48 protein-coding genes and 7 pseudogenes are annotated in these 57,671 nt (G+C 34.6%); 16 read left to right on the top strand and 39 right to left on the bottom strand.

Annotated elements, in window-relative coordinates; all coding sequences use genetic code 11:
* Positions 1–145 precede the first annotated feature (145 nt).
* The 6 genes and pseudogenes from MKY70_RS30575 to MKY70_RS30550 all read left to right on the top strand — a co-directional run bounded on the left by MKY70_RS30575 (position 146) and on the right by MKY70_RS30550 (position 6,321).
* Positions 146–717: pseudogene (locus tag MKY70_RS30575) on the top strand (DUF3238 domain-containing protein).
* A 376-nt stretch (positions 718–1,093) separates the two neighbouring features.
* Complete coding sequence (locus MKY70_RS30570; RefSeq protein ID WP_340804890.1) at positions 1,094–1,738, top strand: DsbA family oxidoreductase; 645 nt, start codon at positions 1,094–1,096, stop codon at positions 1,736–1,738.
* 199 nt (positions 1,739–1,937) lie between these two features.
* Positions 1,938–2,564 (top strand): FMN-dependent NADH-azoreductase, encoded by a 627-nt coding sequence (locus tag MKY70_RS30565; RefSeq protein WP_090835613.1) that lies wholly within the window; start codon positions 1,938–1,940, stop codon positions 2,562–2,564.
* Positions 2,565–2,728: 164 nt separating this feature from the next.
* Complete coding sequence (locus tag MKY70_RS30560) at positions 2,729–3,859, top strand: MFS transporter (RefSeq protein WP_090835614.1); 1,131 nt, start codon at positions 2,729–2,731, stop codon at positions 3,857–3,859.
* Between the two features lie 65 nt (positions 3,860–3,924).
* On the top strand, positions 3,925–5,355 hold the full coding sequence (locus MKY70_RS30555) for an IS4 family transposase (protein ID WP_341026904.1): 1,431 nt from the start codon (positions 3,925–3,927) through the stop codon (positions 5,353–5,355).
* Between the two features lie 609 nt (positions 5,356–5,964).
* Positions 5,965–6,321: an FtsB family cell division protein gene (locus MKY70_RS30550; protein ID WP_340804876.1), complete on the top strand. Its 357-nt coding sequence runs from the start codon at positions 5,965–5,967 to the stop codon at positions 6,319–6,321.
* 1,100 nt (positions 6,322–7,421) lie between these two features.
* Here the strand turns inward: MKY70_RS30550 and MKY70_RS30545 are convergent.
* The 5 genes and pseudogenes from MKY70_RS30545 to MKY70_RS30525 all read right to left on the bottom strand — a co-directional run bounded on the left by MKY70_RS30545 (position 7,422) and on the right by MKY70_RS30525 (position 9,125).
* Positions 7,422–7,676 carry a hypothetical protein gene (locus MKY70_RS30545; protein WP_341026902.1) on the bottom strand — a complete coding sequence of 85 codons (255 nt, stop codon included), beginning with the start codon at positions 7,674–7,676 and terminating at the stop codon, positions 7,422–7,424.
* Between the two features lie 10 nt (positions 7,677–7,686).
* Entirely contained in the window at positions 7,687–7,953 is a 267-nt protein-coding gene (locus tag MKY70_RS30540) for a hypothetical protein (RefSeq protein WP_340804870.1), read from the bottom strand.
* Positions 7,950–8,237, bottom strand: a complete 288-nt coding sequence (locus MKY70_RS30535) for a helix-turn-helix domain-containing protein (protein WP_341026901.1) — start codon at positions 8,235–8,237, stop codon at positions 7,950–7,952. Before MKY70_RS30535 ends, MKY70_RS30540 begins: the two co-directional genes overlap by 4 nt.
* Positions 8,152–8,343, bottom strand: coding sequence for a hypothetical protein (locus MKY70_RS30530; RefSeq protein WP_341026927.1), 192 nt, complete (start codon positions 8,341–8,343; stop codon positions 8,152–8,154). The genes MKY70_RS30535 and MKY70_RS30530 overlap by 86 nt, the downstream gene beginning before the upstream one ends.
* Before the next feature lie 87 nt (positions 8,344–8,430).
* Positions 8,431–9,125, bottom strand: a pseudogene (locus tag MKY70_RS30525) (ATP-binding protein).
* A 1,080-nt stretch (positions 9,126–10,205) separates the two neighbouring features.
* Here MKY70_RS30525 and MKY70_RS30520 point away from each other — a divergent pair.
* Positions 10,206–10,349, top strand: a complete 144-nt coding sequence (locus MKY70_RS30520; protein ID WP_341026899.1) for a hypothetical protein — start codon at positions 10,206–10,208, stop codon at positions 10,347–10,349.
* 570 nt (positions 10,350–10,919) lie between these two features.
* The gene (locus MKY70_RS30515; RefSeq protein ID WP_341026896.1) at positions 10,920–11,816 is read left to right on the top strand and encodes an Rpn family recombination-promoting nuclease/putative transposase; all 897 of its coding nucleotides are present in this window, start codon (positions 10,920–10,922) and stop codon (positions 11,814–11,816) included.
* A gap of 130 nt (positions 11,817–11,946) precedes the next feature.
* Here MKY70_RS30515 and MKY70_RS30510 read toward each other — a convergent pair whose 3' ends face one another.
* The 4 genes from MKY70_RS30510 to nheA form a co-directional block, all read right to left on the bottom strand.
* On the bottom strand, positions 11,947–14,229 hold the full coding sequence (locus MKY70_RS30510; RefSeq protein WP_341026893.1) for a M60 family metallopeptidase: 2,283 nt from the start codon (positions 14,227–14,229) through the stop codon (positions 11,947–11,949).
* Positions 14,230–14,616: 387 nt separating this feature from the next.
* On the bottom strand, positions 14,617–15,759 hold the full coding sequence (gene nheC / locus MKY70_RS30505; RefSeq protein WP_340804855.1) for a non-hemolytic enterotoxin subunit C: 1,143 nt from the start codon (positions 15,757–15,759) through the stop codon (positions 14,617–14,619).
* A gap of 273 nt (positions 15,760–16,032) precedes the next feature.
* The gene (nheB, locus tag MKY70_RS30500) at positions 16,033–17,199 is read right to left on the bottom strand and encodes a non-hemolytic enterotoxin subunit B (RefSeq protein ID WP_341026891.1); all 1,167 of its coding nucleotides are present in this window, start codon (positions 17,197–17,199) and stop codon (positions 16,033–16,035) included.
* Positions 17,200–17,250: 51 nt separating this feature from the next.
* On the bottom strand, positions 17,251–18,420 hold the full coding sequence (gene nheA, locus MKY70_RS30495) for a non-hemolytic enterotoxin subunit A (RefSeq protein ID WP_341026888.1): 1,170 nt from the start codon (positions 18,418–18,420) through the stop codon (positions 17,251–17,253).
* Positions 18,421–19,314: 894 nt separating this feature from the next.
* On the opposite strand from nheA, the gene MKY70_RS30490 reads away from it, so the two are divergent.
* Positions 19,315–19,521 (top strand): recombinase family protein, encoded by a 207-nt coding sequence (locus MKY70_RS30490; protein WP_445661884.1) that lies wholly within the window; start codon positions 19,315–19,317, stop codon positions 19,519–19,521.
* Positions 19,522–19,632: 111 nt separating this feature from the next.
* Here MKY70_RS30490 and MKY70_RS30925 read toward each other — a convergent pair whose 3' ends face one another.
* The 3 genes and pseudogenes from MKY70_RS30925 to MKY70_RS30480 form a co-directional block, all read right to left on the bottom strand.
* Positions 19,633–19,776: a hypothetical protein gene (locus tag MKY70_RS30925; RefSeq protein WP_445661883.1), complete on the bottom strand. Its 144-nt coding sequence runs from the start codon at positions 19,774–19,776 to the stop codon at positions 19,633–19,635.
* A 53-nt stretch (positions 19,777–19,829) separates the two neighbouring features.
* A pseudogene (locus MKY70_RS30485) lies at positions 19,830–20,111 on the bottom strand (DUF4158 domain-containing protein); the annotation flags it as partial.
* Positions 20,112–20,253: 142 nt separating this feature from the next.
* Positions 20,254–20,814 (bottom strand): recombinase family protein, encoded by a 561-nt coding sequence (locus tag MKY70_RS30480; protein ID WP_340780568.1) that lies wholly within the window; start codon positions 20,812–20,814, stop codon positions 20,254–20,256.
* Between the two features lie 465 nt (positions 20,815–21,279).
* Between MKY70_RS30480 and MKY70_RS30475 the strand changes: the two genes are divergently transcribed.
* The 6 genes from MKY70_RS30475 to MKY70_RS30450 are packed head-to-tail and all read left to right on the top strand — an operon-like array spanning position 21,280 to position 24,826.
* Positions 21,280–21,795 carry a DUF2975 domain-containing protein gene (locus MKY70_RS30475; protein ID WP_340780569.1) on the top strand — a complete coding sequence of 172 codons (516 nt, stop codon included), beginning with the start codon at positions 21,280–21,282 and terminating at the stop codon, positions 21,793–21,795.
* Between the two features lie 11 nt (positions 21,796–21,806).
* Positions 21,807–22,043, top strand: coding sequence for a helix-turn-helix domain-containing protein (locus tag MKY70_RS30470; protein ID WP_340780570.1), 237 nt, complete (start codon positions 21,807–21,809; stop codon positions 22,041–22,043).
* Complete coding sequence (locus MKY70_RS30465; RefSeq protein ID WP_340780571.1) at positions 22,040–22,255, top strand: DUF3955 domain-containing protein; 216 nt, start codon at positions 22,040–22,042, stop codon at positions 22,253–22,255. Before MKY70_RS30470 ends, MKY70_RS30465 begins: the two co-directional genes overlap by 4 nt.
* Positions 22,256–22,307: 52 nt before the next feature.
* Positions 22,308–23,213 carry an ABC transporter ATP-binding protein gene (locus tag MKY70_RS30460; RefSeq protein WP_340780572.1) on the top strand — a complete coding sequence of 302 codons (906 nt, stop codon included), beginning with the start codon at positions 22,308–22,310 and terminating at the stop codon, positions 23,211–23,213.
* Positions 23,213–23,989, top strand: coding sequence for an ABC transporter permease (locus tag MKY70_RS30455; RefSeq protein WP_340804850.1), 777 nt, complete (start codon positions 23,213–23,215; stop codon positions 23,987–23,989). Before MKY70_RS30460 ends, MKY70_RS30455 begins: the two co-directional genes overlap by 1 nt.
* Before the next feature lie 42 nt (positions 23,990–24,031).
* On the top strand, positions 24,032–24,826 hold the full coding sequence (locus tag MKY70_RS30450) for a DUF817 domain-containing protein (RefSeq protein WP_341026883.1): 795 nt from the start codon (positions 24,032–24,034) through the stop codon (positions 24,824–24,826).
* Between the two features lie 294 nt (positions 24,827–25,120).
* Here the strand turns inward: MKY70_RS30450 and MKY70_RS30445 are convergent, their stop codons facing one another.
* The 4 genes and pseudogenes from MKY70_RS30445 to MKY70_RS30430 all read right to left on the bottom strand — a co-directional run.
* On the bottom strand, positions 25,121–25,333 hold the full coding sequence (locus MKY70_RS30445; protein WP_340804845.1) for a hypothetical protein: 213 nt from the start codon (positions 25,331–25,333) through the stop codon (positions 25,121–25,123).
* Between the two features lie 327 nt (positions 25,334–25,660).
* Positions 25,661–26,008 (bottom strand): hypothetical protein, encoded by a 348-nt coding sequence (locus MKY70_RS30440; protein WP_341074741.1) that lies wholly within the window; start codon positions 26,006–26,008, stop codon positions 25,661–25,663.
* Between the two features lie 205 nt (positions 26,009–26,213).
* Positions 26,214–28,499: a cell wall-binding protein gene (locus MKY70_RS30435; RefSeq protein ID WP_341026879.1), complete on the bottom strand. Its 2,286-nt coding sequence runs from the start codon at positions 28,497–28,499 to the stop codon at positions 26,214–26,216.
* Between the two features lie 983 nt (positions 28,500–29,482).
* A pseudogene (locus MKY70_RS30430) lies at positions 29,483–29,572 on the bottom strand (IS6 family transposase); the annotation flags it as partial.
* Between the two features lie 118 nt (positions 29,573–29,690).
* Between MKY70_RS30430 and MKY70_RS30425 the strand changes: the two are divergent.
* Positions 29,691–31,373 (top strand): M60 family metallopeptidase, encoded by a 1,683-nt coding sequence (locus MKY70_RS30425; RefSeq protein WP_341026925.1) that lies wholly within the window; start codon positions 29,691–29,693, stop codon positions 31,371–31,373.
* A 550-nt stretch (positions 31,374–31,923) separates the two neighbouring features.
* On the opposite strand, the gene MKY70_RS30420 is transcribed toward MKY70_RS30425, so the two are convergent.
* The 23 genes and pseudogenes from MKY70_RS30420 to MKY70_RS30310 form a co-directional block, all read right to left on the bottom strand.
* Entirely contained in the window at positions 31,924–32,166 is a 243-nt protein-coding gene (locus tag MKY70_RS30420) for a DNA-binding protein (protein ID WP_340804835.1), read from the bottom strand.
* 297 nt (positions 32,167–32,463) lie between these two features.
* Entirely contained in the window at positions 32,464–32,652 is a 189-nt protein-coding gene (locus tag MKY70_RS30415; RefSeq protein ID WP_341026876.1) for a hypothetical protein, read from the bottom strand.
* Between the two features lie 302 nt (positions 32,653–32,954).
* Positions 32,955–33,617, bottom strand: coding sequence for a restriction endonuclease (locus MKY70_RS30410; protein ID WP_341026873.1), 663 nt, complete (start codon positions 33,615–33,617; stop codon positions 32,955–32,957).
* The gene (locus MKY70_RS30405; protein WP_341026871.1) at positions 33,610–34,590 is read right to left on the bottom strand and encodes a DUF3991 and TOPRIM domain-containing protein; all 981 of its coding nucleotides are present in this window, start codon (positions 34,588–34,590) and stop codon (positions 33,610–33,612) included. The genes MKY70_RS30410 and MKY70_RS30405 overlap by 8 nt, the downstream gene beginning before the upstream one ends.
* Positions 34,591–34,675: 85 nt before the next feature.
* Positions 34,676–37,333: a type IA DNA topoisomerase gene (locus MKY70_RS30400; RefSeq protein WP_341026868.1), complete on the bottom strand. Its 2,658-nt coding sequence runs from the start codon at positions 37,331–37,333 to the stop codon at positions 34,676–34,678.
* A 15-nt stretch (positions 37,334–37,348) separates the two neighbouring features.
* A complete protein-coding gene (locus tag MKY70_RS30395; protein ID WP_265323984.1) occupies positions 37,349–37,483 on the bottom strand; it encodes a hypothetical protein in 135 nt (44 codons plus the stop codon).
* Positions 37,484–37,628: 145 nt separating this feature from the next.
* Positions 37,629–40,868 carry an LPD25 domain-containing protein gene (locus MKY70_RS30390; protein WP_341026865.1) on the bottom strand — a complete coding sequence of 1,080 codons (3,240 nt, stop codon included), beginning with the start codon at positions 40,866–40,868 and terminating at the stop codon, positions 37,629–37,631.
* Entirely contained in the window at positions 40,861–41,136 is a 276-nt protein-coding gene (locus MKY70_RS30385; protein WP_341026863.1) for a hypothetical protein, read from the bottom strand. Before MKY70_RS30385 ends, MKY70_RS30390 begins: the two co-directional genes overlap by 8 nt.
* A 42-nt stretch (positions 41,137–41,178) precedes the next feature.
* A complete protein-coding gene (locus MKY70_RS30380) occupies positions 41,179–41,622 on the bottom strand; it encodes a hypothetical protein (RefSeq protein WP_341074738.1) in 444 nt (147 codons plus the stop codon).
* 3 nt (positions 41,623–41,625) lie between these two features.
* A complete protein-coding gene (mobP2, locus tag MKY70_RS30375; RefSeq protein WP_341026861.1) occupies positions 41,626–42,816 on the bottom strand; it encodes a MobP2 family relaxase in 1,191 nt (396 codons plus the stop codon).
* Complete coding sequence (locus MKY70_RS30370; RefSeq protein WP_341026859.1) at positions 42,809–43,069, bottom strand: hypothetical protein; 261 nt, start codon at positions 43,067–43,069, stop codon at positions 42,809–42,811. Before MKY70_RS30370 ends, mobP2 begins: the two co-directional genes overlap by 8 nt.
* Before the next feature lie 259 nt (positions 43,070–43,328).
* Positions 43,329–44,225, bottom strand: coding sequence for a hypothetical protein (locus MKY70_RS30365; protein WP_341026857.1), 897 nt, complete (start codon positions 44,223–44,225; stop codon positions 43,329–43,331).
* 22 nt (positions 44,226–44,247) lie between these two features.
* The gene (locus tag MKY70_RS30360) at positions 44,248–44,826 is read right to left on the bottom strand and encodes a MerR family transcriptional regulator (RefSeq protein WP_341026855.1); all 579 of its coding nucleotides are present in this window, start codon (positions 44,824–44,826) and stop codon (positions 44,248–44,250) included.
* A gap of 27 nt (positions 44,827–44,853) precedes the next feature.
* A pseudogene (locus MKY70_RS30355) lies at positions 44,854–45,330 on the bottom strand (C40 family peptidase); the annotation flags it as partial.
* 110 nt (positions 45,331–45,440) lie between these two features.
* Positions 45,441–47,264: a reverse transcriptase/maturase family protein gene (locus tag MKY70_RS30350; RefSeq protein ID WP_159146896.1), complete on the bottom strand. Its 1,824-nt coding sequence runs from the start codon at positions 47,262–47,264 to the stop codon at positions 45,441–45,443.
* A 579-nt stretch (positions 47,265–47,843) separates the two neighbouring features.
* Positions 47,844–48,497 (bottom strand): annotated as a pseudogene (locus MKY70_RS30345) (lysozyme family protein); the annotation flags it as partial.
* A gap of 4 nt (positions 48,498–48,501) precedes the next feature.
* Positions 48,502–50,439 (bottom strand): VirB4 family type IV secretion system protein, encoded by a 1,938-nt coding sequence (locus MKY70_RS30340; RefSeq protein ID WP_098769583.1) that lies wholly within the window; start codon positions 50,437–50,439, stop codon positions 48,502–48,504.
* 15 nt (positions 50,440–50,454) lie between these two features.
* A complete protein-coding gene (locus tag MKY70_RS30335; protein ID WP_098769585.1) occupies positions 50,455–51,264 on the bottom strand; it encodes a hypothetical protein in 810 nt (269 codons plus the stop codon).
* Positions 51,265–51,278: 14 nt separating this feature from the next.
* A complete protein-coding gene (locus MKY70_RS30330; RefSeq protein WP_002130425.1) occupies positions 51,279–51,566 on the bottom strand; it encodes a DUF5592 family protein in 288 nt (95 codons plus the stop codon).
* Between the two features lie 47 nt (positions 51,567–51,613).
* Positions 51,614–54,280, bottom strand: a complete 2,667-nt coding sequence (locus tag MKY70_RS30325) for a pLS20_p028 family conjugation system transmembrane protein (RefSeq protein ID WP_341074736.1) — start codon at positions 54,278–54,280, stop codon at positions 51,614–51,616.
* A 23-nt stretch (positions 54,281–54,303) separates the two neighbouring features.
* The gene (locus MKY70_RS30320) at positions 54,304–54,513 is read right to left on the bottom strand and encodes a hypothetical protein (protein ID WP_341026849.1); all 210 of its coding nucleotides are present in this window, start codon (positions 54,511–54,513) and stop codon (positions 54,304–54,306) included.
* Between the two features lie 58 nt (positions 54,514–54,571).
* A pseudogene (locus MKY70_RS30315) lies at positions 54,572–55,579 on the bottom strand (TraG/TraD/VirD4 family protein); the annotation flags it as partial.
* A gap of 104 nt (positions 55,580–55,683) precedes the next feature.
* Complete coding sequence (locus MKY70_RS30310) at positions 55,684–57,498, bottom strand: reverse transcriptase/maturase family protein (RefSeq protein ID WP_179955928.1); 1,815 nt, start codon at positions 57,496–57,498, stop codon at positions 55,684–55,686.
* Between the last annotated feature and the right edge of the window lie 173 nt (positions 57,499–57,671).

Genomic DNA, 57,671 nt, shown 5'->3' with positions numbered 1-57,671 from the left:
AACCTCCTTGAATAAAGTCAATTGAGTTGACTTTATTTAAAACTCATTGTACTATAAGCAATATAGTCAATCAAATTGACTATATTGCTTTTGTTATGAAAGAAATATGATTTAATAAAAAATCAATATACTATGGAGGTTCTATATGACTCACATTGTTAAAATTAAAGCAAGTGTATTTATTCCAATGTCTTGGACTGAACCTATGAAGGATACTCAAACGGGTAATATAATTCAATTCGAAGGTGATTCACGTGAATTTATCCCTTATACTGTAAACACTATGAACAGGAAGTAGTTGTAGATTTTTATAAAAAAGAAATTTTTTCATATGCAAATACTGGTATAACAACAGAAAAAGTCACAACATTAGATGGTTCTGTTAATAAAAGAACAGGAAAAGCTAGTACGGAAGGTATTTTGTGCACTGATATTGTATGGAGTTCTGATGACGTCAAGTTTCAAATGAGTGCAAGTGCTAGCCAACCATTAAATGTATATGCACCTCCTGTTGACTATCTATTAACTGTACGTGTCCAAAAAGATGGTACTGTCGATATTCAAGGTACACATGATGGATTCCCTTGTTTTGAGTTTTATAAGCAAATAGATTTTGGACCATTTGAAGAAATTTATACACATGATTTCAGAGAAACAGGTGATACACCTGAAGCGCTAGCTGGAGAAATGGATTATAGTTTTAAAAAAATATTGTAAAGTCAATGTATTGCTACATTTTCATCGAACTAAGATAAATTTGTATTCATAATCGGTATATTGTACGCAAACTGGGAAGACCTCACATTAAGAAAAATTAGAGTTGTCTCATTTCCCTGGCGGTATACCATCGTTATCAAGATAGGATTAAAAAATATCAGTTTCAAAAGAAACGATTTTCTTTTTCTAAAAAACCAGTGTAGATACCTTATTAGACATGTATCGAGTGGAGGATGATGTAGAAGAGGAAAAGTTGATTCATTTCCATAAAAAACCGAATTTCACTTGTCCTATGGGAGCTAATATACAAATTATTTTAAGGTTATTTTAGCCCACACACAAGAAGCGATAAAAAGAAAAGTGAGGGAACGTATATATGACTGTGAAAATTAAAGTTTATTCTGATTTTATATGTCCATTTTGTTTTTTAGGAACAGGTCCTTTAGATGAGGTTGTAAAGGAAAAAGATGTAGAAGTAGAATGGATGCCATTTGAATTGCGTCCTAGTCCATCTCCGAAAATTGATCCACGGACTCAACCTCGTGTAATGGAAGCTTGGAATTCATTTATTTATCCTACTGCTAAAAAATTAGGATTAGAAATAAAGTTACCACATTTGCGTTCGTATACGCACCTTGCGTTTGAAGGTTACCAATTTGCAAAGGAACATGGAAAAGGAAATGAGTTTCACCATAGAGTGTTTATTGCACATTTTCAAGAGCAACAAAGTATTGAAAACATTGAAGTGTTAACAAAATTAGCGGACGAAGTGGGACTTTCTCAGGAAGCATTTAAAGAAGCATTAGTATCACGAAAGTACCAAAAAATGCATCGAGAAGCTATAAAGCATGCCCTTGTAGAAGCACAAATTATGGCTGTTCCAACGTTCATTATTGGTGACGAAGTTATTCAAGGTTTTACTAGCAAAGAAAAATTAGCAAAGGCAATTGATCAAGAAATAGAAAAAAATAAAGAGAATGAGTTGGATGGACTGCAATGTAGTATAGATGGGGATTGTTAATGCTAGATTAAATTAGTGGTGAAATATAAATTTCAAAAAATGAAGTCAACCAGATTGACTGTATTGGGATTCTATTGTAAAATGCATAATAAAGTCAATTAAGTTGACTTTATTATTTTTGTTATAAAAGTAATAGGCTACCCATTTTCAATGAGTAAATATAGAAAAACGTAAGAGTGAGTAATAGGAGGAAAAAAGCATGACAACAGTTTTATTTGTAAAAGCAAACAATCGTCCAGCAGAACAAGCAGTTAGTGTGAAATTATATGAGGCTTTTTTAGCAAGTTATAAAGAATCACATCCAAATGATACAGTGGTAGAGCTTGATTTATACAATGAGGAATTACCATATGTAGGTGTAGATATGATTAACGGCACATTTAAAGCAAGTAGAGGATTTGATTTAACAGCAGAAGAAGCAAAAGCAGTAGCTGTTGCTGATAAATATTTAGATCAATTCCTTGCAGCTGATAAAGTTGTATTTGGTTTCCCGTTATGGAATTTAACAATCCCAGCTGTACTACACACATATATTGATTACCTAAACCGCGCGGGCAAAACATTTAAATATACGCCAGAAGGTCCAGTAGGTCTTATTGGAAATAAGAAAATTGTATTATTAAATGCAAGTGGCGGTGTATATTCTGAAGGACCAAAAGCTGAAATGGAAATGGCTGTTAAATATGTAGCAAGTATGATGGGCTTCTTCGGTGCAAAAGATATAGAGAAAGTAGTGATTGAAGGACACAATCAATTCCCTGATAAAGCAGAAGAAATTATTGCTGCAGGGCTTGAAAAGGCTGTTAAAGTAGCAAGTACGTTCTAATTAACAAAACATTTGTCACTCTATATAGCAGTACCAACACTTTTATAGCGGGTGGTACTGCTTTTTTATTCGCTTAGCTCGAATCAATTGGGCAGTAAGGACCCAATTGATTCGAGCTTTCCATTCTCAACTTATTAAACGATAGAAAGCAGGATTACATTACAATGGAACGTTTATGGACAAAAAACTATATAATGCTGACCATTACAGCATTATTACTATTTAGTGGTTTTTATTTACTCATGCCAACACTACCTATTTTTATTAAACAATTAGGTGGAAGTGAATCTCAAGTTGGATTTATTATAGGAGTGTTTACAATATCGGCAGTCATTTTACGTCCTATTGTTGGAGGATTAATGGATCGATATGGTCGACGAGTATTTATAATAAGCGGACTACTATTTTTTGCAATTACAATGTATTTTTATGGTTGGGTAACAGGAGTTATATTTTTAGTGGTAGTACGTATCCTTCATGGAATCAGCTGGGCAATTGCTACAACTTCGATCGGAACAGCTGTGACTGATGTGATTCCACAATCTCGTCGCGGAGAAGGAATGGGATGGTATGGACTTGCAATGACATTAGGTATGGCTATAGGACCAATATTAGGTCTTTGGGTAGCAAAATCATTTTCATTTCATTATCTATTTCTTCTATGCACAGCATTAGCACTTATTGCATTCATACTTTCGCTGGGTACAAAAATTCCAGCAGTTCAACATACATCAAAAAAACCAATATCATTTTTTGAAAAAACTGTTGTACCAATCGCTATTGTTACATTTTTCCTATCCCTTACTTTTGGTGGCATTACAACATTTTTACCACTGTTTGCGTCAAATATTCAAGTTAATGCTGGTACTTTTTTCTTAGTTTATGCTGTCACGCTCACAGTAATTAGACCACTTGCAGGGAAGATATCTGATAAACATGGAGAAGGAGTCATTATTGTTCCTGCGCTTTTTACACTGATAGTCGCACTATTCGTCCTAACAATGACCAAAGGGCTTGTTGGACTAGTTATTACAGCTATTTTGTACGGAGTTGGATTCGGATCAGCACAACCTGCTCTTCAAGTAGCAATGATACGATTAGCTCCACCTGAGAAAAGGGGAGTAGCGAACGCTACATTTTTTACTGCTTTTGATTTAGGGATTGGTTTAGGTTCTATTATTCTAGGGTTTGTTTCACAACTCATGGGATATCAAATGTTATTTTTTGTTTGTGCTGTATCTGGGTTTATTAGTCTGTTAATTTTTATTTTGTTTGTGAAAAAGACATTAAAATAACTTTTTAGTTTACGAAAAAAGCGCTATTCTTTCTGTAGAATCATAGGAAAGGATGGCTTTTTTATATGTCTATTTCTGTATCTGATGAATTACAACTATTTGCTCAAGAGATTCAAAGCTTTTTATCTCCAAATACCTTACGAGATCTTGCTAGAGATGTTGGTTTCGTGCAACGAACCAGTAAATACCAAGCAAAAGATTTAGTCGCTTTATGTGTATGGATGAGTCAAAATATCGCTACGACCTCTTTAACTCAATTATCTAGCTGTTTGGAAGCATCAACAAAAGTGCTCATCAGCCCTGAGGGATTGAATCAACGATTTAATCAAGCGGCTGTCCAATTTTTACAACACCTATTAGCTGAACGACTAAACCAAAAATTGACCTCATCTATGCCGATTTCTTCTCCCTATACTTCTGTTTTCAAGCGTATTCGTATTTTAGATTCAACTGCATTTCAACTTCCATATCCCTTTTCATTCGTTTATCCAGGTGCAGGAGGGTGCAGCCATACAGCGGGAGTAAAGATTCAGCTTGAGTATGATCTATTAAGTGGACAGTTCCTTCATATACATACAGGTCCAGGTAAACAACATGATCGAACCTACGGTTCCCTGTGTGCCCCAACTGTAACAGCGAATGATTTATGTATCCGAGATTTAGGTTATTTTCATTTGAAAGATCTTCAACATATACAAGATAAAAAGGCTTATTATATCTCACGTATCAAATCGAATACACGTATGTATCAAAAAAATCCTAACCCTGATTATTTTCAAGATAGCAGAATCAAGAAAGGTACAGAGTATATCCAGATAGATATGGAGGTTTTAATGAACTCTCTTCAACCAGGACAAACATGTGAAATATCCAACGCTTATGTAGGAATGACTGATAAAGTCCCAACTCGTGTGATTGTTCATCGACTAACAAAAGAACAACAACAAAAACGATTACAAGATCAAACTGTAAGAGAAAAAAAGAAAGGAATGAAGTATTCTGCTCGTAGTAAACGACTTAGCGGTATCAATGTATATATGACAAATACCCCTACAGATATTGTCCCGATGGGACAAGTACATGATTGGTATTCTTTACGTTGGCAAATTGAGATTTTATTTAAAACGTGGAAGTCATTCTTTCAAATCCATAATTGTAAAAAGATAAAACCAGAACGATTGGAGTGCCATTTATATGGTCAATTGATTGCCATTCTACTCTGTTCTTCTATCATGTTTCAAATTCGCCAATTGCTCCTCATGAAGAAAAAACGAGAGCTTAGTGAGTATAAAGCCATATATATGATTAAAGACTATTTTTTTCTTCTATTCCAAACTATAAAAAAAAACACCCAAGAGCTATCAAAGGTGTTACTTCGCCTGTTCAATCTCCTACAGCAAAACGGGCGGAAATCTCATCGATATGAGAAAAAAACGGTCTTTGATATATTAGGTGTTGTTTACAATTGTACCATGTCTGATAATCAAGCCGCTTAATTCAAAAAAAATGAAACCCGTTAGGGTTTATTTCGTATGCAAATCTTTCAATCACCTACACTTGCTCTTTAGAAAAAAGAAACAATCTCGCCTAAAATTGACTTTGCATAAGCTTAGCTTGATAGCGATGTGGCGGTACCCCTATTTATAGGGTTATTGACGGTATATCATGGACAGGTTATTAACGGTATATCATGGCCCGTAAGATAATTTAGATTTGATAAGTAGTAAAATTAGTTAGACTTCCTTACTTATTAAAAGTGTTTAGGTTTTATGAGATATCACTCATAAAATCTCTCCTTTCAAGAGTACACATTTGCTGTGTGCTCTTTTCACATTGCTATAAAATAAGGATTTTGTTACCTTTTCGTAACTACTATAGGTATATATACATGTTACAATTTAAAAGATTTTGCAGATTACCCCTTGCAAATTCATCTCTTTTCGGCCCTTATTGCCCCTTCAATAAGGGCCGTTTTTAATAAAGAATAGGGATTTTATTTAAAGTTTACAATCCCACATTCACAAAAATGATTTCAGAATTCCCATTTTGTTTATATGATTTCTTTAAAAATTTTAAATTCTATAATTAGTAATGGAGGCATTAAAATGAGCAATACCCCAGAATTATCACAACAATTAGTCCCCAAAAAACAATTTAATCCTTACAATCAACAACAAACGAATAAAAAACTAAGATGGCGTTTTTTGTTAACTTTAGCTTTTATATTGTCTCTAACTTTGTCTGCTCAACATTCCATTTACCAACAACAAAAATTGATAAAAGCAAAACAAGTCCTATTAGATCAAGAAAAACAAAGATTATCTACTCTAGAAAAGGTTGGAGAATCTCTCGAAAAAGATATTAAGACTTTAACAGCAAGTGAAGAAGGCATTTTAAAATTCGCAAGAAAATTGTATAGATTTTCCAAACCTGGTGAAACTATATTTCAAATACCTAATTAACTTATTAATATCTAAACGATTATCATCAAAAATCTATCAAATAACGATTTTGTATAAAAACTGCACAGCCATAAAAAACATACATACAATATGATGTGCACCTTTTTTCTATATGACTCTTGGTCAAAGAGCGCCTTAAAAAGCGCTCTTTTTATTTAAATAACTATTTTGTTCACATTATTCCGAGACATGTATATACTGTGGTATACGATATGCGATAGCATTTACAAGGCTCTCTTAAAGGGCTTTTTTTATTTTTATTTGGTATCAAATAACGCTTTTTTTAAGAACTAATGATTTTTATATTTTTTAAGTTTGTCATCACAAGTAATTTTTATAATTAGTTAATTTCTCAATATAGTTTGTGTATATAATTCCATTCAAAGATACATAATACCCACGTAACTATTTAAAAATACATCGTTTTTATATCTAAGTTCAAAAAGGAGCTATATAACATGGATAAAAAAATCTATTAAGTCAACAACTTGATCATGTGTCATTGGATGCGCTGAATACTCCTAGTAAGGCCCAAGAGCAAATGCAAGAAACATCTCAGGAGGCACATGATTCAAACAAGAAGAACGGTACTCAAGCTTTACATGGCGAAAATTTACCAATTTCAGACGTATATAGAACAACGAACAAACAGTAAATTTCAAAGGGGAAAATCTTAAGAACGAGTGAACTTCATTCTTTTCCCCTTTCCTATTCAAATAATGCTTTTATATGAAACTCGTACACATTTTTGACACATCAACCATCACAATTACTTGAAAACTCGTGATAATATTAATTCGTCGAATACGCCAAATTACGACACCTTACGACAATAATATCTCTCCTATAAAATCCCTGTCCCCGCAGGGATTTTCTCTTTTATTCATTACTTTTTGTTGCACTGAATTCCCATCCTGAATAAAATTCAAATTGTATTTTTTATCAAATTCTTTAATATATGAATGTTACGTAAAAAACTTGTAAAGATTGCTATCATTCTCACTATTTGTCCCGAAGTTGCTATATAATCAAAGTGCAAAAGCATCAACATTCCTTACGACTTTTTAGTATTGCTTTGCTAGGAGAAATCCTAGCTTTTTTTATTTCATGCCTATTAATCCGAAACCACCAACGCCCCGCTCACTAACCGATAACTCATTTACTTCAACAAAATGAGCTGTTTCTAATTCTTTCTTATATTTCTTTGTAAATGATTCTTTCACTGGCCACGTAATGGCTCTTAGTATGTTCCACCCTCGGATGATTCGTTGATCTACATTGTTTTTGTTAATGCCGTTACTCTTAGCTTTTTCGTACTGTTCCCAAGTTGGAACAGGCAGGTAATTGTTCTCCATTCTCTCCCTCCTAATCTAGCTCCATAATTTCTTTTCTCGTACGTTCAGAACGATTTACCTTAATCTTCCGAATACCTTTACCATGCTCTTTCACTTCCGCGCTCCATGCTCCACTCTCTGTCTTTACATCGAACCAATCAATACGTTGCTTTTCTTCCTTGTCATAGAATTCCACAGCGTATGTCGTTATGACGCTATGCTGTAAGAACTTTTCAGCGGTACTCGTTGCGGAGTAATTAAAACTTCCCACAACATCATCAAGTGTTAGTTGTTTCATGCCCCTAACCCCATTGGTCGAGATTTAATCTCGTTTTTATCCGCTTGATCCATTATCAAAGCCGCAATTTCGAGTTGGTGTCTTCCTAGTTCTTTTGCAATTTCAATGATGTTTTTATCCTCTTCCCACATTTCTTGTAATCGAATCACTTCACTCTCATCGAATACCAAGTCCAAATCTTCTAACGCCACATACATGTTACGACGCGATTTCTTCATGTATTTCCTTTGTTGTGCTGCGATTGTGTAATTCTCCTTTTCTAAATCTGTCCCAAGTCTCGGCATCCCATTTCCCCTGCAGTTGTAATTTATGAATTTCTCTGAACCTCGCCATAACGGCATGACGTCTTCTATCTACTTCTTCAGGTGTTTGATTCGCTACTTCGCAAATACATGGTGCAAATTAATACATCCCCGTTCCCATATCGTTTTTGATTACTCCAGTTCCTTCACATGCATACATTCCGATTTCCTCCTTTTAAAATGGCAATGCTTTTCTTCTGTAATCCTTTGTATCTTTGAAAACAATCGCTCTAAAGTTATTGAAGATACGCGATACAATCCGTTCATCGTATGCACCCTCCAAACGCTCTCCTGTGAGGTTTGTAGTAAAGATAGTAGAATTTACCTTACCTACCATCGAAAACATCGAATAACACTCTATTAATGAAGTTTGTTGCTTTTGTATTTGCATCTAACGCGCCTAACTCTGCTCCTAAATCATCAACTATTAATACATCCGCTCTTACCAATGTCCGTATGATTGAATCCTCAGTTAAGGAGGAATCTTTATTGAACGTACTTTTAATCTTCCGTAGCAATTCACCAACTGTAACGAAGACAACCGATATCCCTGCACCTGCAAGCTGATCTGCGATTGCATAGGCAAGATGTGTTTTACCCGCTCCACAATTCCAGGCCATAATCGCATTGAACACCTTCTCATTGAGATAATCCGTTGCGATGACCTTTGCAATTTCAAGGTTCTTCGCTAGTAGGTTGATAGTTTTCAAAGTTAGCTTTCTTAATGTTGCTATCGGCAATCATGCTTTGTTGATGGAACAAGAACTTCTTACTTTCGTTTTCAAGGAAGCATCGAGGGCATACAGCTTGTCCACCGAACTTCATCTTATTCATGCCATGCGTATCACAAACATCAGAATCCATAGTCATACGTTGAAAAAAGCTTTGTGAAATTCACAAAGCTTTTTTCTCGCTACTCATAAACTATCTACTAATGTCGTCTTTTTCTTTGGCTAGGTATTCTAGAAGATGAGGAGATATATGTCGTTGTAATTCTTCAGCAATCGGTTGAAGTTCATCAAGAATCAAAAGATTCATAAAGAAACGCCATCCTTTCTTATAATTCTACAGAAAGGATAACGTCTTTTGGACTTTATGGGTAGTCTAAAACCTTAACTTGATAGTACCCCCAGAACAAAATTTTGTGCTAACTTGTAACAAAAAAGCTCATTTTTTCGTTTTGGGGTAATTCTGAATTCTTAAGTTGATGGGCATGTATGGTGACCCCTATTAGTAAAAAGTGCGAAAGAGATTTTGTGTGATCGATGTAATCAGCAGAATACGTCCGAATAATTAATTGTAGCGCACCTTGAAATATTGGATAGCTAAATTATAATGCCTGCTTATTCAATGATGTATTGAAGTAGTTTTATAACGCTTTTATATGATGGTGTCATGAGTTCTAATCAAACTCTATTTCAAAGCAACAATTTTTTGACAGTTTCCCTAACGAATGGGGCTTATTAGTTGATACAGAAGAAGAGAAAACAGAATATATAGAGGGTTATTACAGATTTCGCGATACGGGAAAGCCCATATCGGACTTTAGTCCGCCTTTAGGCATGGGATGAAAGGATCGCTTTTTCATAGAAAAACAGTTCTGTTTTGGTTATACTTGAACTATAGACAAGTACAAGTCTTTAAAACGCCAATGTGTTCCTTGAAAACAAGATATCATATGGAGTTCGATAGCCGAATTCACGCTATCGGTAAAATGATATGTGTCGTCAAGAACAAGACGCTAAAACATATGAACACGAATCTGTACGGTATGGTGATAGTACCGTAGCTCACGAACCTATACGGTCTGTCGTGAGAGTGGTGATGGCACACCGCAATCTTGTACGTCAGCGATACCAGAAATGGACTTCGCCTTTGGTAGCAAGAATCCCACTGACGTTAGTCAGCTTGCCCCTTTAGGGGTGGGAGTGTCAAGAAGGTATTGTGATTATGGAGAACGGACAAAAGGCGAAAATGGAAATATTCTTGGCCAATGATGTTGAGGATGCCGATGATCCGTGGGTATGCAAGCGTACGAAGTTTTATCATAAGAGTTCTATTTGCTTTATAGAGAAAAGAAATGAGATAGAATGATAGGTTTAATGAAAAGAGCCCTAAGGAGATAGGGGCTCTTTAGGGCTCGCCTAATCGGATAAACTGATTAGGAGGAATATAAATATTTTAACATATAGATGACTCATCTGAAGGTAACAAAAAGATAACAAATGAGAATGTATATGGCAATGAAGATTTTCACTGTAAAAGGGGTACGGAAACGATTCAAGGTATGAGGGGACACTCTGAGGAAATATTCAAATTGATACTATAAATATAAACAAGAAACCTATCTGCGGGTAGGTTTTTATTTTACAATGAAGATGGTTGAATATTGAAACATATACAGATTCCAGGGGATTAGTTATGCCTAGTATTCAAGATACGATATATCCAAGAATCAAACATAATTTAAGTACGGAATGTTTATAAATTCCTTAGCGTACAATTTTCTCAAAATGATATGGTGGCCCCAAATAATCTTCGATAATCTATTGTGTATATTTGTATGCATCCCCTATATAAATCCTAGGGGATTGTTTGCATGTTGACTTTGTTTTTATGTACAATAAAGGTAAAGATATAGTCTGAAACAGGAAGAGGAAAACCATGTCCAATTCATTAGTAAATTTACGTATCGATTTTGCATTTAAGCAGTTATTTGGCACAAATGGGAATGAAGATATTTTAGTTGCTTTTTTAAATGCCATATTAAAAGATTCTTTAGAATCACCTATTGTTTCCCTGCAATTAGAAGATCCACATTTGCATCGAGAATATGAAGAAGATAAATTATCGATTTTAGATATTTCGGCTACATTAAATACAGGAACAAAGATAAATGTAGAAATACAATTGAATAACAATCATGATATGATCAAACGAAGCTTGTATTATTGGGGAAGGTTATACACCTCTCAATTGCAAAAAGGAATGCCTTATAGTTCACTTCATAAAACGATTACCATTAACTTGTTAAACTTTGTGATGTTTCCAGAATATGAAGCGTTTCATACAACAGGAATCCTTTGGAATCAGCAACAACAAAAGTTATTAAGTGACGATATAGAAGTTCATATTGTAGAGATTCCAAAGTTACTACAGCAATGGCGCGAAGAGAAAGTCAATCCGTGGGAAGATTCGTTTGTTCGTTGGTTATTATTATTACCAGCGAATGAAGATGAACATCTCACACAAACATTGGAGGACATTGCCATGAACCAAGATCCGATTTTACAAAAAGCAATGAATAAGTGGGAACGTATGAGTCAAGATTCTTCTTTCCGTCAAGCATATGAAGCAAGAGAAAAGGCCTTAATGGATGAGGCTGCAAAGTTTGCTCATGCTCGTAATGAGGGGAAAAAAGAAGGAATTCAAGAAGGGGTTCAGCAAGGGAAAATACAGATGATTAAAGGTATGCATGAACTTGGTGTACCACTTGAAACGATTGCTAAAGCCAGTAAATTAGGCATAGATGAGATTGAACGTATTTTAGAACAAAAATAATCAACATCAAAAAAAGAACCTATTAATTGGGTTCTTTTTTTGAGCTATTTGTCAACTAAGGGTAGCACCAAATAAATTTTTATAGGTAGTAATATAAACTTATATTATGACACTTAACTTTATTTTCTTATTATTGATGAGATCGCTCATTTAAAATTGCATTATATAAAAACTGTGCATACTGTTCCCGTGTAACTTTCATATCCGGAGCAAATTTCCCTTCACCAATACCTGCTGCAATATGGTTCGATTGTACGGCACTAATCGCATCTGTTGCCCATAAACTCGCTGGAACGTCGTTGAAATTATGTGGAGCCTTCACATCTAGTCTAAAAGCTTTCGTAATAACTTGAGCCATTTCTGCACGTGTTAATGCAGCTTTCGGTCTAAAGTTTCCTTGATCATCACCTTGGAAAATCCCTAGCTTAGTTAAAGCTAGTATTTCCTCAGAAAACATTGTTGAATTTTTATCGATATCTCCGTATGGATTTTCATATTTATCTTGTTTTTCTATATGCAAAGTACGGTAAATTAATGCAGCCACTTGTTCCCGTGTTACATTATCACCCATACCAAATATTCCATTCCCATAACCTGCAATAATTCCTTCATTCGCTAAATGATGAATCGCATTAAATGCCCAGTGTCCTTGTGGGACATCCTTAAATATATTTCTATTTACTCCCGCATCAATTGTTAAATCATCATGTACAAGAGTAATCGCATCTGTTACCCCAGCCTCACTTACATTAGAGTCAACTGTTACATCTTGCCCACTTTGTTTTGGCATGAATATATACCCGGTAAGCTTCTCTACTTGTACACGATATGTGTTTTCTATTAATCCATCAAACAAATAGTGGCCTTCTTTATCTGTTTTTACTTCTTTTAATCCATTCCCATCTTTATTTAACAGTTGAACACGAACGCCTTCCATTCCTTTTTCACTTTGATTTTGAATACCATTTTGGTTACTATCTTCCCATACTCGGCCACCTAATTTGAGCACATTCGCTTTAACAGGCTTAGAATCAGTTGCTTCCCAAATAGGAGCGATTAATATTGGATAATTCAAAGCTTCTATTTTTTGCTGCGTTTCTTGTGATGCTTTCAGACCCCATTTATCAAAAAATGGTAGTAAATTTTGTTTCGCTACTTTCGATGTATTATAAATAAATGCTTGCCTTTTCTCTTCATCCGCTTTTGGAAGTTGATTTTCTGGTAACTCTCGATAAAGTTTGTGAAGGTTCGGATAAAAATCTTCACCGTATGCTAGATTAAGTTGCCAAAGCATAACAAGTTTCACAAACAAGTTATCAATATTTTTGTAGTCTTTATCTGTTTGTTTTAAGTATGCAAAAGCTTTATCGTAATATCTCTCTTTTTCTAAACGCGTTGGTTGATTCGGGAATAATTGCTTTTGTGCAGCTAAAGAGTATATATTAGTCGTTACGTCAACCATACCGTGAAGGTCCGTCCACGTCAAAGGATGTATTTCTCTTGTGTGTCCCGCTTCGTGCATTTGTCCCCATCCAAATTTATTTACATTTAAAGCACTTTCGATTGCGTTACCAGCAGTAGTAAATACGGCTCCATCCCAACCTGCATACATGCCCCAGTCTGGTTTGTTAGGATTTTCTACAAAAGCCCAAATGCGACGAGTCGGACGATGTAAAGGATTAGGGTCTTTTTCAGATAACCCTGATATCTTATCTTGTGCTCGAATCATTTCATCATATTTTTTTAATAGAGGAACAGGATCTTGATCCACAATATATTTCTTGGCACTATCCTGCGTAACAGTAAGTACTGCTTTTTCTGATTTCAATTGTACCGCATGTGCATCTGGATACTTGTTCATCATCGCAATCCAGTCTTCTTTCGTATGCTTCCCTAGTTCAAAGAATGGAACAGGGCTTCCGCCTTGTGTTACTTTCACCTTAACTGTTCCTGTATCTTGAGGATTATCAAATCCTATTAAACCACCGTTTGGAGAGGAGATGGTATTAGAACCAGAAGAAAGATCAATTTCTTTTCCCCATTCTTTATCATATTGATGCGTCCCAATAATCGCTCTAATCTTTTGTGTTCCCGATACTTCAATTGTAACTTGTTCATTCGGTTTTACATAGATTCCAGTTGGTATATAGTTTTTTTGCTCACTTCTTCTTTCTCTTTTTGCTTCACTTCTAAAACTTCCTACACCCGGAAGTTCAAAATCCCTCTGTTCATATTGGTTTGTAGTCTGTGCAGCAATCGTTTCAGCATGAATAATCAAGCTATTTGTCATGATAGGTGAAAATAATGTAGTTGTCAAAATAGCAGATGTCGCAAGTACTTTCATCGGTTTTTGAAACATATAATAATTCCCTTTCTGCATATAAATAATCCTTTCCGTTTCAATTAGTTCCATTAAAGTCCTTTCGCTGAATGAATGTAATTAATTTCGATTTCCTGCTGGTTTATTTTTTTGAAAATTAAGAAATAAGTGCTCGTAAATCTTCCTATAGTTTGATAAATATAAAACATAACCGAAGAAAGAAATCTCCATCCTTATTCATACTAAATTATTACGAAAGGTAGGATATGGGAATGGAACGAACCCCTTTCCTTTTTTCTTCCTACTACGAATTTAACATCGAACAGGTCGTACAGCAATAAAATTTGACAATTCCAGCAGTTTTTCGACATTTTTTGCCACCTTACACAAAAATATTGAAGGTACCTGAAGTTGTTAAATCTCTATAAAAAAACAGACAACCTTACCAACAAATACAAGGTTGTCTGTTTTTAATAGTATTCAGGTGCAATCCGGTCCTATTTGTGGTTGTCCTATTTGGACAATCTCTCCATTTTGTACAATCTTAGCACCTTCATATAATTTATCTGCATAATTTTTAAGGTCTTGCCAGCTATCCTTCGCTATCTTCAGATCTACTTTTATAATAGCAATCCTGTCTGGGTTAATGTTATCAACATTTTTTAGTAAAGAATCATATTTTGATCCGATTGTATGCCACTGATTCGATATATTTTGAAGAGCAGTAATAGCTGTATCAATTGTTTCAGTCATATGTTCCGTTTTATTTTTGGCATCTGTCAAAATAACTAATTCTGCCTCTGCTCCAGAAATTCTGGACTTTAATTGTTCTATTTCTTGTTGTGCAGATGCGATATTCTTGTCAGCAGTGACAATCAATGGTATACCAACTGGAGGCATAAATACAGATAAAGCTATATAGCCACCACGCTTATCATAGTTTTCTTTAATTATATTATTACTATACTCGATTTGTTGTTGTAAAAGTGGAATACCGACGTTTGTACTTTCTAAAATAGACTTCAATTGATTGGAATCTGCTTTAAAACTTCTTGTATCTTCAGCCATTTCATTTCGGAATGTTATCAACTTTTCTAGTAGTCCATCCACTTCTTGACTATTGTCCAAAATACTACGATATAACCTCACCAGTCTAAATTTAAATGTCACTGTATCTTTTTGATCCAAAGCAGCTAGTAATTGATCATAACTCGCTTGAAAGGTATCATTATAACTTACACTATTCTGAATCGTTTTCATAATATCAGGCTTTAGATTATCTAACCAATATGTTGCATTCGTTTGTGCATCCTTTTGATGCTGAATCATGTTTGTTTTGAAATCACCATTTATAGAACTTATTTTACTTAAATCTGTCTGTTGTTGATTACGGATTGTTTGAGCATATGAATCCATTGTAAGGATATTTGCCCCCATTTTCTCCATTACTTCTTTATATTTATCAGGACCCAAATCATAGCTCTTACTATCTTCTTGCTGTTGGGACACACTATTTTGCACAGCTTGTTCTGCTGCAAAAGTATGAAGTGGGATTACATTACTCGCTGCCATTCCGGTAATGATCGTTGATAAAATAACTTTCTTATACAATTTTTTATTCACCTTTTTCACCTATTCTCTCAAATGTATTACGTATTTTATTAAATTCATAAGCTTCTATTCTTTACTTCAAATGAATTACGATCATTGCAAATAAAACAACATATTAAAATAGGGGGTTTCATACTTTCTTATTCTATAATCTTTATCAAGTTTCATAACTATATAGGAAATCTCCTGTTCAAACTTGAACAGGAGACTCACATTATGTGTTCTTCAAAAGGGAAAGTCAGTATATTATATTTTTCATTACTTCGGCAATTTCTTGAAGTACTATTATTTTTTCTCTTCTACGAATGAAATCTCAGACTTTTGAATATTTTCAGCATACTTGTTAACCTGTTCCCAGCTACTTTTAGCTATCTTCAGATCTACTTTTATAATAGTAGCAAGTTTGTCTGGGTTAATTCTGTCAACATTGTCATTCAATGATTTATATTTTGCCCCCATTGTCTGCCACTGATTCTTTACATTTTCAAGGGCAGTAATAGCTGCATCAATTGTTTCTGTTAAATTATTAGTATTTTTTTTCAAGGCCTCTAACTTAACTACCTGTTGTTTTGCAGTGGAAATATTTTCTGTTAGATTTTTAATCTCTTCTTGTGCTGCCTTTATCTGCTGCTGCGATGTAGTAACTCCGTATATCCCGCCTCCTAATGCACCTGCACCAATAGGCGCAAAGATAATTGTAGCAGTTAAGTATGCACCGAGAGCAGTTGCAACCGACGATGCAATATAAACTTTGTTATTCTCATCAATTAATGTGTAATTTGCTTCGATTTGTTTCTGCATCAATGGAATTCCAGCATCTTGACCAGCTAAAATATCTGTGATTTTGTTAGCATCAGTTTTTAAATTTTGTGTATCCAGTTCTAATTTGCCGCGAAAGGCTTTCAAATCTTGCACTAACTTGTCCACTGCATCTTTATTCACTGAAATACTTTCATCTAAACTTGTAAGCACAGCTTTTAGTGTTTCTTTGTCATTATTATTCACAGATTCTACCAAAGTATCATAATAATTTTGAAATTGTGTATTATAATTGATAATATTTTGATTCGTCTGGATTATTTGCGGTTTCAAACCATCTAACCATTGTTTTGCATTTGTTTTAGAAGCATCGTGGTTGTTCTTAATGCTTTTTTGTAAATCATTGTTAATTACAGTTAAACCATCAAAATTAACATTTGCTTGTTTAACAACAGTTAAAGCATACAGGTCCATTACCAACATATTGGATCCAGTTTTCTCTATCGCATCTTTAAGCCCTTCTGGTCCAAGTGAATACTCAGGGTACTCAGGGGAGTTATTTTCTGCACCTGCATAAATAGGTGCTGATTTTGTTGTATTTTCTGCTGCCGAGGCATATGATGGCGTAATGCTACCCGCTGCGATTGTTGCAATTAATGTAGATAAAGCCATTACTTTATAAGGGTTTTTCATAATATTCTTATCTCCTTATATTATATTATTAAGATTTTTTTCTTCATTCTACTATTTTGCCTCTGTTACTTTTATGTTTGTAACACTATTTTCATATTCCGTTGTTTGTTTATTCAATTCATCCGTAAACGTTTTGAGTTCTTTTAATTGTGCTTGTAATGTACTAGAATCTATTTTCGCATCAGTACTAAGACTTCTCTGCATTTGAATCATTGTGTCATTAAAGATGTCCCAACTACTTACTAGCTTGTCAAAACTCTCAATTTGCTTTTTAACTACTCTTGTAAAGTTATTTAACTGTAGATCAATAAGTGTCATTTGAGTTGCTTGCACTTCAATTTTCGATAATTTTTGTAGCAATAGAATTTTTTGTTGTTGCTTCTGACGAACATCATTATTCAATTTTGTTACTTCATCATTTTGGACTTGTCCAACTTGGTTATAAATGACTTCCAAATTAGACGTGTCTAAAGTATGATCCTTACCTGCGTCTATCCAAATATCAATAACCGTCTTTCCAATATTTATAGAACCTTTTACATTTTCTTTTGGTAGAGCTAGAAGTTTTGTATAATCATCTTGAATGTTTTCATCAAGTTGTTTAATTTCCGTTCTGAATTTTTCAATGTCTCCGCCTGATCCCTTATAAAGTTCAATCGCTCTGCTAACTTTACTAGAAAAGCTCTTACTATCTTCAACCAAGTCATTTTTATAATTGTTTAGGTCTACTGAAGCTCCTTTCATATCATACTGAATTGCTTGCATTTGATCTTGAAGTGCATTAAAAATACTTACAAAGTCTTCTTTTGTTTGCGAATCGTCATTCACTTTTCCAGCTAGTTCAACCAATATATCATAATAACTTGTAAATCTTGTCCCAAAATCCTGCAGGTCTTGATTTACATTGAATAGTTTTGGATTATATTTATCCAGCCATTCTTTAACATGGTTTCTTGCAGTACCTTGATCAGTTGTTATTCCAGGTATAGCAGTTACTTCAAGGTTTGGTTGCTTTACTATGATTAGCCCATATCCTTGAATTAATGGCGTCTGTGATCCTAATGTCTTAATCGAATCTGATAACCTATTCATAGCAAGTTGATTTTGACTATTTGTTAGTTGTGAATAAGTTGTTTTACTTTCTGCAAAAGTATTTACAGGTAAGAAGCAACTTGTAGATACTGCTGTAACTAATAACCCTGCGACTAACGCTTTTTTCATGGTAATTCCTCCTAGTTTTGTCGGCAAATCCCCTATTAGAGCTACTCAAGCTTATGATATAGTGGTCACCTTATAGCGTTCTATAGTTTCTTTTCTATTAAAGCTGTACTTCATACAAATGCTGTAGAAATTATTTTTTAATACGCTTCATACTAGCTCTTCTTTCATTATTTCTACAAAATTACAAAAGGTGAGATTATATCGTACATTGCTTATACTTTTACTACAGAATTATATAAAATCACTTTTGTTATGTAGAAACTGAGATTGTTATTCTTTTTACAAACACGTTATTTTTCTGATCCTAGATTACTTCAAAATAAACAAATTGAACATTTAGATAATTCAACTTGACATAATGTTACTAACAACTTTACTGCACTTTTATTCGTACAATCTTCTCCTTCCTTAGTGGTCACACCAATTACACCTTTATTAAAACATTAAATTTTTTATGCGTAAATAGTAGAATTTTGTCGAATATATCAAATTATTCAGATATTAATTATTAACATGGATGGAAATATTATACTGATAAAACACTATCTTAATAGTATTAAAACAACTGAAATAATTATAACTTAATATATCAACCTAAATAATAATTATTTTAATTTGCAAGAAAAATAATTATATTTTTAGTGTTATTAATATAATTTAATCATGCACTGCATACTGATTCCCTTTATTTGGATATGTAAAATTACATAAAATATAGGGGTATCAACTACTCTGTGCTAAGTATTATCGATAAGTGTTTGGAAATAATTCTCCATATTATTATTAATGGATAGAAATTCCGTTTTGGTGTAAAAATGTGATTTTCTTTGTATGTATCCAGAATATTGTATGTTTCTGGACACGTTAATATTGAACAAAAGGGGAGAACAAGGAGTGAAGGTTGGATATGTTCGCGTATCTACAATTGGTCAAAATTTAGGCTTACAAATTGATGCTTTGAAATCCTATGGATGCGATAAAATATTTCAAGATAAATTGAGTGGGGTTAAAGATAAAAGACTTGGCTTAGAGGAAGCGCGGTTCTGGTGCAAGAAATCTATCATTCTTGGACATACTGATCACACACCTTTTATAGAGTAGTACGATCAGTATGTCTAAGTTTGATAAACCATTTTCATATACTTCAAAGTTTTTGCACCAGAACCATAAAAAAACGGTTCCTTGATGAACCGTTTTCTTAATCCTATCTTATTATACAGACATACCGTGTAAAAAATGTGTTATTAATACAAAAATTGCAACTATAATGAATAAAACAATAATCAGAATAGCAGCCTTCACTTTGCTTAATCCAGTTGTAATGAGCGCTTCTCCAAGGTTAGCAAAGTGAACCACTTTTTCATTAATTGATTTCCCATTTTGTTTTTGTCGTTCTTCTTTCGCTTTTCTTCCTTCGCATTAATTTGGAGTTGTTTGGCTATATAGTTCACAACACAATCGGGTATATGTTGAACGTCTGATAAGGTCCAACCAGGAAATTTCAATACACAAAGCTGTAAAGCAAAGCCTAACTTATTATGATCCCGACGATGACGCTTGATAATTTCGATATCATGAGGGGATAAGGTGTAGTAACTTCCTAATTCATACTCACTAATTTGTTCTGGAATAGATGCAAACTCTAAACGCTGTTCTGACGTCAATAATTCTCTTGCACGTTTTGAAGACATAGTTTTCTCCTTTCTAAAATGCAAGAAAATACCTTGTCTATATGATGCTGTAGCTCAATGGATGTTAGATGGAAGTATTTTCTTTTCATGCTAACATCTTTGTAAACTATTAATTTAACTACTCATTTGCTCCATTAGATTATTAGTTGGCTATGATATCTTGTTGCATCTTGCGATACAAAGTCATTCTAGAGATACCAGCTTTCTCGGCGGCATCTGTACGACTCATACCTTGATTAATAAGATATAAAGCATAATCTATCTTTTCCTCATCAGTTTTTGGTCTTCCAGGATGTTTCCCTCGTTTCCTTGCAGCCTCAATCCCTTCTTTTGTCCGTTCAGAAGTTAAATCTCGTTCAAATTGAGCAATACCAGCGAAAATAGTAAACAACATTTTTCCATGTGCTGTTGTTGTATCAAGCCATGATTCCTTTAGACTTTTCAAGTGCGCTCCTTTTTGAGAAATTTGTTCCGTAATTTCAATGAGGTCTTTTGTAGAACGTGATAATCGAGTTAAATCCGTTACAACAACTGTATCTTCAGGACGAAGAAATTCTAGCATACTATTTAACTCCGGCCGGTTTCGTTTTGTACCGGTTATTTTTCCGAAGAAAATGCGATCGCATCCAAATTCTTCAAGCTGTTTCTTTTGGCGGTCTAAATTTTGATCTAATGTAGAAACACGCATATAACCAAACTTCATGTTTATCATCTCCTTCACCAAACATTGTACCAAAAACGATTAAACGAGGATATTGTTACAATTAATATTGTTACACTCATTATGCGAGTTAATTAGACTGAAAATTTCTTACTAATGACTGTAACAATAATGGTCGTTTTTGTTACAACAGAGATAATATCATTCTTTACAATTTTCCGTTGTAAGTAAAAAAATAATTTCATTATAAAGTGATACTCCCATCAATTGGGAGTATCCTCATCGACACTGATGGTTAGTTGAGCCGATCAAGTATATGCCAGTAGTTATCTCCTACTCCTACCTGTATTCTTTGTTTCTCTCCGTATCCTTTACTGCCCATTAATGTGAAACAAAGATAAAATTCTAAAAAATGATGTATTTTTATCGTAAAACAATAAATTTTTATTGACTAAAATATGTTTCTTGAATTATTATATTTATAGCTAGCTAAGAGGGGGATTCTCTTTGAAACAGAAAGAATTATCAGTATGGTTAAAATTAATAATTGTTTTTTGCGGGATTTTTGGTCTGTTGTTCTGCATTTATATTGGTCCTGAAATAGGAAGGGACATTTTAAAGAATTCAGAAAATCTGAAATCATTATATGAGCCCTTTATTATCTTTATCTGGACTACCAAGATTCCGTTTTTTATTGTATTCATTTGGATAACTGGAATTCCATTCTTTATTGCATTAGTTTTTGGGTGGCAAATATGTTCCGATATTGGTTACGATCAAGCCTTTACCATTAAAAATGCCAATAGATTAAGAAGAATAAGTATTTTATCAATGATTGAAAGTGTTCTATCCGTTTTTGCGTTACTATATCTTTCGATATCCGGAGGCTACAATACAAATGTTTTAATGGTACTGTTACCAAGTCTATTTTTTGCTGTCGTTATTGCGATATTTACTTCCATGCTTTCTTATTTAGTTAGAAACGCTAGTAAGATAAAACAAGATAACGATCTAACGATTTGAGGTGCCGAAATATGACTATCATAGTAAACCTTGATGTAGTGTTAGCGAAAAGAAAAATGAGTGTTACAGAACTCTCTGAAAGATTAGGTATTACAATGGCAAACGTTTCAATATTGAAAAACGGAAAAACAAAAGCGATTAAATTTTCAACGCTAGATAAAATATGTGAAATTTTAGAATGTCAACCTGGTGATATTTTAGAGTACCAAAAAAATAACTCTGTTAATGAAGGAGAGAGTGTATCATGAAAAAAATATATTTATTAGCTTTTATATCAATATTACTAGGAGCCATTTGCATGGTTAGTTATTTTGTGATGGGTTCAAGCCTAGAACCAGACGGAAAATTAACGGAACCTTTCTTCCTAATTCCATTAAGTATTCTTTTTGTTTTTAGTGGTATTGCTGCATTATTGTTGCTGGCTATCATTTCAGTAATAAAAAAATTGAAACATAATTGAATTTGATTATGTCATCTAAAAAGAAATCAGAATTCGTTAGAAGGAGGAAAAAATGAATAGCGTAGTAGTAAAATTAGAAAATGTCCATAAGAAAATTGGAGGAAATGAAATTATTCGAGGTCTTTCATTTGAAGTGAAAGAGGGCGAAGTATATGGGTTTCTTGGTCCGAATGGTAGTGGGAAAACGACAACGATTCGAATGATGACTGGCCTTATTGCGATGACAGAAGGTGATATTACCGTTTGTGGTTATAGTATTCGTACAAATCGTGAAAAAGCTTTAGAGCAAATTGGAGCAATTGTGGAGAATCCTGAACTATATGAGTATATGACAGGTATGCAGAATTTAAAGCATTTTGCTAATATGGCAGTTAAACCAATTAGCAAAGAACGTATTGCTGAAATTGTAAAGCTTGTAGATTTAGAGAAAGCGATTGATAAAAAGGTAAAAACATATTCACTTGGGATGAAGCAACGTCTTGGTATTGCACAAGCGCTCTTGCATAATCCAAAGATTTTAATTTTAGATGAACCAACGAATGGATTAGACCCAGCAGGCATTCGTCAAATTCGGGATTATTTACGGCGTTTAGCGAAAGAAGAAGGTATCGCAGTAATCGTCTCCAGTCACCTGTTGAGTGAAATTGAACTCATGTGTGACCGTGTTGTTATTATAAAAGATGGGCAATTTGTACAAGCGTATAATTTACATGAAAAGCAAAAAAATGAAGACAAGGTCGAAGTTGCTTTTGGAGTTGATGCGGTAAATGAAGCAAATAAGATTATAAAGGGAAAAGTAGTGAAGCAGAATGTAGTCCTTACATCTGTAAAGAAAGAAGATATCCCACAAATTGTAAAAAAACTCATTTGTGCTGATGTACTGGTTTATGGTGTAACAATACAAAATAAAACATTAGAAGATGAATTCTTAGAGATTACAGAGGGAGGAAAATCATAATGTTTAAATTAGTTAACAATGAGATGCTAAAACTACATGCAAGAAAAAGCATCTATATGTTTATAGGATTCTTAGTTGCTTTAGAAATTGTATCAGTATTCGCTATCCGTTCATGGCTCCCAATTAAAGAACGATTTGCAAGTTATTTATCGTTTACAAACCTGACATTTGAAATGGTAACTACTCTGGTTACAATTTTTGGTATAACACTTGCAACTCGAATTATTTCAGATGAGTTTCAGAAAGGAACCATTAAACAGTTGCTTATTCGTCCAAGGAAACGAATCACCATACTGTTTTCGAAATATATAACAACTATACTTACTGTGATTTTTGTTTGTTTTATCTCTTTGGTGGTTTCAATGCTAATTGGGTTTATAATCTTTGGTGGAGAAAAAGAAGATTTAACGATTAGAATGCTACTAAAAATAGTTACTTATAAAACCTTACCAATATTATTTTATACAACATTTGCCTTTTTCCTAGCAAATATTTTTAGAAAATCAGTATTACCATTAATTATTACGCTAGTTATCTTCTTCTTACAAGGATTAATAAATACTATATTGCTTAAGACGTTTAAAGAAGTAGCACAATTTTCCGTATTCTCTCATTTGAATTTAGAAATGTATGACAGTAATGTACTTATTAGTGGTGGAACTAAGCCACTATTTACAGATTTCAATTTTACAACATCATTAATTTTTGTAATCATACACTTTGCAGTATTACTCATTGTATCAAGTACATTATTCCAAAAACGTGATGTACTTTAAGTCAACATGGAACAGGACGTTACTCAGTTAGAAGGTGAAAACATGAAATATATACTAGATCTTTTTTATTTCGGTTATTATCAAGCCTTCTCTTGCATTTTTCCAGTCGTTATCTTTGTAACACTTGCTGTTTCAAAGATAATTGTAATTCCTGGATTGCATCGCTACGATTTTATTCTACTTATGTGTCTCATTACGCAATATCTCATGTTCAAAAATAATTTAGAGACAAAAGACGAATTAAAAGTAATCAGTGTGTTCCATGTTATCGGATTTCTATTAGAAGTATATAAGGTTCATGTCGGTTCATGGTCATATCCAGAAGAAGCGTGGACGAAAGTTTTTGGAGTACCACTATATAGCGGTTTTATGTATGCAAGTGTTGCGAGTTATATTTGCCAAGCGTGGCATCGATTTCATTTAAGAATGAATAACTGGCCAAAATCTATATGGATAACAACACTTGGAGTGATGATCTATTTAAACTTTTTCACACATCATTTTATTTTAGATTTCCGTTGGATTTTGACGATTCTTTTATTTATTGTCTTTGCTCAAACTTATGTGCAATTCACAGTGCGAAACAACACATATAAAATGCCACTTCCTTTTTCATTTTTCCTAATTGGCTTTTTTATATGGATTGCAGAAAACATTGCCACTTTTTTCGGAGCATGGCAATATCCGAATCAACAAGACTCTTGGCGTCTTGTACATATTGGTAAAATTAGTTCTTGGTTCTTGCTTGTTGTTATCAGCATAATGATTGTCGCTCACCTTAAAGAAATTTGTTACAAAGATTCCACAATATCTAAAGAAGTAGGAGTTCTAAAATAAATTAAAAGCTTTTTTAATGAAGTTAAAATATCTAATGAGACCATTTTAATTGAATGTAAAATGGTCTTCTTTCAGTGAAATTGACCCTATCCGAAATGTTAGCCGTCCCCCTCCTAGCGTAGAAAAATCAGGGATTCGTTTTCCAAAAAATGTCTTAACGTGGGTTTTAAGTCATTTGGTTGGCGGGACCCCTTCTATAGACTATATCCATTTCTAAAAAATTTTCAGTCTTGCTTAAAAACTTTATCACAACAAAAGGAGCTAAATTATATCTTAGCTCCTCTTATTTACAAATTATTTAATTATAAGGGCTACGATTCCTAAAATGACAAGCAAAATTCCACCTAAGAATTGTCCTAATCCAGAAGCCTCTCCAAGAATCAACAAATTGAAAAGATTTTTTCTTGTTTGAGTTTTTCCTACGAATGCATCATCTTTTTTCATTTTATATACACCCCATAAGATTAATACTATTCCAAAAACAATACCGAATAATTTTAAAGCCATTATATTTACCTCCATTTATTATGTATATATTGAATTTTTTCTCAATCATTTTTTAGTTGTTGTTACAATCCTAAACAACATTCATCTATAATTCTTAAAAATTTATTATCACTTCTTATGATTTTATTAGGACATTTAGACGTTAAATAAGCTATCTACTAACCTTACATAAAGATGACAGTTCTGTAAGGTTAGTAAAACACACAAACTATCTACAAAAGCCTTTGTTTCTTACTGTATATATACAAATAAATACGTTATCTTTCTTATTGCACTATTTGTTCTTACGAGTAAGACACTATTTTAAAAACAAGATACTTAAGAATATTAACTAATAAACCTTATGAACTTATATTTTTTATTCAATCTAAGGAAATCTTGCAACAAAAATGCAATTGTTATAATAGCCATTAAACCGTTAACTGTAAGAGCTATTACAATCGATAATTCAATGATAGGTAATAACATGATGCATAGTGAAACAATAGATGCAATAAAAGGGACAACCTGTCCTGTTCTTGTTATGCAAAATCCTTCGATTTTTTTTAGTTGGGGCATTATTCTACCGATCATTAACAATAAAGGAGTGGTAGCTAATATCCCTAACCATCCAAAAGCGCTTTCGATAAACCAAGGTAAAAATGGCATGGCTGAAGAAAATATAAATAAGTTCATTACTAAAATAAATAATTGTATAAGAGATAATCTTATATGTATTTGTTGCATTTTGTTACACCTCAGAGAAATGTTTAAAAATAAAATGGGTCATACAATAGGCATAAGCTGCATAATATGACCCACTTTCACACATAGTACTTCACTCTTTATAAAGAGTGAAGGCTAATAAAAATCCGTTATTCTATTCAATTTTATTATATACTTACTTTTCCCATATTTTGGTAATAACTCCCTCGTTGTTCGTTTCAATGTAGTAATCATGATTATGACTATAAACATAACCCTTGAAGTTTTGGGAAATTACACCAGTATGATCAGTATAATACCGTTTTCCGTCAAATTTATAAATTGTATTTCTTACCTTTTCTCCATATGCACGAAGGTTGTCACCTTTGGAGAAGAGATATAAATTGCCATCGATTTTATGAACACCTGTTACCTTTTCAGATTTATCATTCAGATAGAATGGTATACCGTCAATGTCAACAACCCCTGTCGGTAGTGCTTGTCCCTCTTGATTAAAGTAATATTTTTTTCCGTCAATAGTTTCATTACCATCGAAAGTATAGTGTATGCCACTCTTGAAATAATATTTTTTACCATCAATTTCCTTCCAACCATGATAGTTGGGTCCTTCTTCTAAGCTGTAATATACAAGTGCAGGTTGATCCTTTTTATCAAATAATCCAGGTAAAAAGATTTTAGAGACCCCATTTTTTCTAATAGAACCATCTTTTTCAAACACTACTTGTTTCTCATTAAAAGTAACATAAGTCTGGCTACTTAGTGCTTCTCCATTCAGACTAGAAGCCTTCTCAAGTACGCCTTTATCAGAAAAATGAAGCATTATATTTTGATCTTCTAGACGTAGTTCATTTTTATTGGCTTGATAATCTTTAAAATAATAAATTTTACCATCGATTTCTTGTAAACCTTCTTTAACAAACACTCCAGTATGATCAGAATAGTTTTGATCTCTCCATGCTGATCTTTGCAAGGCACCTTTATCATCAAAGTGGTAGTTCTTCCCGTCAATCTCATGATTGCCATTAGAACCACTTGTCGACAATACTGCCCCATGATAATTCGGATGAAAATAGTATGTCTTCCCATCGATTTCTTTCCAACCTGTTAAGAAAACTCCATCGTGACCTGCATAATAATAATCAGAACCTCGGTTTACCCAACTGTTTTTTATCACGTTCCCAGAAGAATCTTTTGCAGACCATTTCGTAGGATCTTTTTCATCAACTACTATCTGTATTCCATCATGATTCTGTTTCTCATTTTCTTTACCCGGATACCACTCTCTTAGCCAATTATGAATTTCATTGTTGTTTTTTGCAGTGAAACGAATCTCGGATCTAAAACTCTGATCATTACCAAATTGGGAAATATACTGATTACCAGCCAAACTTACTCCATTCTTGTTATTCAAACGGAACTGAGGGTACAGAACTTTACCGTCAAAATTGAATGGCTCAACCTCAACAAGTTCAAACAATTCATCATCACCAATTGAATCGGAGTATTGAAGCTTATTTCCTTCTTTTCCTGAAAGGTATTTTGAACCTGCTTTTACAAACACTTTATTTGAACCTTTTTTATAAGGAATAATTTGATAAGGTTTACCATCATTTAATGTAATAAATGGTAATGCAACAGGTGTTTCTAGAATCAGATTCGTATCTGCAAATACATTTTCTACTCGGTCATTAAAATCTGCAAGGGCTTTAGAGTCATTCGTAACATAATTAGAAAGAACTTCTTTACCAACCGGTTCTGAAGTAATTGTTCCCAGCATTCGTTTTTCTTCTGGTAGTTTCTTAAACAGTTCATTCTCATCGGTACGAATATCAGGCAAACCGCTATTCAGATAAGCGTTTGGGAATGTGTCTCGTAAATATTTATCTGCTAAATTATTTCTACGGCCGCTATTATCACTTTGTAGATAATAGGTTTTGAAAGTTGCAAGTGCAACACCCGTCTTTCCTTCATCTAATTGTTTTTGTGTAATATACAAAATATCATGTTTAGATAGTTCTGGTTCATCAGGAGTTAAGTCTACTATTGTGCCAGCTTGCTTAATACGAATTTGTTCCCCATGCTTTATCGTTTTATATTCAACTTTTCCATTTGGATAAACAAGTTTAACTTTCTTGCTAAAATTTTCATCTTTATAATAATCAAATACACTAATACCAAACTCTCCCTTTTGAAATGTAGGAGCTTTGTAAGCAAGGTTTTCATGCTCAGCATAATAATAGCTTTTTACATCGATTCCCTCTAACCATTTCCCAAACGGTTCTTTAATAAACGCATCATAGATACTTCCAAATGTTGTAACAATTGTTGCAAACGTATCAACATCTGCTTTCACCTTATTTTCCGTTAATGGACTTGGTAATGGGCTAGCGCTGAATAAAATCCCCATTGCAATTCCTACAGGTAGGACTTTTGGTATCCTTTTTTTGTATTTCTCATTCATAACGTCATTCCTCACTTTGTATATGTGTTTTTTCCTACTTATTAAACTGAATGTAATGTTCGGAAGTTCATCATAACTTAAATACCTTTCAAATTTCTTTCATAAATGTTACAAAAGTCTTTCATGAAATCACAAATAAATCAGACTTCTATTGAATTACTTAATATCGCAAACAAATTTTGAACTCTTTCATTCACTAACAAAGGAGTAAAATAAATACCCGGTTCCTTAGCGTACAGGAAGCGGGTAAAATATGTCTAATTTGTGTCTAAACGTGCAATTTTCTTTTTTTGATATGGTGACCCCATGCCCATCAACTTAAGAAAACAAATCCACCCCAAAACGAAAAAATGAGCCTTTTTATTACAAGTTAGGACAAAATCTCGTTCTGGGGGTAGTTGTATTTTCTTAGCTTGATAGCGATGTGGTGCTACCCCTTCTTCGGTCTGAATATGCAATTATTCATATACAAATAAGGAAAAAAATATATATAGTATCACTAAATTATATTTATAAAATTTTAATGTTCCCAAATTTACACAAGAAAATTAAAATCTTATCGGTATACTTGTATAAATTCGATTTGTATTACTCCATTTGATAAAAATAGCTTTATATTATATTTTCTAGTATAATTTTTTTCGAATACACACATTTAGTATTTCTTATAAACGGATATGAAGAGTTGAATTTTATGATTTACGTAGGAAAATCCTAGTGTTTTAATAAGGGTGTAAGGTCCTTACAGCGTATAAGAGGGAAAAGAAATAGAATAAGTTTTTACTAATTTTGCAATTATAGCTAGAGATTGATAAATAACTTTCTATTGAGCAATTTTTATATCCTAATATTATAAAATCCAATAAAGGGATTAGCGAATCGAAAAGACTAAATATCCAATCTTTTCTAGAGTGATTTATGGATCTGGTGCAAATATATGAAGAAGAACATGGATGATAGTAGATTCCTAACGGAGTCGTATTTTATGCTAGAAGTCCAAACGCTCGGTGGATGAACTCTTTCTGATTTTGGACAGACTGATTCTGTAAATCAATCTGTCCCTTTTTTATCAAACTATAGAAAGGTTAGTGATGAAGAATGAAAAAGAATAGTAGAAAAAGAAATGATAGAATTGCAATCAAAGCATTTATAGCTGTAAATGTACTTACTGCTCCATTTATAGGGGTAGAGATGGGAGTAACAAAAGTCTTAGCTGAATCCCAAACCCCAGTATCAACAGAACGTATTTTGAATGTAATAGGCAAGGGAGATATAGAACAAATCAGAGATAGAGATAGACGTCAATTTAATTTCAGTCCATATGAACCAACTGGACTATATGCAAGTCCGAATGAAAAAATAACAATTCAGGTAGAAGGAACACAAAACATTCAGGCTTATATAGGAGCATATGGCTATGATGCAGGATGGCGTGAATATGGGACAAAAATAAAGTCATTTACTTTAAAGCCAGGAGAAAATACAATCGAAAATCCATATGGCGGAATGATTTATTTTTATAATTCACAACAAGGTGGAACAGTGAAAGCTGAGATTAAAGCAGGAGGAACACCTATACCTTTCTTTGAACTAGGAAAACATACGAAACAAGATTTAGTTACTATGCTAGATAAGTATCCTAATGCCCATGCAGTGGAATTAAAAGGAGAACGCTCCCTAGTAACTGTCAGCCCTGAAAGAGTAAAAAAATATTTATTAGGCTCTAATACAGACCCTGTAGAACTCTTAAAAAAAATAGATGAATCTGTTAGAATTCAAGATAAGCTTGCTGGTTTATCCGAGGAACAAGCAGATAAGCATTATGTAGCCTTTGCAGAAGATAATCATACTCCTGATTATTATATGTATGCTAATAATTTTGTAACATCATATGTCGGAGATGCGATTCAGCATGTACTAAACGTGAAAGAATTTACAGAAAACGGATGGGGACCTTGGCATGAAATGGGTCACCAACGTCAACAACTTCCTTGGAAGTGGGATGGATTAGGAGAAGTTACCAATAATATTTACAGTATGTTTTCACAACGTGCTTGGGGAAATCCATCGAACTTAGAGAATGATGGAAGATATGAAAGTGCATTCACTTATTTGAATAAGCCTCAATCAGAAAAAGATTATAATAAAATTGATGATGTATTTATAAAATTAGTAATGTTTTGGCAATTGGATTTAGCTTTTGGGGAAGATTTTTATCCGAAATTACATCAATTATACCGTGCAATGCCGAACGAAGAGTTACCTAAAACGGATGACGAGCAAATACAAGGTTTCATTTATAACACTTCTAAGGTTGCACAGAAAAATTTACTTCCATTCTTTGATAAATGGGGACTGAAAGCATCGCCAGAAACAAGACAAAAAATAGAAGCTTTGAATGTACAAACATTAACTGCTCCTATTTGGGAAGGAACTGATTCTAAACCTGTTCAGCTAAATACATTACCTAAACAAAACATGAAAGTAATTGCAAGTAGTGAAGAATTAGGAGTTGAACCTGCAACGAATGCAATTGATGGGAATCCATATACAAGATGGCATAGTAAATGGAGTGAACCAAACAAATATCCATCCAATTTAACGATTGACCTTGGTGAAACTCGTACCATTACACAGCTATCATATCTTCCGAGACAAGATGAATCTTCAAATGGTCGTATTTTAAGCTATAACATTTACACAAGTACAGATGGTGTGAACTATCAAAAAGGAACTTCTGGAACATGGGAAAATAGTAAGAAACAACAATTTGCAACATTTAATGCTGTAACTGCTAAATATGTGAAATTAGAGGTACTAAACGGAGTAAATGGATATGCTTCGGCAGGAGAAATAGATATCTTAGGGTATTAATTTCTATTGATTTCAAAATCATAAATAAAGAATCCGAGTTCTTAGAGATGTATCGCCACACATCCATCAACTTAAGAGATTTTAATATCCTCAAATACCAAACAACGTTATCCTTTTTAAACAAGCTAAATTAGAAAGGATGACGTTGTTTTATGAATCTTTCAGACACAACATATCCTTCTCTGGCATAAAAAGACAATATCGACAGTAATTGTGCTCTATATAAATAAAAATAACCTGTATTTTCTAAATGGTGCAATATTTTTTAAACATAATTACACAAATAAAAATCCCCTTGGGGACAGAGTTTTAAGTTTTTATTTTAATTACAGTACGTGAAATTATTATGGATTCTAATTAAAAAGCCCCCATAGACCATAAATCTATGAGAGCTGCCTAAGGGTATTTCACATTCGACTCGATTCTATTGTAGTAAGCTTTCACCAAATATCAAAAACATAACGATCCAAAATCAAATAATTAAACTAAATGCACTCTTGAATCCTCCCCACAGAGAAAATGTTTCCTCTTTCATTTTTATCATCCTTTCCTACTTGTCCTTTGGTTCTCCAAACCATTCATACATTGCCTGCCTGCTTATAATCCATTCCTTACGCTTCCCTTCAGGATGCAAAAAGTACTTCACTAAACCCTCCTGTAACATGCGTTCTAAACCATTTATTTGCTTCTCGTTCATTAAAGAGGGGCTATATTTATTCTTAATTGTCTCACGAGGAATCCTCCAATAAAAAGCTGCTTCAGATGGTGTCATGTATTTATCAATTTCTTTCATGAGAATTCTCCTTTGTTTGTGCTTTTCCTTTTATGTTACAATAAATAAAGAAGGAAATGGACTAGATTTCCTTCTTCTTCAGTCACTCATTAACTAAGCCCTTTGTTTGCTGTTAAGCAAATGAAGGGTTTTTATTTTGCTTGTTTATATTTACTATCTATGACAGCCAAACGGATCAACTTCAGCTTAATATCCTTACTAAGAGAAAGCCATTCAGATGTACCGATTTTCATATCCTTTTCCTCCCCATTCCCTTTTTATACTTCAAGAAAATTAACCCCTTAAAACATTTGTATTTTACACTAATCTAACAACTAGGGAATCCTCATCATATTCATGAATGTGTAAATCATAGCGCATTTCTGTTGCATCCAATACTTTGCAAAACCTCTGATAGTAAGTCGGATTACTTACTTCCATGCCAATTTCTCCATTCCTGAACAGATACTCTAAATCATCAATGATTTCTTTTACTATATTCTCCAATATTCTCACTCCTTATCTCTATAAAATAACCTTGTAAGGCTATTTTATAGTAAAACAAACAACCTTACAAGGTTATTTCCTGTTTTTTTCAGATATTTTATAAATAATTCTTAATAACATCCTTAACTCGCTTTAAACCGCTCCATTTCGCTTTTAACAAATTTCTTGTTGTTTAGGTCTTATGTCATTCACTTCTAAATATACATTTGTTATAACGGAATCTGAGAAGCCGTTTTTTGATGAGAGTATGATTTTTATAATTAATTCCTAAAATAACAAAAGAGCTGGATTTTCATCACAGCTCACGTATTGATTGGTTCTGTATGTGTACATGTAGGATATTGAGAACAGCCAAAAAACTTATTTCCTGTTTTATTCGAATTTCGAATGACTAAATCATGTTTACATGTTGGACATTTCCGTTCTGCAGGTGTTACCCCTTGATATACATCTTCAGCCGAATATTCGGGATTAATTTTATTAATCAATTTCTGAAGTTCTACACGATCTATTAGTTTTACATTACAAGCTTCCGCTAATTCCTTTGCTTGTCTTGTATATACACTGTTTGTTACAACCCAGCCCTCATGTGCTTTGTAATAGGCTTGTGCTGCATATATCTCTTGTACGGCACTGATGCCGACTCTATTTTTCATCCCGTAGCGTTTCGCCTGGATTACAATACGATTTTTCCCCTTCAATACCAGATCCGCTCCGAAGTCATTTGACTGCTTTGTGACTGTTGGAGAATAACCCAACTCTCGAAAGAGAGCTTTTAGGTATACTTCGAATTGATGTCCGTCCATTTTATCTATATAACGAATACCGGACTTAGCCATTCGCTTCAGTATTCTTCGCTCCCGAAACTTTCGGTACATAAATTTACAAATACGGAAAAGAACATAAAGGATAAAACCATAAATCAAAATTTGTAATATGTTTGGCATTTCTGGTAGATTAGACACTTCTCTCCACCTCTTTAATTGGTTTTACTTTCTTTGGTTGTGCTGTTTCTTTTACCTGTTGCTCACTCACTTGTTTCTTCCGGACATCGTTCCAATCTTCTTTTTCATTCTTTGGAATATCCTCTTTAAGATCTACAAAGCATTTCATCGTTTGAATGAAGTCTCTCCCAGCCTTATCATTATCAACTGCCATAATGACCTCTTTAATATCGTGCCCTTCTTTTTTCGCATCCATTAAAGATTCAATCACTGTTTTGGACTTCAAACCATGCATAGAAACCAGGCGAGCGTTTTGGATATTATTTTGTTTAATGCTCCAATAAGATAACATGTCGATTGGATCTTCATAAAAATAGATCTTATCCGGCTTACCCACATCAACCGTAAAACCTGCATTGATTTTTTCATAATTCGGGACGATTTGTTTAAAGCTGCCTCTTTTATTCTCCATTTTTACAGTGCCTTGACGGTTCATTCCAATTACTTGCCCTTTGCCACCTTCTTCTCTCCATTTGAACACGACATTGTTTTTCTTATCCTGGACGATAAGATCCTTTTTAATCAGCCAGTTCACCAGGCGAGGATCTATTTTCCGCTCATCAATTAAGTATTGCTTGATTTCTGTTTGTTTCGGCACCTCTAAGTGTTTTGGATAACTAAAAGGCTGCTGCTCTTTTTTGCGTTCCTCTTCAGCTTTTGAACGATCAAACTCTTTGTAATCCCCTTTATTGATGTCTAATACAGCTTGCGGAAATGTCATTTCATAGTACATCATCGCAAAGCTAATCGCTCCATATCCCTTTTCGCCACGACTATTCCAGGCATATTGATTTCCTTTAATAAGAAGACTGTCATGTTCCGTATGACGATAATAGTTTCCTTCTTTCTTAAACGTTTCTCCCTTTGCTTCCAGATATGAAATCAAGTCAATATTTCTTGCTTTCATTGCATCCTCCGTACTGACATGTGCCATTACGGAATCCCCCCTTTACTTTATAAAATGAAATAAAAAAGAGGACTATTCCGTTTCCTAGTCCTCTTTTACATACATTCAATTTTTATTTGCCGAATAAGAATTTTAATCGCTTCTCCTGTACGCTGTATGATAAACGAGCGTCAAATTTTTTCCCGTTTTTGTTCGAGATAAACCCTTTGATCTGATCCGTTACATTCTTTTCTAATAACTTTTTTACATGGTTACTACTTAAATTTTTACCAGAGAATGTACCAAAAATAATGAAGTCACAGCCTTTTTTGTATTTCTCACATAAGTAGTTACTTTTCCCTATAAGAACCCTACTCTTACACAATGGACATTTGCCAATTGTACGATCTTCAGTCGTTGGAAAACGGAATTTCAAACTTCCGTCTGCTTCCATATAGATAGCTGCTGTAAATTCTCCCTTTTCTCCTTGAAAGCCGTTTATAAAATCCGTTGTTTTATACTGGATTAGCTTCTTCATCTGATTACCAGGGATTGCTTTCCCTTTCATTTTGGCTGGTAACATAAAATCACATCCGTTTTTATGCTCTGTGCATCCATAAAATGTTTTACGATGAAGCATATCCCCTTTTTTACATTTTGGACATTTACCAAATGACAGCTCCTCTTGTGTTGGGAACTGAAATTTAACTTTCCCTTCATGTAACACTAGATAAGCGGAAAACTCCTTCTCATTGGACTTAAATCCTTTTAAAAGATCTGTTTTCTTATCCTCAAACAGCTTTTTCGCTTGCGCTTCTGGAATCGCTTTTTCTTTAATTTTTTTCGGTAAGGAGATTTCACATTCTGGATAATTACTGCACCCATAAAAATTGCCTTTATGAAGGATTTTTCCTTTTCTACAAGGGCATTTACACACCTCAATTTGCTGATTCCAAGTATTAATAATGCTATCCGACACCTTATCATCCATTGCGCCTAATTGTTCCACCGTATCTTTTACAAACGTATTTGTTTTCTCTACAAATTCCTCATATTTCATTTCTTTCTTTTCGATCATGTAAATCATCCCTTCCATTTCAGCCGTATAAGCTGGATTTTTGATTTCATCTACCGGAAAAGCATCTATAAACGCACGACCAATATTAGTGGTTCGAATCTGACTGTTGGTAACATCAATATAGCTTCGCTCTAACAGTTTCGGAATAAACGTTTCTTCCGTTGCGACTGTCCCAATCCGTTTCCCCTTCATAAGTTCTTTCAAATGTTCATCATCTAATTTACGTCCTGCCGTCTCCATAAAGGTTAAAATGGAGCTTTCCGTATGAAAGGCTGGTTTCTTTGTTCGAGACTCAATCAAGTCATACTGAACGATTCTGAAAGAATCTCCTTCTCGTAAAATAGGTATCTGAAATGCTTCAACTGATCCCTCTTCTATATCCTCTTGAAACACACTTAGAAACCCTTTCTCTTGTAGGATCTTTTCTTTTGTACTGTATGTGTTGCCCTCTTGATCTATAAAATGTACTTCTCTTACCAGGTAGATTGCCGGTTTCATAAAATTCCCGATAAATCGTTTTATAATTAAGTCATATAACTGTTTTTCTAATGGATTTCGGTTGGTCCCGACATATAATTTTGTTGTTGGGATGATGGCAAAGTGACTACTGACTAATTCATCATTAAATGTAGTGTGTTTTTTTGTAATAGAAGATGGGATTACTTGTTGTACGAGATTTGCATAGGAGCTTTTTTCTAATGCTGCCATTACTTCTTTCACTCGTTCCACTTGTTCTGTAGGTAAGTGCCTGGATGAAGAACGAGGATATGTGATAAAGCCTTCTTCATACAAACTCTGAATATGTTTTTTTGCTGTTTCTGCATTTATCTTCATCTTAGCGTGAGCATCTTTGTAAATATCCGTTAAGTTATATAATAATTTTGGTTTCTTTTTTCTCGTACTTTCTTTAAATTCCGTTACGATTACATTCGTTTCTTTCAAGCTATCTCCAAGCCTTTGTAGTGGCGATGGATCTATCAGTTGATCTTCTGTTTTCATTACTGGTGATAAACCGTTTTCCGTTAGTAGCTTTAAATTGTAATAGGTTTGTTCTTTATAGTTTTGGATAGCGATTTCCCTTTGACGAATTTCATTCAAGATACACATTTGAACACGCCCAGAAGCCAATAAGAATTGGTTTCTTGCTAGTTTTGAAGTACAGCCCCTTGTAACATTAATGCCTAGAATATAATCCAGGTATTGCCTTGCTTTAGCGGATTGAGCAAGTGCTTCATAGTCTTTTCCTGGTTCTAATCGGTTCAATGCTCCCTCTAACTCTGCGGCCTCATAGGAAGAGATAAAAAGGCGAGATTCTCGCTTGTCCACACCTGCATATTCAACTATTTCACGATAGATAAGCTCACCTTCCTTATCCGCATCACAAGCGTTAGCCACATGATCTACATCGGGACGATTTAACAACTTAACCAGTATTTCAATTTGTTCAAGACTATCTGATTTCGCTTTATATTCCGGCTCTAAAATAATTGGCAAATGATCAAAATTAAATTCTTTGTATCTTTCATCCATTTCCTCCGGATATTTTAGTTCTAATAAATGCCCTCGGCACCAACTAATAATGTAATTTTCATTTTCATAGTATCCATAATATGGCTTGCTTCCTTGATGCTTTTGTGAGTTTCTAAATCTAGGTGATTTTAATAATTCAACAGCTACTTTCGGCTTTTCTGCAATAAACAATGTTTTCCCCATAAGTAATACCTCCTATTAATCTGTAATTTCAGTTTCACGCTTCCATTTCTTATTTCTCCGCTTTTTCATTACTCTGTGACCGAATAATAACAACGTGTTCAAAAAGACCGCTACAAGGAACATACAGCCCGCAAACAGCCATACATTCATGACGTTCACTCCTTTCGTTCTACAAACAAGAAAGAGGGCTTTTCCTTTTACCCTCTTTCATTTTTAGATATAAAAAAATCACTTTCCGTTTTCTCAATTGAGTAACAAAAAATGATTTAATCTGGTGTTCCTGTTATAAAATTTTTCATCGTTCCATTTCCATTGTTTCTTTTTTTCTACTTGATTTCTTTGTAGCCTTCGACTCCTCTACATTACCAGGCTCTGGCTCCTTGTCTTTTTCTTTATGATTCGTTTGTTTTCCGTTTAATGGCTGAAATTTTTTATCTACATCCATTTCCTTTGAAGTTGTAGACTGATTCACCGTTATTCCTTCTTTCCCAAGCTTCTCATTCACCTGGTTTTCTAATTTCACAACGTGTTCCTGGCTTACCAGCTCATTATCAATCGAAACATACTTTGTTGTATAATACCGCTCTTCAGCTTTTACACGAGTGACAATACTATCAATATCATCTGGTGTTTCTTCATATTGTGAACGTCTGTATGCTTCGAATTTTCGGCTTAAGTCCTTATCTAACGTAGTTGACTCTTTTTCTTTTGAAGGCTGAATTTGTTGATCTAAAGAGGCAATAGGTGCATAGCCCTCTTTCTTCATTTCTTTATACAATTCCACTTCTTTTTCACTAAATGAAGGATCTTTTTGTTCCTCTGCCTTATCAACTAAAATTCCATATCGTTCATCTTTTACGATTTCATCCAGGCTCCTATTCGCATCCTTTTCATGAATTACAAATGATTGATTCCATTTTCCATCAAAAATAGAGTCTTGAACTTTTTCATATAAATCTGATTTCAAAATATTATCCAAATAGACATTTTCTCGTTCTCCATTTTTCTTCATTAAGGAAACATATAAATCTTCTGGATTTGTTTTATCTCCGTTCCATACCGATAAATAATTAATATCTTTCGTAACGCCATCCATCATGTGGATTCTTGCAACCTCTTCATCTTGCATATCCTTCGCCAACACTTCAATTGTAACTAAATGAGTAGGTGCCTCTTTCAAGCTTTCTAATGTACTTTCCTGTTCTTTTTCCATCGGTATTTCTTTATTATTTCTATAATTCACTACTTCATCTCGTAACGCTTGTTTTACTTCATCCGATAGATACCTTTTCTCGTTTAATACTTGTTCATACGGTGTCTTGTAGTCCCCATCTCCCATATTCATACGATCCATACTCACAAGCTCCATTCTCCCAAAATCCCTATCGACTTCTTTTGGAATGGCGATATGATAACGAGCTTGATCGTATGGGACGGATTCACCTCTTTCTCTGGCTACCTCTCTTACTTTTTCAATATCTGAAATGACTTCAGACATTTTTTCATTGGCTTCACCAAATGGGATCAGTTGATTAGCCTTAAAATTTTCGTTGTCGCTCCATTGAACTAACATAGTTGGTCGATTCATTTCATCCTGATTTAGTGCTGCATACTTTTCTTGATTCGCTTCGTTAAATGCATCAATAAATTCTTTATCACTCAATTTCCCTGCACCTTCTACAGGTTCAAACGCTCGATTCCTATCTGCTTGCTCCCTTAACTCTGCAACAGAGACAAGTTCTTGTGTCGTGTTACTTAAACTCATGTATTCCACCAATAAGATATTTTTTTCATCCTGTTTTTCATTTACAAGACTAGGTTGATCGTTTTTTTCTAGTCCAATTGGTGCAAGTATTTTTTCTTCTACATGTTCATATTCAATCGTTGTATAATACCCATCCTCTTTATCTAGACCTTTAAAACTTGCCTCTTCTGCTACTGTATATCCATGACCCTCAACATGAAAAACTTCTTCATTTTGCTGTAATGGCTTACCTGTTTCTTGGCAATAAATCACTTCTGATTCGTCTTTTGGATATAGTCCTTTATATTCAATATCATTATTCATTACTTCTTTATGCGCTGTTGAAATTCGGTGATTAATTACATTCAAAGCTAGGCTCACTGAATTTTGAAACCAAAAATCCTTATGGTTTTCTTTCACATACTCATTAACACAATCGACTTTTAAACTCTTTTCACGATCTAACGAAACCTTAGCAAGTGGTATATCATTGAAACTATCTCCTAACAAATCAGCTTCATAATATGGCTCTAACGTATCTGTAATTTTTTTAAGTGCATTTTGTTCTCTGTTTGTACCAAATTCATAAACGATCTGTTCCATCTCCCTTAAATTCAAACGAACATTAGGGTTTATTTCTTCTAATACACGACTATCTTCTGAAAGTTGAATTTCATAGTTTTCCCAATGTTTTTCAAAATTTAATCCTAGCCTTTCATCAATAAGTCGCTGCGCATTTTGTTGAATGCCTGTTAAAATTTCGAAATTGTCTCTTACATTTCCATCTTTATTTTCAGACACTTGTTTTGCCATATGATCTACTCCTTTTTCGTTTGTTTTTTCTTTTTCTTTTTCCAACGTGCTTTCAATTGTTTCGATAAATTCAATTGAAGTTTCATGTACTTCTTTCAACAACTTCGTTTTATCTTTCATTTCTTTCCCTTGTGTCCAGCTTGCTAAATACCCTAAAGAATATTCGCTTGTATCAATCCCAAAATAAGAAGAAACGGCATAAGCCGTCATTTCTGCTTGGAACTCTTTTTCTGGTGCTGTGTAATTTATATGTGTCTCTGCTGTATGAAGTTTGGCATGCGCCAATTCGTGAAGAAGTGTTTTTACATTTTGTAATTCACTGTTTCTAGGATTCAAAGCAACCTCTTTTGTTAAGGTATAGCTCACACCTTTTGCAACACCCAACTCTGCTTTTGGTGCAATAATTTTCACACCGTTTTTTTCCGCAATGGCTTCCATCCCTCTGTACAAACTCTTGTAATCTGTTACGCTCCCTTCTAGCCAACGATTCGGAAAAATACGAGGTAGATCTTCCGTCTTTGCGTTCGTTTGCGACACATCAAACACATGACCGACAGCAAAATATAAGCGACCAGGTATCACTTCTACGCTTTTAGATTCGATTTGTTTTTTCTCTTCCTCACTTGCTTTAGTTATTGTTTTCCAAGTGCCTTCTTTGTCTTTGAATTTTGCTATAGTTCTGTTTGGAACAAGGATTTTAATTCCTTTCTCGCCCTTCTTAACCGGAAATCCTTTTTCTTTCCAAAAAGAAAAGGAACCCACTGCCCTGGCTCCCTCGAATTGACTCTGTATTAATGAAATATTAGATGGTGAATAGTGATAAAACTTTGCCATAAACGATAAATAATCTTTCAAATCTCCTGGTGTACGAAAATAACCTTCTATACTTTTTTCCATCTTTTTTGTTAAAGCTTGCACCGCTTCTTTCTTTTCTTCTGGTGATTTCGTTGGATACTTTTTCTTATAATTTTTACTCATGATCTTCTCCTAATCTCTCACTCGCTTTTTGCAATTCCTCCATTTCTTCTTCATTCCATCTTTCCGTTGTATCAAAGAAAAGCTCATGAGTTTTTACATTAACCGGAACTAACATATTTTCTTGATTCATAACATGAACTGCAAGTTCTTCCTCTTGTTCTCGTGTAATTTTGATTGTTAGTTCTTCCTCTTTTACAAGTAAAACAAGTTCACCTTCTCCAACCTCTTTAATGACCCCTAATGCGATATCTTCACGAAATAATAACATCCTAATAACCTCCTGTTTTTTTATAAAAAGAAACAATGTAGCTTACGTTACATTGTTCTTTGATGCCTCGTGATCTATACGTTTTTGTCTCGCATGACTAATTCGTTCCGCTACGGCTTCCTTTGCTATTTTCACGCCACCGACTTCTATTTTATCCGTAGTAATAATACTCTCTAAATCTAAGTCATTGGCAAAAAAGTATCCATTCATTAATTCGATTAAAACTTGTGTATTTCTATCCGCACTATTTGCACCGAGACGAATTTTTGTTAATTCACTTTTCAACACATCGTGTAGATTTTTTGATACAATTTCGGAAATATAATTCAATGACCATTCTGTACTTTTTGATGCTTGATGCTCCATACAAATTTTCGATATAGCATCCCCTGGATGTGTAATATTATTTTCATCCATATAGTCTTGAATGTATTGATGCACATCTTCACTCAACGATAACTTCATTCGAATTTTTTCATTCCCCATGATCTAACCCCTTTCATTTTCATATGCATTTTCCCTTTGCATACGCTCATAATACTTTTGGTTCTTCCAGCTTTCATATTCACTTTTAAAAGCACGTTCCACTTTCCTCATAGAATACTGAATAGATACATTCTGTTGAAATTTTTGAAACGGCTTTGATTTTTTCATGTAATGGTTTCTCTTTTGTTCTTTATCATATGCCTTCATTTCTTGTAAAAATGCGTTCCCCATTCTTTTATATAGGTCACTGATTTTATTCGTTTTATAACTTTCGTATTGCTTCTTATCATACTTTCCTTCCCCATATGCTTCTTTAAAAACTTGAACTTCTTTATCTAACTTTTTGAGAAATTGATCGTAATCTTTTTTATGATGATGTTGAATATATCGACTGCTCAATTCATCAATTTCCGGCTTCAATGGTTGAATTGTATTGTAGCTATATTGCCACTGTCTTTTATCACTTGGTAACTGTTTATAAATTCGTAAAAACAGTGGTTTCAAATGTTGATTGCGCCAATCAAAAACGGAATCCTCTTTTTTACTTCCCACCATATTATTTCGAATCAAATCATTAATTTGTTTTTGTTCCTGCTTACGATCTAATAAATTGTTTACGACTTTTCCCTTCATCACATCTAACGTTTTTGGTTTTCTTTTGCCACGTTCTCTCGTTGGAAATGGCTCAACAGTTGCTACATGAATATGAATATTATCCGTATTAAAGTGAATGGCTGCCGACCAGATAGAGCTTTTTTCCAACCCCTCTCTTTTTTGCATTTCCTTCATTGCAAGCCGTGTTACATCCATTAACTTTTTTTCATCCAATGTTTTTGTTTTCTCATCATAAATTCCTTGTTTCTCTAACCAGGGATTATGAAAAGAAATGACATCTTGCCACATGATACTTCCATTCTCATGAGCGGTTTTAAACATTTCCTTTAAGGATTTTTTTTCACTTTCTGTTAGACGATTTGCGTGTTCCGTAAATAGTGCCGATGTCTTTTCTGAATTCCCCATGTAGTCTTGATACGTTTCAAACATTTTCGGATTCAGCTTTACTTCACTTTTCGCTTCCTCTCGATCCACATAATCAATATAGTTCTGAAAAGCGTCCGAACTTGGTAACACAAATTTCGTTTTTAAAACAACACCTGGTGTGATTGAAGACTGAACAGGAACGGCATTACTCATTTTCAACATCCTGCATCATCATTTGAATAAACTCATTCATTTTTTCCATTGCGCTATAACAATCACTCATCATATGGATGTTCTTTTCAATGAGATTTTCTAATTCCATTTCCCTTTTATTTTGTTGCTGAAAAAATGCCAGCATTTCAATTTGAGCTTTCAAAAATTTTTGCCGGGATAATCCTTTCCTCTTTGCAATTTCATCTATTTTCTTTACGGCAATTGAATCTACTTCTCTTATTCTAATTTCCACTTTTCCCTCTCCTTTCTGCAATTCTGGGTAGAGATCAAAAAATAGTGAGAAGAGCATAAGGGGTTTTTGTTCCCACCTAAGGTGTGAAGCTAGGCGGAGCCTAGCAAAACGATGGGAACAAGGAAAGAAGTTGAATGTCCCCATTACGTCCCTATCTTTTTTATTAATGTCTCCATCATGTCCCGTTATTTTTTCTTAGTGTCCCTTTAACGTCCCCTTATTTCACCCCAATGTCTCCATCGTGTCCCTATATCTTTTTTCACTTTTTATTAACTTCTTGTGCCTTTTCTTCTAACTTTTTGATCTTATCTCGCGCAATTTTTTGTTCTCCTTTAAACAATTCAACGTTCTTTTCTGATGATTTTATTTTTGATTCTAAGGATGCTATTTTCGATTGCGTTTCCGTTTTTTCCGCATCGGTTTGGTACTTCATTTCATCTTTTAGTTCTTTTACTTTTTCATAAACTGTCTTCGCATTTTCTTCTTCCATTTTGATTGCTTTCCCATAATTTTTGATCTTTGTTTCAATATCTTTTTTGTCTCTCTCTATAAAATCTAGCTCATATGTTTTTTTGTCTTCAGCTAACAATTCATCATTTGCTTTTGTTTTTCTTTGATCGGTGAAAATCGTCTGAACTAATTTATTCGGACTTTTTGTTGATGCATTTTCTTCTTCATATTCGTTAACATCTTGCGTGAATTTACGAATATCCATTTGTTCTTTTTCACCGTTTTTATTGTAAATATCGAAAGCTAATGCTCCCCAATTCGGAGATAACTCTGTTACTTCCACCACATAATTTCCGTTCTCTTCATACAACACTTTGACAGGTAATTGAACACCAGACTTCACTTTTTCTTGTGCTTTAAACGTAAATCCTGTTTCCTCATACCCTTCTATTCGAAAACGAATTTGTATAAAGTTTTTGTGTGGATTGTATTCCCTTTGTTCTACAATCAATTTCCCCATACCCGACAACTTAATTACTTTATTTGTCTCTGTATGGAATAGTTTTTCATCGTTTGGCATGTAAATTTTAGATGTCAAGAAAGCGAAAAAACCCAAAAATAGAAAACTGATAATTGTTAGGTAGACCCACGACTTATTTTTTCTTAGATTGATTCTTTCACTTTTCTTACCAATCGCTCCTATCACACTCTCACCCCACCTTTTTTCGTTATAAAACTTTCATATTGAGTTCTTCTACACTCGTAACTCGCCATGTTTCTTTTTCTTTTTTTATGATGATTCGCAACACATTGTTTACTTTTTCTTCTCGATTTTGCGATGAATCTGTCGTAACATTTATAAATTCAGCTAGCACATTTACCTCCTCTTTATCGGGTTCATTTTCTTGTAAATAAAACTTCATTTCTATTGGTTTCGTTTTATACGTATCTCCTAATTCGTATTTATCAGTTGGATAAAATTGTTGTAAAAGTTCTTCACTCATAATGGATTTTGCTTTTTCTTTTCGCTCACTGTATCCTTCTTTTTCTCGGTGAAATGATAATTGAATGAACGTTTCGGCTGTCGATAAGTACGCCCTTCTCTGTTGTTCTTGTGCGGAAGGAAGCACCTTATCCAGTCGTTTTTTTAAGTCTTCATTTTGTTTTGTTAGTAATTCATTTGAAAGTTTCAACTGTTTTTCTTTGCCATCACTCATTGATTTTTTGCTCAAATAGATATTAAAAGCTGTCACACCTACAACTAAAATGACAAACACAATAAACAAGAATTTCCGTTTATCTTTCATACTTACAGTCTCCTATTCTTTCGATTTTTAGAACCTTCTTACATGACCAGAAAAGACTTTTTGCCAATACGGATTATTTAAATCTTCAATGGAAACACCTTTATTTGTTTGGCATCCAATGAATGTGTTTTTATCAATTACAATGCCAACATGCCCGTCATGTTTATAGGTATCAAAGAAAATAACATCACCCGGTTTCATATCATTTGCTGATACTTTTGTACCGATTTTATTTAATGTTTCCGTACTTACAGCTCCTATTGGACTGGTATACATCCCTACTTGTTCGAATGCCCAGCGTACAAAACTACTACAATCAAAAATCCCTCTTGCAATGTCATTTGTGTTACGTCCACCACCAAATACATATGTAGAACGCCCTATCCATTGACGACCTACATCGGCAACTTTTGAACCGCTACTTCCTCCACTTCCTGGATTTCCTCCACCACCAGAAACGACAGACCCCGGTTGATAATATTTCAAAACCGCATCGACGTACAGGTAGAGTAAGCACCCAACGCCTTGCTACATTACTGTAGTAGGTTTTCAAGTGCTCCTCCCCGAACCGGACTTACATCTCTCAATGTATCCGGCTCTCCATCTGTCTCCTGCTAGACTTCTCCTTTGTGCCTTTTAACGTGGCACTCTTTACATAACGCTATGGTTTTACGATTCCTTGAAACCATACGTTTCTCTAGATAGGACTTGTTCGGCTTATTTTTAATGTCTTTTAATCTTTTTACGTGATGCATATGAATTGTTGTATTCGTTTTCCCACACAATTCACATTGTTCTGCTTTGATTCGATCAGAGAGTTTCGTTTCACTTAACACATATTTTGTATCTGGAATTAAATCTAAGTTCGCTTCTTTTGACTGTTTCTCTCGTGGAAAACTACGTTCCATAAAATGGGTTTGCTTTTCTCCTCGAGATGTTTTATATGTGACAGTAAATCGTCTATTTTTCTCATAACGTTTTCGAATCTCTTTTGTTTTAACTCTATACTTAGATGCAAATGTTTTTAGCATAGAGTAGTACATGAAGTAGGCAAAACGATGCATATGATTGCTCACGTTTTCTGCTAGCCGATAATAGTTATACAATCCTCTTATTTCACTGTTATATTGAGTGACAATCTCTAAATCTTCATTATGAATGAAGTATCCTCTTTCTTTGGGCATCCAAGTGCCATCGGCACTCATTTTGATAGCTTGGTATTTCTTCAATTTGTTGACCCAAGCCTCATGAGGCATTTTTAATTGAACTTTTCCATTAAGGTATCTACATACTCTCCCAATCGCATCTTTTCGAGGTGCACTTCCTCTAAAAATACGAATGTTGTAACCGAGAAATCCTGCATATTTTTCAGAAGCATGGGTAATAAGTGTTTTCTCTGGCGACAATTCCAATTGAAGTGTCTTCATTAGATACTCAGTCAATGTTTCCTTAATATATCTTGCATCGTCCTTTGAACCAATTACACCAATTAGAAAGTCATCAGCGTATCTAACATAAGTAAGACGCTTATAAGTTGAATCCATTGGATTACTATATGGAATTGTCTGTAATTCTTTCTTTAACGCTTTAGCTTGTTCTAAATGTTGTTGTGCTTCTTCCTTTTGTTCTTTTTCTAGTGCATTTTTATACTTCCGAATCATGCTTCTCATTTGAGTATATTTCCGTTGATATTCAGGATTGTTCTTTCGTTTTTTACCTTGATTGAATTGTTGTATATAGTTCATCATGTATTGGTCTAACTCATTCAAGTAGATATTAGAAAGAAGTGGACTGATAATACCACCTTGCGGAGCACCGCTAAAGGTATTATGAAATTTCCATTCTTCCAAGTATCCAGCACGCAGAAATTTCCATATCAGTTCAATAAATGCCTCATCTTCAATACGTTTTCTTAAAATGCCAATCAAAGTATGATGATTGATGTTATCAAAAAAACCTTTAATATCCCCTTCAATAAACCAATTGCTACCAGTAAACGTTCTTTGGATTTCTTGAAGTGCTGTGTGACAGCTTCTTCCTTTTCGATAAGCATGTGATGATATGGCGAACGTTGGTTCATATATTGCTTCCAATATCATTCTCACAACTTCTTGCACCAATTTATCCGCAAAACTAGGTATACCCAATGGTCTTTTCTTTCCGTTTTTCTTTGGGATATATACTCTTTTTGATGGGAACGGTTGATATGTCCGTTGCTTAAGGGCTTCTATCAGCTCTTCAATAACTTCTATTGAAAATCCATCAATAGAACGTTTATCTACACCCATCGTGAGTGCTCCATCATTTTTACTCAGATTGTCATATGCAGTGAAATAAAACTCTGGATTGTACAAATTTCGATAGAGTCTTCGGAATTTATGCTCTTCCTTCTGACCCTGTCTTTGCAGGTTGCTTAACACTACTTTTGGACTTTGCATGATGCCTTTCGCACCTCCCCAATTTCATTTTTAAGCGGACAGACTGCCTTCCTTCGCCATGTGCTAGGCTTTCCCCAGCTCGGACTACTATGAAGGCTCCGTTACCTTATTAGATATTCATGAGCCACACTTCTTGGCAGAGCCTTGAAGTCATCCCCAATAGCCTTCCGGCTTTCCAACTTAGGTAATCCCCGTTTAGAAGACAAGAGACTTGCACATATGGTTTCGGATGCGACTTTCACACGTTTCCACGTATAGTGGAGGATGGTAAATGTCCCTATGCATAGCGACGACACAATTATCGCTATGTCATCTACCACATTCCGTATATAACCATCTTCCGAAATGAGTTACGGTAGCCTTCCTTGTGCTATCGTTCAAGCAGTTTAGCTTTCATCCTTATCCATACTTCACATCTTGCCGTTCAGTCGTGATTCGATGATTAATCAACTTACGGCTTTCTTGACATGCTATTGTCCCTTTTCAGTTTCCTTTCAAGGTTAGTCAAGTGATGCCAGGTCGTTTAGGGAAGACCTAATGGTTTGCAATCACCATGTTCTCTTGCTCCCTCTACGGGCGCACGATATCGCCATAACACGCTTGATACGGTACAGCTTCTGGTCTAAGGCAATGATACATGCCAGTATGTTTTACTTTTTGATACTGTTGTTGTGAAAATTTGATTGCTATTTCTTTCGTATATTTACCACCATTTGCACCAACAAAATCAAAAAATCCTGTTCCGAAGTTGTACGCTTGGAGGGCTGTTTTGATATGATCCATGTCACCAGGACTCGTTACACCAGCTCTTTCTATCGCATGTTTAAACTCCTGTACGCCAGCCCATATGCTGTAATCGGGATCAGTAATACAGTTTGGTGATTTACAATATTTCGTATTAAATGCACCCTCTGATGATTGCATCGGATCACTACCACGTCCTCCGCTCTCTTGCATCATTTGAGCAAGCATTAAAGCGACAAACGGTTCCACACCAAAGTCTTTCGCATGCTTCCGAATCGTAGGTTCCCATTTCAAAACTTCCGGCGAAACGTTCATGACTTGCCCTTCACCTGTATACGTAGTATCACCTGCATCTGTTCCACTTTCCCCACCCATTGCCGCAATAAAAATACTCATAACTCCAAGTAAAAGAAAAGAAAAAAGACCCATCACAATTAGCGCTAAAGTGATGAGCCATTTCCTTGGTATAATCCTTAAAACTAGATGCATGGTATTAAGCACCTCCCCCGAATAACATCAATTCTTCGTCCGTTACTTCTACATGGAAGTGAATGTTTTTTACAGCCCCAATACTTAAAATCACATCCCCTGTTGGCAAATGTGGAATCGCTGCAATCTCACTTTCACTTAACTGTCCTGCAAATACTTTTCGTAACATATCTAAACTGTTATTATCTTGCTGCATGATAAATTTGTACTGTGTAAGTTCAAAGAGCTTTTTAATTTCATCAATCATTTCCTGTGAAGATCCTTCCGGTACAAAATCTCGAATCGTATGACTTGCATATAAAAGCCCTGCAAAATATTTTCGGTCTTCTCGGCTAAATTTAATTAAAAATTGTAAAGCATGAGCACTCTCTTTTCGTGTGTTGATAATATGATGTGCTTCGTCAATAATAATGAAATATCGAATGACATCTTCAAAAGCAATTTGTTTTTTGTTAAAGGCTCTTAATTGAGGAGCACCATTTGAAATCATTTCATCCCAAAGAAGATTTAACACATTAAAGATTTGCGCCTGAAACACTTCTGGTTTAGAACTGGATATATTCCGTAAGGAAAAAGATACAACTTGTTCTTTCTTGAAATCTTCAATTGTAGAATGTCCATCGAATAATTGCGCATACACTTCTACTAGGTTCATAAGATTTAATTCAATTAATTCTAAACGATGGATTCTACTGTCTCCTAAATTTTCATGGTGTTTTTTACTTTCTACATCTTGATATAACTCGTTACGAACAAAATTTAAAAAATCGGAGAAGATAGGGTATTCTTTCGGTTTTCTTGTTGTAATTTCATTTGTTACTCCCTTTTTATCATTCCATAATCCCATACGAATATATAATTTTCGAAGCAAATTTTCATACTCTTTAATTTCATCATCTTTTGCTTCTGGTGCAATAAAGCGATAAAAAGTTGTTACTTTGGATAAATGCTGAATGAAACTAACTTCCTCACTTTCTGCTGTCTTATACACTTGAAGTGGGTTAATTTGACCCTGTGATCCATCTAATGCAATTGTTTTTCCATTCAAGTCACGTACTGTTTCCTCAAATTCACCTACAATATCAAAAATACGGATAAAATGTCCCTTACTTGCATAATCCACGGCTTTCTTTTTTAGTAAGGTTGATTTTCCAGCACCAGGCTTTCCAACCATTACACCGTTATAACTCTTTCTTTGTTTGTCTTTATGAAAAATATCAAAAATAACATTTCCTTTTGTTTTCGTTGTCCCATAATACGTACCGTATGGATCGTTCAAATAAGAATAGTGAAATGGACATCCACCAGCCAAACTGACTGCCGGAATTTCTTTTCCTTTTCTTCGGTTCACATAATTTTTTTGTGTATCAAAGCTCGTCACGAGTGCATCCCATTCATACTCTTGTTCATTTAAAAAGACAGCTCCTCGAAAGTTATAAGACTCTAATGTTTCCATAATTTCTTTTACTTGTTTTTCTAACTCATCTAAAGTTCTAGCGGAAACATAGATACGGATATGAATACGTTTCATGACCTCACCTTGTTTCAAATCCGTATAGAGAGCTTCCAGCTCTAAAAATTCATTTTTTGCATCAATCCGATCTATATTATCCTTTGCTGTATCATGCCGAACACTTTGTTCACTCATGGATTTATTAATAGATTCAACGACCTCTTTTCGATCATCACTCATTACATCTAATGTTGTGATCACATTTGGCATATTCATAATTTGCTCTAACCAAAAATCATTTACTTCTGTTGGATAATCAAAAATATGAATACAAGTACCTAATCCATCACCTGTTTGCACATAATTTTCTTTAAAACTGATTCCCCCTTGTGGCTGAACTCTAGCCACTAAATAAGGGTTATAACCTTTCTTCTTTTTTAGTTCTTCTTGCTTTTCTTTTTTGGATTTTTTACTTTTGAACGCAAACATATTGTTTCCCCCTTACTACCATATATTTTTCGTTCCTAATTTTGCATTTTGATTAAACAATTTAAACATAAGCTCTAACTTTTTCTCTTCATCCACTTCTAATAGTTCAGTAGAGCGCTTGATATACCGTTTTGCTGCATCCACACGTTCTTTTACGATTAATTCCGTTTCTCCGTAAATAAATAAGAAGGCTTCACGATTTGTTCTTCCCCATTCTAAAAACTGAAGTTCTTTTAACTTCTGATTTAAAATTCGTTCATACAAAGGACTGGTACATTCTTTAATTTTCTTCTCTATATATCGTTGCTGTTCGGTAGTTTGACATGGGAAGTTTAAAAAAACGAGTTTAATGGAATGTTTGTAGGCTTGATAAAAATACGCATGTGAGAAAATAACAAATGCTTGTTCATCGCTATTCTTAGAGAACATATCGTCACCTTCCACTTGAAGAATTTCTAAAAACTCCTCATTTTTCAGCTCAAATATACCATCCTCCGTCATGTCTACGATTTGCATAATTTCCGCAATACTTTTCTTTACCTTTGGTGGTGCTTCTTTCTTTTTTCTAGATAAAAAACCTAAAAGCTTTGGATTTTTCTTTTTCGAAACATCTTTCTTTGGCTTTTCTTTCTTCTGTTTTTTTACTTTTGGTTCTACCTTTGGTTTTTCTTCTTTCTTTTTATTGGGTACCATCTTCACAATTTCTTTTGGTTCAGAAAGTGATTCTTTTACATTTTTTTCATTAAATCGAAATGCTTTTTTCTTCGGTATTTCTAGTTGTTTTGGCTCTTCTTTCTCCACATCTTTTTCGCTGAATAACGCCATATGTGATCCCTCCCTTATTGATCGTTATCAATGGCGCAATATGCACCTTTTCTTCTTAGCAATGTAATAATCAACACTTCATACATTCGTTTTTGAGGATTCGTACTTGGTCGCCAAATCATGATAATTGCAATAGCTGCCATGAAAATAACAAATGGTAACTGAAAGGAATCATGTACGAAATTCCTAAGAATCATTGTTACAACTAATAAACCAATTAATAAAAAGAAATCTATTAAATAAAGCACTTTATTAATCCGTAATTCTGTACTGATTTCCTTCGGAATCCGATAGCTTCTCATCGGGATTCCCTCCTTTTCGACAATAAAAAATAAGCGCACGATTACGCTTATTTTTTATCCGTATTATTTTTATTTTTGTTCACGATATCTCTCCAACTTTTGCCTGTGTTTTGCCCCATCTGATAAAAACGCTTTGTATTCTGTACCGTTTCAGAATTATGAATCCGTTCTTGCACTCCTCTTACCTTTTGTTTCACCGATGATGTAGTATTTTTAACTTTATCCGTTGTATATTGTCCTAATGTCCGTGTTTCTTGATTTCTACTTGCTGCCACTTCTTTATCACTTTCATATGGAATAATTGGGCTACTATGTGTCACCGTTACGATGTCGGCTGATGCTGGACTTCCTCCACTTGGTACTGGACTTGATGTTTCCATTGGTGCCGGGCTACTTCCACTTGATACTGGTCTTGATGTTTCTACTGGTGCCGGGCTACTTCCACTTGGTACTGGTCTTGATGTTTCCATTGGTGCCGGACTTCCTCCACTTGGTACTGGTCTTGATGTTTCCACTGGTGCCGGACTTCCTCCACTTGGCACTGATCTTGGTGTTTCCATTGGTGCCGGACTTCCTCCACTTGGTACTGGTCTTGATGTTTCCACTGGTGCCGGACTTCCTCCACTTGGCACTGATCTTGGTGTTTCCATTGGTGCCGGACTTCCTCCACTTGGTACTGGTCTTGATGTTTCCATTGGTGCCGGACTTCCTCCACTTGGTACTGGTCTTGATGTTTCCATTGGTGCCGGACTTCCTCCACTTGGTACTGGTCTTGATGTTTCCATTGGTGCCGGACTTCCTCCACTTGGTACTGGTCTTGATGTTTCCATTGGTGCCGGACTACTTCCACTTGATACTGGTCTTGATGTTTCCATTGGTGCCGGACTTCCTCCACTTGGCACTGGTCTTGATGTTTCTACTGGTGCCGGGCTACTTCCGCTTGGTACTGTTCCTGGTGTTTGACTTCCTTCACTTGCTCCTTGTCTTACCGCTCCGGCTGTTTGACTTCCTTCACTTGCTCCTTGTCTTACTGTTCCTGCTGTTGGATTCCCTTCTTTTGTTCCTTGTTTTACCGCTCCTGCTGTTGGGTTCCCTTCACTTGCTCCTTGTTTTACCGCTCCTGCTGTTGGATTTCCTTCACTCGCTCCATTTGCTTTTCCAGCTTCTTTCATTTCATCTTGAAGACTTGTTGTTCCCGATTCTTGCCCATTTGCTCCCCCAGGGGTTTCATTCCCTTCTTTCTTCATATCCTCTTGAATAGATGGCGTACCACCATTCTTTTTATCTTCTTCCTTATTTAAGTTACTTTTTTCTTTTTCTTTATTTGCTACATCATTGCCTTGTGTTTTTTTTTGATCCGCTTTTTTCATTTGATCTTGCAAGGACTCTTTATTTTCAGACTCATTCCCTTTTTTCAAACCACTTATAAGACCAGCCATGCCACCTGTTGCCATCGCTGCCGCACTTGCTGTTTTAGCTGCTGCAACACCCGTTCCTTCTGCTGCACCTTTCGCCCCTTTTCCAATCATATTCCCTAGACTCTTCATTGGTTTTGAGTTTGCAAGAGCGCCAATTCCTTTACCAAGTGCGAAACCACCCGCTAAACCACCTGCTAACATGCCCCAACTGCTCTTTAATCCAATATCTATTCCAAATAACCTTTCTACGACTGCCGGGCCATCTAAAACTGCCATACTAAATGCCGCTAATGCAATCAGATACGGTACACCATTTAATTTGTCATGGAGAAACGCCGTTCCCATTATATATAGCTTCAAAGATAGGAATATCATAATCGTTGCTATAAATATATTGAGGATATTGGATAATACAGCTTTTAACTTTTGACCATTCGCAACATCGGCTGGTGCTAATATGTTGGCTAACAAATAGTTAAATGCTAATTCATAAAATAATCTAGCTAACTTAATACTTACCAATAACAACGTTGCGCCTGTTATCAGTAAAGTAAAGAATATGTTCCAAAAATTCCAATGCCAGCGATAATACTTTTCGGGAAAGAAATCAAACCATCCATCTTTTAATTCAGCTAAAGATGCAACTCCTAACGCATCCATCACCCTTTTATTCTGTAGGATTTTTTGACCACCATCTGATAAATCCTTGTCTTTCGTAAATTTGAAATCGGAATCAATTTTTTCTGTAATATCTATTTGTCTAATATTTTTTTCAGGAATATTATTTTTCGGATTCATATCTTCTTTCTTTTTCCATCCATTTTGATCTATTACTGCAATATCCGTTATGTTCTTCTTAATAATTTCATCACTTAAGGAACCTTTTTGTTCTGATTTTACAACTGCTATGGCATCATCGGTAAACTTATCGACCTTTGTCATACCAGTACTTAATAAACAAAGTACACTCAGTGTTACGAAAATATTGATGATAATTTGAGAACGGTTCATTTGTTTGTTCATAATGAACATATAGCCAATATATAAAAACGATATGGCTAAAAGAACGACAAACAATGGATATAACATATCAACAAAATTTTGTATTTCCGGTGAATTAAAGAATCCTTTAATTCCTAGCATGGCATCTGTCACACCCTCCAAGGCATCTACAATTAAAGATAAACCTTGAATTAAGAACCATCCTAGCCAACGCAATACATAATTCACTATGTCTCCTACTTGAAGATAATCCGAGAACTCTTCTATAGTTTTTAAAATCTCTTCATCTTTCACCATTTATCCTCCTCTCATACTTACTACTGCCCTAATACTTCCTTTGCTGTCCAATTCACCCTTTCATTCAGTCTGTTAATACGAATAATCAATTTCCCTTTTTGTTCCCGATCTACTGAAAGGAAAAGAACCGCATCTTCTAGACCAAGAATGACCTCATTTTCTTCAGTTACAAATGGCGAGTAACTATCTAAAATCAATTGCATTTTATCCGTTATTGTCGGTACACACATTCCCTCTTCCCCCTTTATATTTGGATTCAAAAAAGCACTCAATCATTTGAGTGCTTTTCTAACCCGTTACTTGTTCTTTTTCTTCTAAATCACGTAAGATTCGATTAATCTTGTTTTCGACTGCTTGATAAACACTTTTGTCGATGTGGTCATTGTGAGCTAACATTTGAAATTCACTGTAAAACTCGCCCATTTCTTGATTTTCAACTTCATCTATTGATTTGCCTAACTGTGCTAAAAAGAACTTATCAACCAGTTTCAAAACCGCTAAATCAGATTCGAAAAATTCATTAACCGTTTTTTCTTTCCAATTTTCAATGGAGAGGGAATCAAACGGGCTATCTTCCTGCTGAAATGCCTCTTCCGGAATATCTTCATCAATTCCCATCATGGTTGGTTCTTCTACTGGCTGCGGTTTCTCTACTTGAGAAGAAGCTTCTTGTTCTTGTTCTTGTTCTTGTTCTTGTTCTTGTACTTGTTCTGGCTCTGATGGTTCTTTCTCAATTTGTTCTTCCTTTCTTTCTCCTAGAAAATCTACAATAAGTTTTTTCGGTTCTACATCATCGTGTAAGGAGTCGATATCTATATCTAAAATAGATTTATCTGTATCAAACTCTACTCCTAAGTACTCCCATCTATATTTTAAAGCTGTTTCTTCCGTATTATAAATTGGTCGTGGTCTGATACGCTTTCGATTATTATCTTGACGTTTTATGACACGAATAACGACACTTTCTCCTTCTTTAAAATTCGTAAGCTCATTTGCTGTTAACAGCGGTCGTTGATCTAGACCTTCCGTTTTATTTTTATCGGTAGAAAGACCTTTTCCACTTCGGGAAGGTAGGTTAATTGTCTGATTCCCTAGTTTTTTGGACACTTTTTCGGCGGTTTCTTGATCGTTTGTTAGAATGTAGATCGTATTCCCACAGTTTCCATCAATGGTATCTGCATCCTCACCATACTTATTTTTTAATTGTGCATATGCCTGGATTACAAGATTAAAGCGAACATTTCTACCGAGACAAACTGTAATAATATTCGCCATTCCTTCAATACTCGGCATATTGTAGGGTAAGAACCCGGCGCCTTAAGACCTCTCGGTCTTAGGTTTCCGAGAACTCCCCCCCGAACCGTACGTACCCCTCTCAAGGTATACGGCTCTCCGTCTCTTCAGTCTAGCTTCCCGTTATGCAGGTCACGATGACACTTTCGACAAAGTATCATTGTTTTACGGTTCCTTGCTATCATCTGTCTTTCCCATTTCTTTTTCCCTTTAAGGTTCTTTAACTTTCGAACATGATGAACTTCCATTGAGCCTTCTTCAGCCTTACACCATTCACATTGATTAGCCATCAACCTTTGAATAAGCGATGTTCGGGATTGGTAGGATACTTCCGAAGGAAGTTTTTCTATATCCTTTTTAGTTATAGGAGCTTTATTCCTACGAAATCCCTTATCATAAAGCACTTCCGTTTTCTTGCCGGACTTTGTCTTATAACTGACTTGGAATATTCCATTCACCATAAATTTTTGTTTAGCTTTGCCTAAGGTAGTACGGTACTTATTTGCTAAGGTTTTATACATAGAGTATTCCAGGAGATACTTATAACTGTTTAAATGGCACACATTCACCGCCAGTTGATAATATTGATAGGTTCCACGTATTTGAGCGTTATAGTTCCTTAAAATCTCAAGAGGCACTAATTTAATTAACTCTGGACGGTGAATTGGTTTCCATTGACCTGTCTTTTGGTTGACTTTTATTGCCCCTTTTTTAAATAGGCGACTATAGACAAGATCAGCAGGCATATATAGTTCACACTTTAACGAGAATGCTCTTGTTTTTATTCCATCGCTTCGCCGTTTGGAGTGGAAATCTCGTCCAACTTTAACGTCGTAACCTAAAAATCGAGCCTTATTTCTTGTGTTTGTTATAAGTGTTTTCTCCTCAGATAATGTTAGCTTAAGTTCAGATTTCAAGAAATTAGCGATGTCTTTCTTTGTTCTATTCGCATCTTCCTTACTCCCAATAACCCCAATTAGAAAGTCATCGGCGTATCTCACATATTGAATTCGTTTATAATTCTCATCCATTGGATACCGTTGAGGAGTGCGTTCTCTTTCAGCTAATAACTCACGTATCTTATTGGTCAACTCTTTTTCCCGTACTTCATCTTTTTCTTTAGCTTCCCTTAGTTTTTTCTTAGCCCTACTTATCTGATGTTGTATTTTAGAATAAACTGGATTTGTCCTTTTAGTCTTTCCTACATCAAAAGTTGACTTATAACGATTCATAAAATTGTCTAATTCATTTAAATAAATATTTGCTAATAAGGGGCTAAGGATACCACCTTGTGGTGTACCACTAAACGTCTTATGGAACTTCCAGTCTTCTAAGTAACCGGCTCTAAGAAACTTCCATATAAGCGCAATAAATTGTTCATCATCTATCCTTTTCCTTAGAGTATAGATAAGGATATGATGATTAATATTGTCAAAAAAGCCTTCAATATCACCTTCGATGAACCATCTACTCCCAGTAAACGTGCCTTTAACCTGTATTAGAGCTGTATGGCAGCTCTTTTCAGGGCGGAACCCATGAGAAAACTTACTAAAAGTTGGTTCATAGATAGATTCTAGTAGGGTTTTTATGACTTCTTGGACTAACTTATCTTCTACGGAAGGTATGCCTAACGGACGCTTTTTTCCATTTTTCTTTGGAATATAAACTCTTCTTACTGGTTTTGGCTGATAAGAATAATCTCGCAATTTATCAATTAATCCTGAGATTCTTCTCTTAGACATTCCGTCAATGGTCTTTCCATCTGTTCCAGCAGTCATATTTCCTTCGCTAGCGTATATGTTTTGATAAGCTTCAAGGAAAAATAATGGATTGTACAGATTTCGATATAATTTCTTGTATTTGTACCCTGCTTTCTTACTGTGAGATGCTAGATTTTCTAATACGATTTTTGGGCTTCGCAAGAGCCTCACGCCCCTTCCCAATTTAATATTAGTCGAAAAGACTGTTCTCCTTCGCCTTGTACGAGGCTTTCCCTCGCTCTGACTACTACGAGAACTCCGTTGCCATATTGGATTTTCATGAGCCACATACCTTGCTTTTTACACTTGGTATCATCCTCAATAGCCTCCTTACG

This window comes from Bacillus sp. FSL R9-9492, assembly GCF_038007365.1.
In the GTDB taxonomy this organism is placed as follows: domain Bacteria; phylum Bacillota; class Bacilli; order Bacillales; family Bacillaceae_G; genus Bacillus_A; species Bacillus_A mycoides.
This window is presented reverse-complemented; position numbering and strand designations above follow the sequence as displayed.

Coding starts and splice junctions, on each gene's coding strand:
- MKY70_RS30570 (WP_340804890.1), top strand. CDS start 1,094: ATGACTGTGAAAATTAAAGTTTATTCTGATTTTATATGTCCATTTTGT.
- MKY70_RS30565 (WP_090835613.1), top strand. CDS start 1,938: ATGACAACAGTTTTATTTGTAAAAGCAAACAATCGTCCAGCAGAACAA.
- MKY70_RS30560 (WP_090835614.1), top strand. CDS start 2,729: ATGGAACGTTTATGGACAAAAAACTATATAATGCTGACCATTACAGCA.
- MKY70_RS30555 (WP_341026904.1), top strand. CDS start 3,925: ATGTCTATTTCTGTATCTGATGAATTACAACTATTTGCTCAAGAGATT.
- MKY70_RS30550 (WP_340804876.1), top strand. CDS start 5,965: ATGAGCAATACCCCAGAATTATCACAACAATTAGTCCCCAAAAAACAA.
- MKY70_RS30545 (WP_341026902.1), bottom strand. CDS start 7,676: ATGGAGAACAATTACCTGCCTGTTCCAACTTGGGAACAGTACGAAAAA.
- MKY70_RS30540 (WP_340804870.1), bottom strand. CDS start 7,953: ATGAAACAACTAACACTTGATGATGTTGTGGGAAGTTTTAATTACTCC.
- MKY70_RS30535 (WP_341026901.1), bottom strand. CDS start 8,237: ATGCCGAGACTTGGGACAGATTTAGAAAAGGAGAATTACACAATCGCA.
- MKY70_RS30520 (WP_341026899.1), top strand. CDS start 10,206: ATGGAGAACGGACAAAAGGCGAAAATGGAAATATTCTTGGCCAATGAT.
- MKY70_RS30515 (WP_341026896.1), top strand. CDS start 10,920: ATGTCCAATTCATTAGTAAATTTACGTATCGATTTTGCATTTAAGCAG.
- MKY70_RS30510 (WP_341026893.1), bottom strand. CDS start 14,229: ATGGAACTAATTGAAACGGAAAGGATTATTTATATGCAGAAAGGGAAT.
- nheB (WP_341026891.1), bottom strand. CDS start 17,199: ATGAAAAACCCTTATAAAGTAATGGCTTTATCTACATTAATTGCAACA.
- nheA (WP_341026888.1), bottom strand. CDS start 18,420: ATGAAAAAAGCGTTAGTCGCAGGGTTATTAGTTACAGCAGTATCTACA.
- MKY70_RS30480 (WP_340780568.1), bottom strand. CDS start 20,814: ATGAAGTTTGGTTATATGCGTGTTTCTACATTAGATCAAAATTTAGAC.
- MKY70_RS30470 (WP_340780570.1), top strand. CDS start 21,807: ATGACTATCATAGTAAACCTTGATGTAGTGTTAGCGAAAAGAAAAATG.
- MKY70_RS30465 (WP_340780571.1), top strand. CDS start 22,040: ATGAAAAAAATATATTTATTAGCTTTTATATCAATATTACTAGGAGCC.
- MKY70_RS30460 (WP_340780572.1), top strand. CDS start 22,308: ATGAATAGCGTAGTAGTAAAATTAGAAAATGTCCATAAGAAAATTGGA.
- MKY70_RS30455 (WP_340804850.1), top strand. CDS start 23,213: ATGTTTAAATTAGTTAACAATGAGATGCTAAAACTACATGCAAGAAAA.
- MKY70_RS30450 (WP_341026883.1), top strand. CDS start 24,032: ATGAAATATATACTAGATCTTTTTTATTTCGGTTATTATCAAGCCTTC.
- MKY70_RS30445 (WP_340804845.1), bottom strand. CDS start 25,333: ATGGCTTTAAAATTATTCGGTATTGTTTTTGGAATAGTATTAATCTTA.
- MKY70_RS30440 (WP_341074741.1), bottom strand. CDS start 26,008: ATGAACTTATTTATATTTTCTTCAGCCATGCCATTTTTACCTTGGTTT.
- MKY70_RS30435 (WP_341026879.1), bottom strand. CDS start 28,499: ATGAATGAGAAATACAAAAAAAGGATACCAAAAGTCCTACCTGTAGGA.
- MKY70_RS30425 (WP_341026925.1), top strand. CDS start 29,691: ATGGGAGTAACAAAAGTCTTAGCTGAATCCCAAACCCCAGTATCAACA.
- MKY70_RS30420 (WP_340804835.1), bottom strand. CDS start 32,166: ATGAAAGAAATTGATAAATACATGACACCATCTGAAGCAGCTTTTTAT.
- MKY70_RS30405 (WP_341026871.1), bottom strand. CDS start 34,590: ATGGCACATGTCAGTACGGAGGATGCAATGAAAGCAAGAAATATTGAC.
- MKY70_RS30400 (WP_341026868.1), bottom strand. CDS start 37,333: ATGGGGAAAACATTGTTTATTGCAGAAAAGCCGAAAGTAGCTGTTGAA.
- MKY70_RS30395 (WP_265323984.1), bottom strand. CDS start 37,483: ATGAATGTATGGCTGTTTGCGGGCTGTATGTTCCTTGTAGCGGTCTTT.
- MKY70_RS30390 (WP_341026865.1), bottom strand. CDS start 40,868: ATGAGTAAAAATTATAAGAAAAAGTATCCAACGAAATCACCAGAAGAA.
- MKY70_RS30385 (WP_341026863.1), bottom strand. CDS start 41,136: ATGTTATTATTTCGTGAAGATATCGCATTAGGGGTCATTAAAGAGGTT.
- MKY70_RS30380 (WP_341074738.1), bottom strand. CDS start 41,622: ATGGGGAATGAAAAAATTCGAATGAAGTTATCGTTGAGTGAAGATGTG.
- mobP2 (WP_341026861.1), bottom strand. CDS start 42,816: ATGAGTAATGCCGTTCCTGTTCAGTCTTCAATCACACCAGGTGTTGTT.
- MKY70_RS30360 (WP_341026855.1), bottom strand. CDS start 44,826: ATGAAAGATAAACGGAAATTCTTGTTTATTGTGTTTGTCATTTTAGTT.
- MKY70_RS30350 (WP_159146896.1), bottom strand. CDS start 47,264: ATGCAAAGTCCAAAAGTAGTGTTAAGCAACCTGCAAAGACAGGGTCAG.
- MKY70_RS30340 (WP_098769583.1), bottom strand. CDS start 50,439: ATGTTTGCGTTCAAAAGTAAAAAATCCAAAAAAGAAAAGCAAGAAGAA.
- MKY70_RS30335 (WP_098769585.1), bottom strand. CDS start 51,264: ATGGCGTTATTCAGCGAAAAAGATGTGGAGAAAGAAGAGCCAAAACAA.
- MKY70_RS30330 (WP_002130425.1), bottom strand. CDS start 51,566: ATGAGAAGCTATCGGATTCCGAAGGAAATCAGTACAGAATTACGGATT.
- MKY70_RS30320 (WP_341026849.1), bottom strand. CDS start 54,513: ATGTGTGTACCGACAATAACGGATAAAATGCAATTGATTTTAGATAGT.